This is a genomic window from Legionella tucsonensis, from assembly GCF_001468035.1.
Taxonomy (GTDB): Bacteria; Pseudomonadota; Gammaproteobacteria; order Legionellales; family Legionellaceae; genus Legionella; species Legionella tucsonensis.
In genome coordinates this window covers 692058-749728 of the sequence record NZ_LNZA01000001.1, presented here as the reverse complement: position 1 = coordinate 749728, position 57671 = coordinate 692058, and the positions used below count along the sequence as shown (strand labels likewise).

The following is a 57671-nucleotide window of genomic DNA, read 5'->3' as shown; positions in this document are numbered from 1 at the left end:
AAAAGAAAATAAAATGTTTACACAATCCTTTATTATATTATACATAAATAGGGTGGTTGAGGCGTTTAAACAACACATGCTAAAAATAAAATTGACATTTAACCTTAAAGAGTAGTAACCTAGTCTCAGCTTGAAAATGTCTATTTTATACTCTCCAAATCGTCGTTTTATTCATTTAATCCCTCGTTCGGTAGTTTTTAATTCTTGACCGGTTTCCGGCTAAATTCGCCTATACAGGCATTATAATAAACACTTAAGGATACTTATGTCTAAAACAGTAAACGGAGTCGTTAAATGGTTTAACGAATCCAAAGGATTTGGTTTTATTGAGCAAGAAGCCGGGCCGGATGTATTTGCTCACTTTAAAGAAATTTTAAGCTCTGGCTTTAAAACCCTCACAGAGGGCCAGCGAGTACAATTCATTGTGACGCAAGGAACAAAAGGTCTTCAAGCACAAAATATAATAGCTCTTTAATTTAAGTAGTTAATATTATTTAACCACTATACCTCCTTGTAGTTGTAGTGGTTACTTAGAGGATACGACAGTGAAGCAAAATAAAATTTATGTAGGCAACTTACCCTTTGGAGTTACTGAAGAGACATTACAAGCAGAATTTTCTAAATATGGTAAGGTAGTCGAGCTTCTTTTAATTAAAGATCGCTTTACTGGCCACATCAAAGGTTTTGGCTTTATAACCTTTAGCTCCCAACAAGAAGCTCAATCCTCTTTAGATATGAATGGGAAAATGCTGGAAGGACGTCCATTAAAAGTAACTATGGCCCAAGAGAAATACACCTCACGCGGACGTCATCGATAATTTGATACTAATTTTTAAAAAGCTTGGCCAGCAAAACAGATTATCCTATGCATTTTTACCTCTATATATCAAACCATTTCATCCACAAAGAGTAATCCGGCAGCATTTATTGAACGAAAAACCAGTGAGAATACACCTTATACATATCAATGGCAATTAGCACCAATGGGGGAAGCAGCTTCATGATTCAAACAAAACACACCGCTCAACACCTATCATTCTCTCAACTCCCTCTTCGTCAAGAATTAATAAAGAGCCTTGCTTCTTCAAATTATGAAAATATGACCTCTATTCAAATGCACAGCCTGCCCATAATTCTTCGAAATGAAGACATTATTGCTCAAGCAAAAACAGGGAGTGGAAAGACTGCTGCTTTTGCTTTGTCTTTATTAAATAATTTAAAAGTTTCTTTTTTTGCAGTACAAGCATTAGTTCTTTGCCCTACCCGTGAACTAGCCGAACAAGTAAGTCAAGCTATCCGTCGATTAGCCTGTTTGATGCCCAATGTCAAAATTATTAATTTATCTGGTGGTATACCAATGAAGCCTCAGCTTGATTCATTACGGCATGGAGCTCATATCATTGTTGGAACACCGGGGAGAGTTATTAAGCATTTAAAAAAAACCTCTTTAGACTTATCTAAGGTAAAAGCTTTAGTTTTAGATGAGGCAGACAGAATGCTGGATATGGGTTTTTTTGATGACATTAAAAAAATTATTTCGATTTGTCCCAAACAAAGACAAACTCTACTTTTTTCTGCGACCTATCCCGAAGAAATCAAACAGCTTTCAAAGCAATTTATGAAGGACCCCAAAGAAGTTCATATAGAAACTTCTCCTGAAGAAATTGATATCGAACAACATTTTTATGAAGTCTCAAAACAAGCTCAGAAATATCCCTTATTAAAATCATTACTGTCGCACTATCGACCTGTATCAACGTTAATCTTCTGTAATACCAGGCAACAAACAATGGAAATAACAGACCAGCTTATCCACGAAGGCCTCAGTGCCATCGCTTTGAATGGAGATATGGAACAAGTCGATCGAGATCTTGCTGTTTTGCGTTTTGCCAACCAAAGTTGCTCTATTCTTGTCGCCACAGATGTTGCAGCACGAGGACTCGATATAAAGGAACTTTCTGCAGTGATTAATTTTGATCTCGCTTTTGATAACGACGTCCATATTCATCGTATTGGTCGAACTGGACGAGCCGGAAGTAAAGGCATTGCCTTAAGTATTACAACGCCAGCAGATGCACAACGAATTTGCATCATTGAAGACAATCTACCGCAGCCCATTCATTGGGGAAACATTGATGAACTAGAAAATCACCACACTACTCCGTTAGTGCCAGAAATGGTTACACTTTGTCTTGCTTCCGGTAAAAAAGATAAAATTCGCCCCGGTGACATCCTTGGGGCATTAACCAAAGATGCAGGATTAGCAGGCAACACAATTGGTAAAATTAACATCACTGCCATGTACTCCTATGTTGCAATCCACCACAGCCAAGCAGATAAAGCGTACCAATATTTACAATGTGGAAAATTAAAAGGACGCAAAGTTAATGTGCGCAAAATAAGTTGATTTTTTTAAACCCTACTAAAAATTTTAAACCACTTTGGTAAAATCGTTTTTGCTTGAATATTTATCCGAATGAAATTTGCTGCCAACTCCAGGTAATGCGGTTTACCCTGCTGAGTTAATCTGGTTAAACCTGCAAGATGAATCATGGACCGGCTCTGATTGAGCATTGCCATTCAGATTTACGGCCCTGCACGATAATAAACACCTACTTCCAATTTCACCAGCCATTGGCTTTGACAATATTTTTTTGCGAATTGTGGGGTAATTCCATGACTTGATAACCCAAGACTGGGGCAAGAAGTCACTTGAGGCAATATTTTTCAGAAACCAGTTTATTTTTGATGACTTAAATACCCTTATGGTTTAACTAAATTAAACTATTCAAGATTTTTTTTTGTCAATATTGCCATAATATAATGGCAGATTGACAAATTTGCACTTTGGGTTAAAACTCTTTTCATTAAAAGAGATTGTTGGAATTAATAAATAGCATCGATAGCTGGATTTTGAGTTACCTAAATAGATCGTATAAGATTTTCTAACGTATCACTTGCTTATTCCTCTATTGCTAAGGGTTTGTTAGGATAAGAGTGATGACTCTGGTTTCTTATTTAGGGATAGCTTATGATATTGAATAATTTATTGATTGCAAGTGATTTCTCAAAACATGCCGATTGGGCTTTACAACGAGCTATTGATTTAGCAAAGTCAAACCAGGCGAAGATCCATTTCCTCCATGTTTTAACACCACCATTAAGTGCACGATTTTTAGATACTCAATCGCAACCCAATTTTTTGTCTGAAAAAAAAGAGATCGAAGAGCAGATTTTAAAGAAATTAAACGATAATACACATAAACTCTTTACCAACAAAACAGTGGTATTGGGTAAAACTTCGGATGAGATTGTCCGATATGCTGATGAAAACTGTTGTGAATTGATTGTTGTGGGTGCTCATGGCCGTTACTATATTAATGAGTACGTTTTAGGTACTACTTCTAGCTCAATTATTAGCCAAAGCCATGTTCCCGTGTTGCTGATAAAAAAAGAACCAGATTTTATTTACAATCGGATAGTGATAGCAACAGACCTTTCAGAAACAAGCAAAGGGACAGTACAATTTACATTTAACTCTTTTCCCAATGCAACTTTTCAGTTGTTACACATCATTGATATTCATAATAAACAATTTTTCAATCCAGCTGACTTAGTTGAAGAATTTGTAGACTTCGATAAGCCTAAAACAAAAGGTATTTTAGAAAATATGGATGATTTCCTTAGTGAATGTCATGTCGATAAAAGCAAGTTTGAAAAAAAAATTATTGGTGGTTACTATGCTGATTGCATTATTAGACAAACCCAAAAATGGAACGCTGATTTGTTGGCATTTGGCACACAGAGTAAATCAAGGTTGCATTACTTGCTTATGGGAAGTGTTGCGAAAAGGATTCTCCATCTTAGTACTGTGGATATGCTTGCCGTTCCTCCAAAGCTGCCACCACAAGGCTAATTTAAATCACAATAATTCATGATTTTCCGTATCGACTCAAGGCATATTCCCCCATGCTTTTCGCGATTTCTCCTTGGCCTGGGATTAGAGGATGGGGGTAGTATTTATCAATTTTTTGATTTTTTTTCATCATTTTTAGTGTAACCCTGTCTTATTTTCCATTTTTAATTATTTATCTACAATGGTTTGCTTACGGCATGCGTAAATAATTCTACCAGTAATAAGATCTATGAGTTCTCCTTTAGCTCCTGAAGACTCCAAATCACATTGTACGCTCAAATATACCTTTAAAGGGTCAGCTTTTATTCCCGTAATTTTTGAGATTATATGATTCCCAATTTTAACTCGAGCTTCGTAGAGATTTTTCACAGTAGATAGGAACATATTTATGACCTCCATTTAAAGCATAGAAACAAATCAACCATTTAATACAAATTTCAAACATATTGTATTAATTATAGCTCAGAATCTCATGAATGTGAGTAATATGTCTGATATGTCGTAACTCCATGAACTATCACGTCTCTAACCTCATAAAAATATCATACTCAGCTTCCTCCAAGTTACCCTAAGAGTTAAAAATGGAGGGATTACCATTTCCACTAAAATTTTTTTAAAACAAGCATTGAAATTTTACTTAAATGTTCCTATAGATTAATCACAACGTATTTTATAAGGAGGATTAATAACAGCTACTTAAGAAGTAAAATATACCTTTCATCTCTTACCATTAAATTGAAAAATTTTTTTGTTTTATTTTTAAAAATTAATTTAAAATTAAGAGGATTTAAGCTATGTCATCAGTTCAAATAATATTTCGTTCTGTTTCATACTCATCGGCAATTGAATGCCATATCCATAAACGTTATAACAAACTCAAAAGAATCTATAGAAAAATAAGTCATTGTAGAGTGGTCATCGATAGGGAAGAAAATCATAGAAATAAAGGGAAAATATTTAGCGTGATTATTAATATGACTCTACGAGGCAAGGAATTAAGCAGTAGAAAACAAAACCAAAATCTATATATTACACTACGTGATTGTTTTGCTGCTATTGAGAAATTATTAGAAAAACAATTTAAAAGAAAAGCTACATCCAAAAGATATCCTTTCACGATTAGTGGGCATTATATGCATGCAGAGATACAAGACCATTGAAAATAAATAATATTTTTCCTATATACTGCTAGCGGGGCAACTGCTTTAGCACTGCCCCCGCTAAAAGCTCTGTTAGGTATATTTTATCTGCCTACGATAGATTAAAAATAACTCTCTTTATCTCTTGAAATTTAATCTATTCATGACGTGGTCTAGATATGTGCATTGATAGAGATAGTATTCTATATTTTCAGCCTCCAAATCAATAGTCGTGATTTTTGGAGGTTGAGTCATTGTTTTTTACTTTCTCAGCGCGTTGTTGTAGCCAAATATAAAAAAAGTAGGAATCATTTGAGGTTCTTCCTTTTTAACTGATTGTAATAATTTAAAGCCCTTGCCCTTGCATCATGATGATTAATAATTGGCATGGGATAATTTGTATTTATATAAATCCACTGTGAATCAACAGACTCCCAAGGAGCATGGATTGATTGATTTTCTAATTGAGAAAGCTCTGGAACCCAATGACGAATATAACTGCCATCAGGATCGAATTTTTGACTTTGTAACACTGGATTGAAAATTCGAAAATAAGGTGCTGCATCAGCACCACATCCTGCCACCCATTGCCAGCTTGCGCTATTATTTGCTAAATCTGCATCTACAAGAGTATCTAAAAACCAATCTGCGCCCAAACGCCAATCAATGAGCAATCCCTTGGTAAGGAAGGATGCAACAACCATACGGACACGATTGTGCATATAGCCTGTTGCCCATAACTCCCTCATCCCTGCATCTATTATTGGATAACCAGTTAAACCCTTTTGCCAGCTTGATAATAATTGCTCATCGTTATACCAAGGAAATGCATCAAACTCTTTCCGGAAATTCTCAGATGGAAGTTTTGGGAAATGATAAAGTAAATAAACTGAAAACTCCCTCCATCCCAGCTCTGATATAAAATGCTCTGCTGAGACTAAATCACAATCTGGATCAAACTTTACCAGTTCAATTGCCCTTAAAATTGTCGATGGACTAATTTCGCCAAAATGCAAGTGGGGTGATAAACGTGATGTCGCATTTTTTATAGGAAAATCTCGATTTTTTTTATAACCATTAAGTTGATATTCAATAAACTCATGAAGCTTATGTTGGGCACCGCACTCTCCGGGAGTCCAATAGTCATTAAATCGCGCTGCCCAATTGATAGTGGGTAATAATTTCCAGTCTAAAAGCTTATCACTTTGAACTTCAATTCCAGATGGACGATGCTCTAAACACATAGCGGGTTGAATATTAAGAATTTGTTTGCAGTGTTTCCAGTAAGGAGTAAACACTTTAAAATAATTACCGCTTTTATTTCTAATCGTCCAAGGTTCATGAAGTACACTTCCATTAAAACTTTGGACTTCAATACCCTGCTCCAACAAAGTTGTTTTAATCTTTTTATCACGCAAAATAGCGTCAGGTTCATAACATCGATTCCAATACACCGAGCTCACAGAAGCTTTCTTAACCAAGTCTAAAATAATTTCTAAAGGATCGCCCTTGCGAAAAATGAGATTTAATGCAAGTTGTGCCAGGGAGTTGCTTAAAGAAGTCAGACTATGATAAAGCCACCATCCTTGTGCTCCTCCTAAGACACTATTCTTTTCATCATAAATATAGAGCGGAATAACAAACTGATGATGAGAGCACGCCTCGATGAATGCGGGATTATCGTTCAATCTTAAATCATGTCGAAACCAGACTAAGGCAATAGTCATATAAATCTCAAGCAGAAAGCAATATTCTAATTTATCAATCTCTCCAATAAATTGATAGAAAATGAAAAAGTTTTAAACCGGAATCAGGGGCCATATCTATGAGTTATTGTCAAGCATGGTGTATGGCATTAAGGGGCGTTTTGTCTAGCTGCTCAACCATTTGCCATCCGAACCTGGTTGTAAATGCTGTCAGCTCGGCAACGTAGGCTTTACCAAACCTACGTTGCTTGAACAATCACTCTTCTAAGGTAATTGCTATTTTTTTCTCAGTAGCCGCTTCTTTTTTAGGAATTGAAATTTCAAGTACTCCATGCGCATAACGTGCTGTGATTTTTGAATCATCTGCGGTTTGTGGCAGACTAAAACGTCGGTAGAATTGACCTTGAGCTCGCTCTCTGCGTGTATAACCATTGCTCTCTTCTGACTTTTCAAAATGCCGCTCTCCTTTTAAAGTCAAGACATGTTGCTCCAAAGAAATATCGATGTCTTCTTTTTTTACACCAGGAATATCAGCAAGTACAACAAAGCGGTCTTTTTCTTCTTTGATATCCACAAGAGGAGCCCACGTACTTGTTTCAATAAAAGAGGCATCCTCTCGTTGTGGATTAAAAAAGTTTTCCAGTAGGTTATTCATTTCTTGATACATAGGTAATGTTCTTCGTAAAGTATTCATAGTATCTCCTTGATTAGTGTTTTTGGATAATCTAAAAATAGGGTCGTGATGGTTTCATTTCAAGGGTTCAAAAGTTTTTTTCTTGCTCTCTTAGTAATAAATCGATTATCCCTGCGCGCCATCTTTTAGATCGTTTTAAGAGAGCAAGAGACTACAGAAAACCGACGATTTCTCGCCGACATTGGACACTTTGAACAAGCTGTAATATATATAGACGTTTACTGCCTATACTCCTGCTATATCTATAGTTTTTATTTGTATATCCATTTGCTTATTATCACGCACAATGGAAACGGTCACTTGGTCCCCCACTTTTATTTCCGTGAGCATATTATATAACTCATCATAGTTACGAACTGCATGACCATTAAGCGCTATAATAATATCACCTAGTACGATTCGTCCCCAAGCATCTCGATGAGTACCTCTTAAATGTGCTTGAGAAGCAGGGGTATTAGGTAAAACATCTGAAATCAATATCCCTTTATATATACCCAATTGACGTGCAATAGTAGATGGAACACTTTGAATACCTATTCCAGACAATATCACTCGCCCATTTTTGATAATTTGCGTTACGATGCGCTCAATATCATCAGCAGGAACAGCAAAACCAATTCCAGCAGATGAACCTGAAGAAGAGTAAATCATGGTGTTCATTCCAATTAACTGACCAGAACTGTTCAATAATGGCCCGCCAGAATTACCAGGATTAATTGGAGTATCTGTTTGGATCATATTCCGAATCGTAACCCCACCGACCCCAGGAACTTTTCTACCTAAAGCAGAAATCACTCCTTTAGATAAGCTATGATCCAAACCATAAGGATTACCTATTGCAATCGCCTTTTGACCCACTATTAGATCATTAAGATGGACTATTTGAAATGGGGTAAATTGTTTTAATAAAACCAACGCTTGCGGTGCTTCGACCTTTAAAACAGCAATATCTTTACGAGGCTCTGCTCCAACCACTTTTGCCGGAACTGTCATTTTACCCAAAGTAATTGCCAACTTATCCGCTCCCTTAATAACGTGATAATTCGTGACAATATACCCGCTGTTATTCCAGATAATTCCAGAACCGGCCCCATCTTTAACTTGCATTTTCTCAAAAGAAGGATTGGTGACTGTTGCCAATCTGTGAACATAAACTACTTTAGGTGACGCTTCATGAAAAACTTTTACTGTATTTTGTTCATCAGGAAGAAGTGAGTCTAAATTTAAACTATACCCTGGGAAAACCAAAATAAAGTATAAAACAAAAGAAATAAAATATATAAGCCGTTGTTTTGCCATCGATATATCTCCACCAATTAGCTTAAGACCTAGCGTTCTAGCAAACCAGCATTGAAAAGATAATATAAAAGAAAAAACACCTAAAAAGAAATGCCTGAGGATTTCGAAGATATTTTTTCTTAGATCTTTTAAATGATGGGCATTTACTTGATTGTATTTTGTAGCTTCTTAACTAATATTTTTGAAAATATTTTGCAACGTATTGGAAACACAGTCAACGACCGAAATAATGACAATTTTTTGTCACTCATTGTTGAGTGGTTCGCTAGGATTAAATCTACTCCCGAAGCTAATCGGGATAAAAGTAGGCTGACATAAGGGATATTTAAAAAAGTTCATTGAGTCTCTAATGAACTGTAAACATTTATCTTCCTTCATCCATAGTCATCACCAACCCATCATCGCCACAAAGAACACTTTCTAGTGAGCTCGGTTACCACATCCCAATCCCCAAACAAAACAATGCCATAGTAAATCAGAGCTCTGTCATTAACCTGTGCCGTTCGTTCAATTTGCTCTTGATAAGTACCAACAGTCATCGTATCGGTAAAATCATTGCATAAAATATCATTTGCTTTTGCTTCTGTACGCAGCTTTCTAATTTTATTTGAATTATCTGCCAAAATGATAAAAGGAATTTCGGAAATAAAAGGATGTGAATTTCCATCAGCATCACGATAATCAGTAAGACGCAACCTCTCTTGGCCAATAGCAGAACCTAAGCCAATACACATATGTGCCAAAGCATTCATGACTTTACCAGGCTCAATACTTTTATTAAGTACCGCCACCAATTTATTCTTAAATCGCTCTGTTACCATTATAAAACTCCTAAAATCATGTGCTTCACAATTCGTGCGTTTTAACGCATAATAATTTATATTATCATTGTACGCTATAACGCACAACAATTTATGGAATCTTTATACAAACACATTGCTTTCACTTTAAAAAATCTACGCAAAGAGCGTGGTTGGAGCCTCGATAAAGCTGCAGCAGCCACAGGCGTAAGCAAGGCCATGTTAGGGCAAATCGAGCGAGAAGAATCAAGCCCCACAATTGCTACTTTATGGAAAATTGCCAGTGGCTTTCAAACCTCTTTTTCCTCATTTATCGAAGAATTACAAACTCATTTTAATCAACCCGTTTATCGAACAGGACTTGCACAACAGATTCATCCTAGTGATGAAAAAATTCGTGTATTACCTCTTTTTCCTTTTGATAACCAATTAAATTTTGAACTTTTTGTGATCGAACTATTACCTGGTTGTGAACACTTATCACCAGCCCATAAGCATGGAGTCATTGAACATGTCATCGTACTGGAGGGTATTATGGACATTCTAATTTATGATACTTGGCAAATGCTACATCAAGGCGAAGGTCTTCGTTTTGAAGCCAGCCAGCCACACGGATACCGAAATACAACTACAAATATCGTTCGATTTCACGATATTATTCACTACCCCTAGTGAACTTTCTTAAGTAATTATTTTATTCAATTTTGTATTTGATTAAATGAATCCGCCTTGATATGAAGAAAAATCAATCAGCTTTAATTATTCACTTTTATCCACCGCACCCTACTCAGATACTGCAGCTATTACTCCAGACATTCCTGGCACAACTCTCAAGTCATGCAAAAGCTTCACAATAGACATTTATCTAAAGAAACAGAATTATCATCATAATGCTGATTGGAAAAGCACTAATAAGCCTATATCGAAATAAAATAATGAACTTCTTTCTCACAACAAAAAAACAAAGTTGACTTTTTTTGCTCACTCTGGTTTACTGATTTTTGATTCAGCGCACTCAAAGTTGAGTCAAAAAGTAAAAATAAAGGACACAAGTGCTTAGAATATTACTATTGGAGAGTAAAACCTATCTTGTTGCATATTCAAAACGTTTATCAATAAAAATAAAAATCAAGAGTGTTCTCTTTGTATTAATGAAAAATTCAATGATAACACTTGAAGCCTTTGTGGCCTATGGAGTTTGACCATTCCTATATTCTATAAAAAGTGAAATCTTAATAAAACTGTTAGATAAGTTTTTAAGACGTACACCGAGATGGAGTATGAGTATTAAATTAAGGATAGAAAAAATGATCTCAAAGCTTATGTTATTTAAATCCCCAACCTATAAATCTCCTTCCATAATTAAAGAGGTACATGCCCTACATAAACCAAATTTTTTCACAGGTTCCATCTCTGGGAATCGATGGCGACATAAAAGCATGGGAAAAACATTGGAGTGGGCAACTGATTTAAAAAAATCCATGGAATTACAAACCCAGGCACAATCAAATTTAAAGCAATGGGCCAAAGAAAAATTTTCTTCACCAAAATCAGTAGAAGTAGTTCATAAAGATTGGGGGCTTGCGACACTTGAAGCAACCAAGAAACATGGCGTGCCTTATTCTGTACTCAATATGGCAAATTCAATTTTTCCTGGAGGCGCTGCCTTAGAAGGTGGAAGTGCTCAAGAAGAAAACATGTGGCATCGAAGTACCTGTGTGCAATCCTTACTGGATGAAATCATTTATTTAGATAAAGACTCCATGTTGTTTCGTTATAATGAAACGGCAAAAAAACTGTTAGAAGCCAAAATAAAAATGACTGATAAGGAACATGAAGCCTTAAAAAATTACCGGGGAGAAACAGATTCTATAGTATATAAAGTATTACTCAACTCAGAACCCAGAGTATGTTTTCGAGGACCAGAAAAAACGCTTATCACTTCTGGTTTTGATGACTATTCACCCAATAGACGTATTCCAGACAGTACGCTAAGCTACTCCTTTCTTCCTTTATCAGATATTTTCCCATTTTATGAATTAAGATCAGCAGCCCCAGAACTTTCCTCTGAACCACATGGATTAGATCATGAGGCTTTGAGTCAATACAAAGCAGATTTGCGACGACGTATTGCAGCCCAACTCGATACTTTAATTCTTGAAGGAAAACGCAATGTCATTTTAGGCGCTTGGGGTTGTGGGGAGTTTAAAAATGATCCCAAAATTGTGGCGCAGATATATGGTGATGAAATTAAAAAACGAGCTCATTTTTTTGACCATATTGTGTTTCCAATACTAAATACCGGTTCACGGGATAACCATGCAATATTTGAACAACAACTCAATGGGATAAAACTTGGAACGACACCTTTTGTCGATACAACCCCGTTGATACGAGTTTAAATTCAAGTAAAAGTTTTTCAGGTTTATGACTTACCAAAACCCATTTAAATGCTTGCCAGTCAAGCCTAAAAAGAGCAGAGTATTCTGCTCTTTCATAAATAGTTAAATACTCCTCAGAAATCCTATAACACCTTATTTTTACATGGTTTTTTGATCTATAATTTTTTCTGCTCGCAACAAACATCGAAAATGTTACAACTTATTCTTCCGGACGTTATTATTAAAAATAAATCACTTTGATTAATAATAATCAACAATTGAGGCAACTGGAGGTGAGCTATGTTCTGCAAAATAGTAGAGAAGGCTATAACTAAAGGAGGATAGGTTTATGAGCTTTGATTCATAATTTATCTGACAATACCCGATTGATGCCCCTAATATTAAAACAAGTCATTTAAATTTTATTCATTTCTTGAGTAAGGTTTCATCGAAAAATGAACTGATTTAACACCCTATTTACGGGCTTATAAATTTGAAAAAACTCGAGGTTAAGGTTAATATTTTGTTAGTTTATATCTGTTTTACCTGTCGTTTTTAGTGCTTACTAATGTGTAATTTTATTTTTAGGATATGCTGCTTGACTAAAATTGGATTCAACCTAAGATCTCAAGTAGAGCTCGCCCATCCAAGAGCACTTTTAAAATCAAAGAATTAGCTCCAGATAGGCTTTCACCCTATAATTATTGGTCAAAATATACCCACAAAATCCCTATGAATAAAAGAAATACTATGGAATAATTATTAACCAATTTCAACAATATTAGTCTATTCATGAAAATAAAAGCAATTTATTTGATGATATCTATTTTTTTTCCTGTCGCTTTATTCGCTAGTACTGCAACGTGTCCTTTATCAAACGGAATCAATGTACACACCTCAAAGCGAATTTTAAATATTTGTAAACACGGTACTGTAATTAAGAGTTTTAAAGTAGCCCTCGGATATAAAGGCGTCGGGAAAAAACATGCGGGTGATAATAAAACTCCCATTGGTTTATATGGATTAGCTCATCCAAGAAAATCCAATCAATTTAAACTTTTTATTCCCATTCTCTATCCGACTACAAAGCAATTAACTGCAGGATATACAGGTAGAGACGTAGGAATTCATGGACCAACTCAGTCATCGAGAGTGTTTAGTTGGTTAAACAACTTACCCTACTCTACGCGTGGATGCATTGCTGTGGGTAAAAATAACTATATCGAGTATGTGGCTAATTGGGTAAAAGCCAATCCTAGAGCTAAGGTTTTAATTATTTAAATTTGATATCGCATATTTCTTCGAACAAAAAGCGATCTCATCATAGTGCATTCGCAAGTGCATAAACAGTGTAGCTGAATGTAGTTCTTCATTACCTTGTACTTTAGGTGATTTAAAATTACCTAAAATTACAACGATAGTTAATTGTATTGCCGTTAATTATCATACTTTAAATTCTGAGGTAAAATCCTCATTAGTGTCGGTATTTTTTAACTTTTGTAGCGTTTCTTTAGCGGATACGCTGGGTAAAATAGGCTCTTGTTCCTTGCGAGTTACGCTATTATTTGGAATATTTTTCATCACTTCTTTGAAATGACTATCATCAAGAATATGACCTTCTTTTAATTTTTTCAAAGACGCTAATATATCTTTTGCAGCAGAATGATTTTCTACTACCAATAAAAAATTATCTTTATCTAAAAGCTCGTATCTTTCAAGCAAGGAAATAATCTTACTTAACTCTTCTAAAGAGGAAACACAAGGTTTTAGTTTATTGAAATAATCATTATCTAATAAGTCAACTTCGTCTAGTTTTGCAAAAATTTTTCCCAAATATCGGGCGCTATTATGATGTTCTAAAATAAATTGAACTTTCTCTCTGTCTAATATGTCTTGGCCACCGAGTGGCTCTAAAGCATCGTAAATTTCCTCCGCAAAGAGGATGCATTGCATTAAATGATTAAAATTCTCTTTATCTAATATATTTTGCTCGCTCAATAATAAGATTACATCAGAAATGAAAGGACTATCTTTTGCATGATTAATCAACGATTGAAAAATAGAGTCATCAAGAATATTTATTGCTGCTAGTTCAGGAATTATATTATTAATTCCTTGTATGTATGGAGCATTTTCTATAATGTTCTTATATACACCATTATCGAGCACATTCAATTTATACTCTTGTGCCATTGCAAACAGATTTAGGATCTCAGGTGCATATTTTTCATTATCAAGTAGCTTCTTAAATGTAATACTATCTAGTGTGATATCAAATTTTGTTTTTAAATTAATTACAACAGTGAGAATCTCTTCGCGGAAATTTTTTCTCGATTTTTCAGCATGTAAATAGGAATTTGCTAAAGCGTCAAAGCCATTGTTATCTAAATGAATATTAGCACGAGAAAGCCGAATAACACTCTGAGATATATTCGCTAAGACGCTATCTTTATTTAGAATTTGCTCCTTACTTATCTTAATGATGATTTCAAAATTTTTATGATCAAGTAGTTGCGCGTTACCTAAAGCAATGATTGCTTCGCAAACATTTCTAGCTAACCATTTATCTGCAGTAATTTTTTGAAATGAGTCGTTATCGAGTAAGGAGGCTTGCTCTAATAAAAACAATGCCTTCCAAGTAATAACCCCCCCAGTATCGTCCAGACCAACACATGAATAAATAGTGGACAGTATGTCTTCTGATCGCCAATCTAAACCAGTGGAATTGACTAACAAGCTCTCCACCCACATACTATGTTTTTGAGAATAAATTGTATCTATTAAACTCCTTAAAGTTCGTGTGTAAGTAAACTCGAAATTCTCAGTCAGTTGGAAAACGAGCTCGCTTCGAATATCCTCGATTTTTTTATTATCTATAGCAATTAGTGTTTGACTTTTAGAGTCGTTATATTGAGTTCCTTCCTCCATTATTTCTGCATACTTCAAAGCAGGACCTTTACTAAACGCAGAGGGGGTTCTCGGACTATTTCTACCGGTGGTAACCTGTATTATATTTCCCTTACTTTGTGAAATAACCATTTGGCCAAATTTCTTAAGCATCGCCACGGCAATGCCATCATCTTTATCCCGTGCATTTTCCCAAGAATCAATAGTAAGATTTCCACTCATAGTGCGCCAAGCATATCCTTGACCAACGATTTCAAAATTATCATAATCAATAGTCTTATCGTGCAAGAATGGCGAGATCTCCTTTTTGGAGTCTTTCTTTTTGAGCATCACATAAAATCCATCATGCTCCGAACTAATTCCATCGAGTACGCAAGGTTCTCCTTTGCTACCAATAGATTGACAATCATTAGTAATATATCCAAGAATTAAAGAACGAGGATCCTTGATGGGCAATTTAACTAGATAGTATCCAGGTTGGTTAATCTCAGAATCTAAGCCATTAACGATAATGTCCGGTAAATTATCTTTTGTTTTCCATAATTTTTTTAAATCTAAATCAAGACACCTATTGAATACTGCTTCTGGAGCATTATATTGTTCACAGACTTTAGCAAGATCTGGATCCTCACTGTAACGTTTATAATCAGCTTGAGCCAATGCATCGAATGCTTCCGCCAGTGTTTCAGGAGCTCTCTTTAATTTATCCTCAATATCTTGTGCTCTTTTAAAAAATTTTAATGCTTTAATGCCGTGTTTTTGGATAAATTGAGTCCATTCTTCATAATGAATTCCATTTTTTTTACCTATTTGTAGATCCATAAGAGAAGGCAGGGGTTTATTTGCTACTTGACTCGCTTGTTTTGTGAGAAGAAATTTTTCTATACTTTCTAACATAGTTAAATCGGTTTGGTCCTTGAAGTTGCCAAAACATACTAAAGCTTTATAAGCACACTCATAAAGCTCTTCTGGCTTGCTATTATCACAGTTTATATAGTTTGATGCTAGTTGTAGAAATTTATAAATAGCAGAAAAGCGCTTGAATGCTTGCAAATCATTAGGAGCAAAATATCCGTATAAATCATTTTTTTCTTTAAATACCTCTCGAAGTTTGTCATCTGTAGGAATTACAACGTTTTCAGTAGAGCTGGATGCTTGAATTTCCTTAGGATCAAACAAAATTTTTGCTAAGCTCAAGGAGTTAGGAGTATTGAGTTGCAGGAGCATCATGCGGAAGTGATGTGAAAGATTTTCATCTTTTAAAATAAATTCAAATTCCTTCTTTATCTCTTTTGATCTTTTTTCAATCCTTAACTTTATTCTTTCAACATTATTAGGATCAATAGTACTTACATCTATAATTCCTCTACCTGAAAAAACATATTGGAAAAGATTAACAAGTTTCATATTGGCATTCTCAAGTGCTTCTGTCTAAATTATAGGCTAAATTAGGCGCTTATCACGGTTCTGGCAGAAATAGAACGACCGAAGAGTCTGGAGCCCTCAGACAAGCTGCGGAACATCGGATTAGAGCTGGACTGGTTGTTCAGCGATGTGCAGGAGATTCAGCTTTATGGGAGGACTTTATGTGTTTCGCTCTCTTTAATTGAGATCTCTGATTTCACCAAAATAACCTATAAAACTCATCTTTCATCCATTTAGTCAATTCAAATGGATGAATTTGATCATAGATAAACTAAAAATTCAAAACTTATTCATCATGGTATGATCTTGCCCTGTTTTATTATTAAATTCCGCCAGTATTCTCAGCTGGAGGAGCAGGGGCTTCTACAGGTATATTAGTTTTTTGAGTTTCGCTAGATACAGAAGAATAATATGAAGAATAATAAACCAGAATAATGGCTAAAATGACAATGATAATAATTGAAAAAATTCCTCTGTATTCATTTTCACTGTCTTTCTTTTTCATAATTGTCCTCAGAACATTCCAATACTATTTAATTATAGTCTTGATTTGAGATAGGGCCATTTAGCTGCTACTCACTTATTCTTAACAAGACTCTTTCATGAATTAAAGAGCTAAGGTAAAAAATTCCTTCATCTCTTTGATTTAAACCTTTTTCTATCACCGCCCGATCTGGATTATGATGTTCTACTGAAGAGAACTTTCCAATTTTTGAATTCGTTTACTCATAGCCGATTGAGTAATATAGAGTTTTTTAGCAGCCAGTGTTATTGACCAATATTTAACGACGGCAAGAAAAGACTTTAGATCAACAATATCCATAATTTTTTTGCAATTTTTTAAAAGTCTAGTTAAAAAGTTGCAATTTGAAATTTTAATCCAATGAAAAAACTTATTAACCTAAATCGAAAGCATAATGAAAAAAATAATTGCAGAAAAATTAAAAGTGGAAGTCGAAAATATAAAAATGCTTTTATAAAGCGATACAGTAAAATACTCATCACCGACAGGGAAGGAAAGAGTTGTGACTTGATTTTAGCTCCCAAATAGAGTTCTTCGATTGTTAGTTCTGGAAGTAGAGTGGTTTATTACTGTTCAAAATTTAAATGTTCGTTTACTCGTTTTACTTCTGCCGATACAGTGTTTTGTGTTGATGAAACTAAAAATCTTAAATCGGTCAGTCTTTTACTTTGTTTTAAAATAGCCATTAAAGGTTCAGAAGCGTATAATGCAGCTTTCTCTTCTTTCGATATGATCAGAGAACCATTTTTCACTTCATCAAGAGAATCCTCAAGTAAAGGCAATATCTGCTCTTTTTTAGAAGAAAATTTGTCTAATAAGCATCTTAAATCATCATGAGGACATTCCTCCATTTGGGCAATTACCGCTAAATTTTGAAAAAATTTTAAAACTTCTCGATGATTCTTAGATTCAACGATTGCTGATAAACGATTATCGAGTTTTCTCATCTCAATGACATCTTCTTTTAATTCTTCCAATCTCTGGGCTGCTTTTATTCCAAATAGTTCTCTCATCGTCTTTAGAGTAGAATCCTCATTATTTATAGTTCTCTTATACCCTTCTGCTAATGAAGTCTCTTGATTCATAGGACTTTCATATCCTTCTGATGACGATAATGAGGATTGATTTTCTAATGAATCCTCCGGGTTTAGAGAGAGCTCAAGAGACTCCTCATTTTCATTTGTTTTGGAATTCCACAGTCCTAGTTTTTTTATTTGCGAGCTAACTATTGGAGCAAGCAATGAAACAGCAACTCGACTCACTACATAAAGAGCGCCTAGTCCCGCACTGCCTGCGACAATACCAAGACCAACAGGCGGAAAAAATAGACTCAATGCCAAACCGATAATAGCAACAGAAGTAAGGGCTGCGGTGATGCCTCTATCCATAAATGCAACGGCACCCATACCTTTAAGCATTTGCTCATCGTCCCGTTTTTTATTATAAAGCTTCTGTAACTTGTCTTTTTCAGTCTCATATTCACCGTTTAAGTCTTCAATTTTTTTGCAAATAGCTCTGGCTCTTTCCTCATAATCCTCATCATTTTTATCAAGTTTTTTTAATTTCAAACTCAATCGTTGAGCGTTTATTCCTATCTCATCTAAAAGGTTATTTTGGGTCTTTATATTTTTATTGGTTTCTCGTAACGATTTTCGAATTGTGTACTGTTTGTAAATCATATGTCCTATAGAAACCAAGCTAAGTACCAAACTTAAACTGGCCATAGCCAAAGCAATGGGAGGCGCTGCTGCGGGAACTAAAATAGCGGTTAAGGTCAAACCCAATAATAATGCAGAATATGCCCAACGTGCATTATTAGAGAGGGTAAAAGGCGGGCGTTCTCTAGCAATAAGTGAAAAGAAATAAATCAAAGGAATTCGAACAAAATTAACTGCCGCAATACCTAGGCCAGCATAATGAAAGCCAGCACTTGCACCTTGCAAAGCTTGAGTCGTATTACCCAGACTTTTGATTAGAGCTGTAGTTGCAGTGCCAGAACTTCCTAAACTTTGTAATAAACCAGATAGTAATGGAATCTTATTGATAAGTAATCTAAGTATAAATTTTTTTTGTTCCGGAGGTTGAGGACTAAGCTGTACTTTTTTTGACATTTCTTCTGCAAGACTTTGTCCTTTAAGAATTCTCTCCATCAAATCATCTGATAATTTTTCTGTACTCATTTGATTTTACTTTACATGACTTGTTTCTCTTAAATATAGCTCAAATATCATCGTCTCGTTACCTTTCAGTTGATCGGTAATAGGTCTATTAGATGTGTTTACCCTAAGAACAACAATCTCTCAGTTTATTTTCATTATTAAATTGGTATTGTTAAAAAGAGTACCTTAATAAAAAAGCCCTGCAAATGCAGGGCAGTTGTGGAGATTATCATATTTAATAACCGTCAATTGTTTAGTAAGGCTTAACAATTACTGTAGTGCCAATATCAGCAAAATTTTCGTTTAACCATTTTGCTGCGCTGGGTAAAACACGGATGCAGCCATGGCTTGCATTATAGCTAGGTACTTCATATGCCGCATGGATAGAATAAGCTCCATGGAAATGCATACAGTATGGCATTTTTGCACCGCCATTTGTTTCTAATGGATAAAGACTGGAGGTACATTCTTCACCTTTTTTAGAGTAGATCCGGAATGCTCCAGTCACCGTACGACAGGGTTTACCTGTATCTTCACAAAAATCTTTACCCCCGGAAGCACTGCCGGTATTTACCCTATTACCTTCTTTATCATAAGCTGCCCACGCTGTTGCTTTAGGGTCAAATACAATCACTTTCTTTCCTGTTGCCGGTCTTTTTTGGGGAAAGGCGCTAGAACCTCTATGGTCAGATTTCATACTCATCGTATAATGTGTGTAACCCGCATCATCAACTATAGGGACCGATCTATCCATGGAAGCACAGGATGTTGCTAAAGCACACACTGGGACTAACACTAGATATTTTTTCACTTTATTTCTCCCTCTTTTTTTCTATTTATCGGGAGATTTAAAAATAGGTTTAGGTTTTTTTATAAATTTTTTTTACACTATGATCTTTTTATGAGCTTAAGGCTCATTTAATGGTTAGTTTTTTGGTTGTTTTGGGAGCATATATTGAATGGCACTCATTAACTGTTCATCAGTGCATTCAAAGCATCCCCCACGAGGCGGCATAGCATTTAAGCCCTCATCAGTATGTTTAAAGAGTGCTTCCATTCCCTGTTTTAAACGTACTTTCCAATCCGCTTTTTCACCAACTCTGGGGGCACCTATAGGAATTAATGGTTTGCTCGCGTGACAATTGATGCAAAAATGATTGTAAATTTGTTCGCCCTCATCTTTGGTACCGCTAATTGATTTTAAGAACTCTTGAGGGTGATGGCTATCTGCATGAACCGGTAATTGGAATATCAATAAGATCACTGCGTAAACAATGAGATGAATCATCATGTAATACTCTCCTGAAAATTGGCATAATATTTGCAGTTTGCAACAAGTTATTTAACGAGGAATTATTTGTGAAAAAGTGCATACTAAGTGTTTTACTATTTTTTGCAAGTACAGGGCTACATGCTGAAGCAATGCAGCCGCCTGAAATACTCACAAGCAAAATAGAACAGCATGTACGTAACGAGCTTTCTTCATATAAAGAAGGAATAATTCGTGTTACAGCGGATAAAATTGATTCCCGTTTAAATCTCAAAGCATGCGCTGAAGATCAGCTGGTTGTTTTTAATCCCTACCAATCTCCTATTTTAAACACCAGTACCATGGGAATAAAATGTCAAGAAAATGACAATCATTGGTCTCTATACGTTCCTATTAAAATAACTGTATTAAAAACGATCTACGTAGCAAAACGTGCTCTTATTAAAGGTACCCGACTTTCCAAAGATGATATCTATCAAACGGAAATGGATGTACAGAGATTAAATCATGGTTATTTTACTAAAAAGGATTTATTAATAGGGCAAATATGCAAACAAAATATTCCACCAAATAGCCCGCTTAATCCGCATAATATAGAAGCAGCGAAATTGATTAATAAAGGAGAGCATGTTTCTATTGTTGCTAGTGATAGCAATTTAACTGTAAGCATGGATGGTATTGCTTTGGAAGAGGGCTCATTGGGTGAAACCATTAAAGTACGCAATCTTTCTTCTAAAAAAATTATTGAAGCTCAGATTACAGACTCAAAGAAAGTAAACGTTATTATTTAATAACAAAGGTTATTTACATTTCACTAGCTTGAGCCAGTAGAATGCAAACAGCCCATTTATAATTAAAATATACTAAAGATTTTTACAAAATAGCCGATATATTTAGAAGCCGAACGTGATTGAGGATAAATTATGTTTAATCAAATCAGTGATGCAGTTCCTGTAAAAACACTAGATACAGACAATCGTTTAAAAATGAAACATCAAGAAAAAATCCAAAATTTGATAGAGGACCCCTCATCACATGTCAACATTAGTGATATTTCAAAACAATTAGAAGCTATAAAAAACTCTCTTAAGGAAGTTTCTGAAATCAATGAAGCTCGAGTTTTATATTTTAAATCTGAAATAGCACTCGGAAACTATCAAATTGATAGTGACAAAATTGCCATTAAAATGTTAAATGTAGAACCGGCATAAATTCTAAGGGTAATTATTATATGGATCATAAAATAAAAACATTGAGTAGTTATTTGGAACAAGAAATTAATTGGATAGAATCACTCAATTCTTTGCTGGCCGAGGAAAAGGAAATACTGACTTCTCGTGAATTTAATAGGCTTGAAGAATTTGCGAATAAAAAAAAGGAATTATCAAGTAAGTTAGAGGAAAGTGCCAAAAAACGCTTGCAACTTATTAACTATACGAATCCTAATCAAGATATGAACTTAGTTTTGACTGCGTTTCTTAAAGAGTGTACTGTCGAGGAAACAAATCAAATCAATCAATTAAATACTAAGCTTGCTGAACTACTAACACTCTGTCGTGAATTGAACGCAGTAAATGGGCAGATAATAGCCAACAATCTTTATGTTCGTCAAGAAATTGTCAATACACTGTCAGGAAATCCAGCAAATGCAATCAGTGTTTATACTTCCAATGGAGATATTCAATCAACAAAAGAGAATACACACCATCAAGAAGCCTAAAAATATCGAGCAAAAATTCACTCTGGGTGACAGCAAGGCTGTAGTCCAGAAAAAATTAATTAATTTCTCTCTTATCCAAATAAAAATATCAATAAAAAGCTATTTGATTTTATTTTGAACTAAAGAATAGGTATAATAGTTAAAAATTTTCTTTATAAATTCTATGAAATTCTTTTCAAAAAATTACGTTCGAACGATTGTAGTTGAATTTTATGGTGATAAAACAACACAGAATGATAATGCCATTAAGGAAAATGCTAAAAACCTATTAGGAACTCATTTTAAAGAAGAAAACCGATTGATTTATTCTTCCCGCCTTAATTATTTTCCTGGTCTGAGCCAGTTAACATCACAATCCCGTTTACTCCTGGTTGGTCACGGTGATCTAGAGAAACATATATTTTCTGGTTGCGATGTTGACATGTTGGTAGAACGATTAATAGAAGATTGTTCATTACAAACGGTTAAACGAATTACCCTCGTCGCCTGCCATCTTGGTAAAACCAAGGCATTCATTGAAGAACTACACTTAAAACTGGCCAAAGAAGGTATTTATACTGAAATAGCAGCCTATAAATCTTATTTAGTTGTCGATAGTTCAGGACATCGCTGGATTGATCTAGGCGAAGAAGATGGGCTGGTTGAAGCAGGAAAGCAAAAAATTGTTTTGGGTTGGGAAAATGCTGGAAGCTCCTCCCCCAAGCAAGTTATATTGGTTGATACCAATGAAACTAATCCTTACTATGAAGACAATCAGGGAGATGATGAGGATGCCGAGATAGATGCTCCCTTTCACTTTGGATAGTAGGTATACTAATCAATAACTTGTTTTACAGCTAATTTTGTAGTTCACGAACATGTATTTTTTTCAACATGAAACTTCTGAGTTTTTGTTTCGTTACACTCAGCTTGCCGCGAACTACATTAAAAATCTGAGGGTATTTACTTCATACGAAGAGCACCATCTAAACGGATCACTTCACCATTCATCATTCCATTTTCAATAATATGCGCAGCTAACGCAGCAAATTCATCGGGTTTACCAAAACGCTTGGGAAAAATCATGGTTGCCACCAGATTATCTTGTACCTCTTGCGGCATGTTTAACAGCATAGGTGTTGCTATTAATCCAGGTGCAATGGTATTTACACGAATAGCGAACTGAGCGAGTTCTCGCGCAGCAGGTAAGGTCATTGCCACAACACCACCCTTGGAAGCACTATATGCGGCTTGACCAATTTGTCCCTCAAATGCTGCAATAGAGGCTGTGTTAATAATAACACCGCGCTCCTGGGAATTACTTTCTAATTCCAAGTTGGTCATTGCATGTGCTGCAACCCTCATTACATTGAAAGTACCAATAAGATTTACATCAATCACTTGTTTAAAGGCATCCAATGGCATAGCACCTTCTTTCCCAACAATACGTTTAGCTGGAGCAATGCCCGCACAGTTAACACAAACTCTCGGTGCTCCTAATTGTTCTATTGTTTGTTGCATCGCTTTTTCGACTGATTCATCACTGGTTACATCACAACTGATAAATAAATCGGCTTCGCTTTGGTCATCCGCCTGCTTATCCCATACTACAACCCGCATTCCACGCTTCTGTAAGTATTGAGCACTTGCTTTTCCCATACCCGAGGCGCCACCTGTAATCAAGGCGATTTGATTCGTAAAGTTCACTATATCTCTCCATAAAATTATAGATTTTTTAGCCTAGGGTACAACAGTAAAGCGAAATCTGGATTAACCGACATAAAATTTCCAGGCTCCGCTTTGCTATCACCCAGGCTCACTGCCATTGACTCAAAAATTTTTGTCATTCCCGCGAAAGCGGGAATTCACTCATGAATTGGCACTATGCCTTGTTAGAAATAGGTTCCGATATCTTTTCCTTAAGTCAATAACAGTGCTCCTAGAGCTAAAAAAACTCCTTACTCAATTGTTTGAATTCAGGAGTCCCTGCCTTTCTTAACCATTCGAAAAATATCATTTCCGTGGTAACTAAATGAATCCCTGCATGTTTCATTCGTTTCAATCCGTATTTCATATTTTGCTCACCACGACAACTCACTGCATCGGCAACAACAAAAACATCATATCCAGCGTCTTTCATTTCTAGCGCAGTTTGTAAGACGCAAACATGAGTTTCAATACCAATAAGAATTAATTGTTTTTTATGAAATTGCTTTAAGCGTTCCACATATTTAGGCTCGCCCATACACGAAAAACTTACTTTATCAACACTACATTCTTGTGGATTAAAATACGATTGAAATTGTTTCAAAGTCGTACCAAGACCTTGTGGATATTGTTCACTCACTAGAATGGGAACATTCATCCGTCTGGCTAATTTTAAAAGCCATTCACAACGCGCGATAAATACTTCGCTATCTAATACGGCTGGCGTTAATTTTTCTTGTACATCAACCAATAATAAGAGTGAATCCTCTTTATTAAGTAACATCCTTATTCTCCTTGACGAACAATTTGAAAGATCTTGAGTTTAAATGCTAGGGTCTGTTTACATTTCGCCAGCTTAAGTCGAAATGGCCAGATTTTTGAGTACTAAAGCGTGGCATACACGGAGTATGTAAGCATCGGATCGCAGAAAAATCAGGTCAGTCGCCAAGATAGTAGAAATAGAAACAGATCCTAATAAAAGCTTACAGTCTGAGTGAAATTAATCACAAACAGGCTGTAAGTACATCAGCAAAAGAGTTTCCAGTAAAACACTAAACTCCAGCGATATCAATCGTTTTCATTTTTACATCCATCTGCTTGTTATTTCGCTGAATGGATACTGTTATTTGCTCCCCAACCTTTATATCGGTTAGCATATTGTATAAAACATCATAGTTAGGAACCGCATGTCCATTCAATGCTACAATAATATCACCTAACTCGATACGTCCCCAAGCATCTCGGTGAGTGCCTCGCAAATGTGCTTTGTCTGCGGGTGTATTGCGTATCACATCTGCGATCAATATCCCTTTACGTATGCCCAATCGATAAGCAATACTTGGTGGAACACTTTGAATACCAATCCCAGACAATACGACTCGCCCATTGTTAATAATTTGCGTCACAATGCGATCAATATCATCTGCAGGGACAGCGAAACCGATTCCAGCAGACGAACCTGACTGGGAATAAATCATCGTGTTCATGCCAATTAACTGTCCAGCACTATTCAATAATGGTCCACCTGAATTACCCGGATTAATTGGCGTATCTGTTTGAATCATATTTCGAATTTTAACCCCGCCAATCCCAGGAACTTTTCTACCTAAAGCAGAAATTACTCCCTTAGATAAACTATGATCCAGACCAAAAGGATTACCAATCGCAATTGCTTTTTGTCCAACCATGAGATCATTAAGATGTACGATTTCAAACGGTTTAAATTCTTTTAACAGCGCCAAAGCTTGTGGCGATTCAATCTTTAATACAGCAATATCTTTGCGTGGCTCTGCTCCAACTACTTTAGCAGGTACAGTCAACTTACCTAAAGTAATTGCCAACTTATCAGCGCCCTTGATCACGTGAAAATTGGTAACTATATACCCATGATTATTCCAAACAATTCCAGAACCAGCCCCATCGGATACTTGCTTTTTCTGTAACGATCTATTAGTTACTGTTGCTAATCTGTGAACATAAACTACCTTAGGGGATGCGTCATGAAAAACTTGTACGGTATTTTGTTCATCAGGAAGAAGGGAGTTTACAATTGTACTATGTCCTGGTAAAGCCAGAATTGAACATAGCATAAAAGTAATAAACCATAAAAAACGTTCTCTTGCCATCAATATATCTCCACCAGTTAGGACCATAAGCGTGCATTCCTCCAAATGCACACGAATTGTAATATATAACTACAAAAATGTCATCAAATGAGTGAGAAGAATAATTTTCAAGCAAATGTCATCGTGTGAGTTTTCTCTTGCTCTTTCTCTTTTTCTTCTTGATAAACATAATCATGCGAGTCCTCTTGGTGTACTTTATCTCGTGATTTAGCCTCATTATGCACTACATCTTTTTGTTTCTCAGGCACTGGATCATTTATTTCGTGTTGTATTTTATCTACATTCGTGCGTGACACAGTCTCTACACGCGTTTGAACCAGCGAAATTCCAGGAGTTACTGATACTCCAAAATATTGCATCAAAAATTGTATTGGCATCATAAGCATATCTTTAAAAGTCATAGTTGATGCTTCCATACTTTTAACAGCCACAATTTCTGAATCATCGATATGACGTAAATATACTTTTTCCAAAAGCGCTGAATGCTGTTTGTACACACTATCCAAACTGGAATTTCGTGACTTTTCCTGGTTTAAAAGATATCTTTGAAAATCAGTATGCGCATCCCATAGAGAAGCTCTTCTTTCCTGTAACTCCTTGAGTTCACTATCATAGAAAGCTATTTTATGATCAATTTCTTCCCTTAATCGATCACATGCGATTTTACGCTCAGATGAAACTGACCCGCAAACTATTGAGTCCGACTCTTTAACAATAACTTTGGCATAACGTTCAACCAACTCTGTTTTTTTGTTTAAAATCTCTTCTATTTTGGTATCTATATATCTAATTGCATCTTTATTCGCTCCTAACACTTGGTAATGAGAATCAAATCGTTTCTCATTTTGCATTTGTGCGCGGATTTGCTCCAGTTCCTTTACTTCTTGGGTCAATGCCCTGCTTTGTGCCTCATCATTTAACTGCTTGTCTCGGCTTAACAGGATTTGTCTTATAAATGCAGCCAAAATCACAACAGTTCCCAATGCTGCAGTACAAATAAGCGCTATACTGACTGGCTCCATAGTCAACTCCTTTAATGAGACAAATGAATCAATTGAGTATGAATTTCAATAGCAAAATACTTGCTAAAAGTTTGGAGTGAATCCATCAATGGCCATTGATCGGGCTGGCTTGACATACGACTCATCGCTGCCGAAAAAATGGAACTATAGTTCTCTTTGATAAAGGGTTTTATCTCAGTTAAATTAGAAAAATTTTTCACCAAAGCAGTAGCATTTTCTTCCAGATGTGATAACTCTACTTTTTCAATAACCCCAACCAAATTATCTTGGTCTTCCATAGTTTTTTTAATCCAGTTAAGTAAAGCCACACGAGGTTTAATAAACAATAATTGATGACTTGTTTCTATTGAAGGCTCCATTAAAACAATATGGTTGTGCAATTCAAATTTAAAACAACAAAGAAAATCAAGAAAACTGGTTTCTATTCCATTGCGTGCTTTATCACCAAGCCAACGACAAATTTCATGACGAAACATTGTTGAAAAATGCTTTTCTATTTCATCCAGAGTTGCATTATCTGAGTTTTGTTTGTGCAACGCATATGCAGTGTTATCAATTTGCAATAATCTAAGATCAGGTAACTTTGTTTCGGGCAATTGCGAAGCAAGAAATGATAAAAAAACAGCTGTAGGTTTTAATATCACGATTTCATGTTGGCGGTAGTGCATCGATCTCTCCTTGATTTGACCTAAATCACTCACCAACAAATTACAGCATGAACTCAAATGCATTGAACCTGCAAGCTTTCTTAAGATCTTTTTCTTTTGCGGTATTCAACTCTTATTTTCAAATAAAAAAATCTTAAAAAAACTCACATCGCCAATGCATTAGTGAATTCGCTACAATCTTTAGCAAATGATTCAGCTGCTTTTTACTCATCCTGAGTACAGCAAGGACCCCTATTTAAAACGATAGACCATATATCGACACTTAGCGAGCCAACTTTAATTTTTTCATAATAAAGTTCGTGGAGTATCATCAATTATGAGAGCCTTGGATCCAGACCCTTTTCGTAAAGAAGAGAGACAATTACAATTTAATAGTGAGTTCAACACTATTGATCCAAGTTCATTCTTTTATCAGCTGCCCAAAAACATGACCAGTGACTCGCTTCAGCTCTTTCCACAAAAGATAACTTAAAGAACCACGAGTCTACATCATTTAATGGATATTAATGAGTGTTATTCATTGACCTGGAACATTACTTTTTTTAAAGTACATCAACAATAAAGCATCAAAGAATTACGCGCGTGGACAAACAAGATTTGCATAAAAAATTTAGTCAACCATTACTGCAGTGGCATGCTCTTTATGGACGCAATAACCTCCCTTGGCAATTACCTCGTACACCGTACAGAGTATGGATTTCTGAGATTATGCTTCAGCAAACTCAAGTACAAACGGTTATTCCTTATTTTGAACGTTTTATGCAACAATTCCCTAACATAAATACTTTGGCTCAAGCAAATGATGATGAAGTGCTTTCTTTGTGGTCAGGACTAGGTTATTACAGCCGAGCCAGAAATCTGCATCAAACAGCAAAAATAGTGGTACAACATCATGGTGGTGTTTTGCCTGATAATTATCAGTTATTAAAAGAACTGCCGGGAATTGGCCCATCTACTGCAGCTGCCATTGCATCACAAGCTTTTAATCAACCTATCGCTATTCTAGATGGAAATGTAAAACGAGTTTTAACGCGTTTTTTCATGATTAAGGGGTATCCTGAACAAGCACAAGTAAAAAAAACACTGTGGGAACTGGCTAACTCGTGCATGCCTAACGAAAACTGCGCTAATTACACACAAGCAATTATGGATTTAGGTTCACTATGTTGTACCCCTAAAAATCCAAATTGTCATAATTGCCCCTTACAGAATAGTTGTCTGGCACTGAAATATGAAGAACAACATCTCTATCCCACAAAAAAGGTAAAAAAAACCATACCCATTCAATACCAACAATTTCTGGTTTTATACAATGAACAAAACTCCATCTATTTAGAAAAAAAACCCCCTGCAGGCTTATGGGGTGGTTTATGGTGTTTACCCAGTTTGGATAAAGAAGACTGCCCGCTTAACTTTATACGTCTGAACTATGATTTATCAGGAGAAGCTCCCCGACAACTTATGACTTTTAAACATCGCTTTAGCCATTTTCATTTGGAAATTAATGCACTCAGTATAAAAATTAAAACATTAGGTAATATATTGTCTGAGAAACAAGGACAGTGGTTTGCAAAAGAACAAATAAACTCTTTAGGCTTAGCTCGGCCCACCAGCAAGATATTGTTTTTTCACTATAATATATTTAAAGCCTTATCATAGCTGCCAATTGAAAATATAAAAAATTACTCCACTCATCTTTTAATGTTAAAAATAAAAAATTACTAAAGTAGGGGCTTATTTTATAAGATGTTTGTTCTATTATTCCTTTTTATTTGGATTGCTGCATTATGAGTAAATATAGAACAAAATTTAAAATAATAAACACCCAGCCGGCTACTCCTCTAGATGAAATAATTGATGAATTAGGACAAACGGAACAATCGGAGCTGGAACAACCAGACCCCGAACAATTAGAACAACCCCACCTAGAGCAATTAAGCAACAACCGCAACAGTATTTTTTATAGATTGAATCATGATGAAAAACTGAATAATGCGGTACTTATCGCCATGCTGTCAGGTATGCTCATCTTTACGGTATCGTTTTGCTCTCAAGATAATAATCGCGCTATAACAGGGTTAGCTATTGCATTAGCTGCTTTCTTCTTGAGGGTTGCAATCGAGCTCATGGGAGAAATCATGGAAAATAATAATGGCAGCTATGTCTATCAATCGCACTATAGGAATGGAAGATGACATCGCTACCGTTCAAAAACGAGGAATAACAAAATAATCTTCTTCTTGTTGCAATTCGAATTCTGCTGCGGTGTTACATTCGATAGCTTGTTGTTCTGCTTTTATTTCAATTTGCTTCATTTCTTCAGCGTTCAGATCTTTTGTTGCTTTAGTTTGACAATCTTCTATGGCAAAAAATTTCAGAAGATTACACATGCTACGGGAATTATTTGTCGTAAATGAATTCTGAACCTCAATGCGATCATAGGTAATTTGTCGTTCATTTAAAATTGTAATAATGAGTTTGCTATTAATGTAATCAGGATTAAATGCTTCATGAAATTTATGATTCTGACCACGTGGTGCCATCAAAGCAATAAAACAATATCCACCAGGATTCACTAAAGAAAGAAGTTTATCGATAAATGCAGACATTTCACTTTTATTTAAATGATACATAACATGGGAGCATATAACCAAGTCAAATTTACCTTCCAAAACCACATTCATAAAATCAGAGTTATATAATTTAATATTCGTTTGATGATATGCATTTTTTAATTCGGGATTAATCTCAACAGCAACAGCCTCATCAAATTCACTCTGGAGAATTTTGGTAATATTACCGGCACCTGCACCAACATCGAGTAATCTATGACGATGAGATAATTTTGGAAGAATTTTGTTTTTAATAGTTTCCGTCACTAATGATATGTGTTTGGAAGTATGTTCCAATATACCAATAGCTTCCTTGTATTCTATAAATGAGCTGCTAGGCATAACATTTTTCCCTATAAAACTTCTTAACTTAATGAACCGCCACTGGCTAATATTTGAATCGCTACTTTAGCATCAGGTTGTCCTAAATTAGCAGCAGCATTGATCCAAAACCAAGCTTTTTTCCGGTCTTCTACGACCCCTTTGCCATAATAATACATATAACCTACAGCATACTGAGCATCAGGCTGACCTTGCTGAGCTAATGGTTTTAAGCGAATAAAAGCCTTACGGTAATCTTCGACTCTGAAACTATCAATTCCTTCACGTAAATTAATTTTGTTGGTAACAGCACATCCAGCAAGAGCAGAAATAAAAATTACAACGATTAGTCGATTAAATAAACGTCTCATAAATTTTTATCCCCTTCCAAAGGCTTTGCTACCGGCTCAAAGATTAATTCATTTTTGGGTAAACTTAAACTCTCTAAAGCACCATTACGTTCAACCAAAATCCCTGCGGCCATAATACGTTTGATCACAGCACCCCCAGGTATTGTATCACCTAATTTATAAGTGCTTTCCTCTCCATTCGCAGCACGAATGATTACTTGAGAATCTTCTATTTTATTAGCAAATAAGATCCCTACTAAAGTAACATTCAACATAGATTTTTTAATACTGGATAAATTATTTGAAACATAAACACCAAACAGAGAAGAGTGTAAAATAGCATCAAAGGAATTCTGTTTTGCTATCGCTGGCATCTCTTTTGAGGTTTCTGGTTGAGTTGGGCGAGTTACAGGGGCAAAGATTAAAGAAGCGTATTCTACGATAATCAGTATGGAAAACAGTGAAATTAAGGCAATAATAATCCATTGTGCGTATTTTGCTGAAAATAAAGCCTGGAGATCAAATTTCATTATCAAAACACCCCTGAAGTATAAACTTGCCTGTACATGGAACTTCGCTGCACTCTAGCTACACCCTGTAAAGTAGAACTTGCCTATACATAGAACCCCCACTAGAATATCCTACATAAACCACTCTGAAAAGATCACTCGTTCATAATAGGCCTCTTTCCAAATTCGCTAAGGGGAGTGAAGTGCAAGGAGACGCAGAGCGGAGAACCGGAGTATACAACGTCAGTACATGAGGATTCGAGCAACCGCATCGACGAAGCAATTTACCTCCTCAGTAGAGTTTGGCAAGAGGTCTAATAAAGGTATCGACATAAAAAATTTACACCCTTAAGGATAGTCCAATGAAAAAGCATCACTTTGAAACTCGAGCCATTCATGCTGGTCAAGAGCCATGTCCAAGTACCGGTGCGGTTATGACCCCCATATATGCAACATCTACCTACAAGCAAATTACTCCAGGCGAACATCTTGGCTATGAGTACTCTCGAACACATAACCCTACTCGTGGAGCTTATGAAAGTTGTATTGCCAGTTTGGAGTCAGGTGAGCGAGGTTTTGCTTTTGCTTCCGGAATGGCTGCAATAAACACCGTTATTGATTTATTAGATGCCGGAGATCATGTTGTTGCCATGGACGACCTTTATGGAGGCACATTTCGCTTATTTGATAAGGTCAAAACACGCACCTCAGGATTATCTTTTTCTTTCATAGACATGTCTGACACGCACAATATAGAATCCGCGATTACCAAAAAAACACGTATGATCTGGGTAGAAACACCTTCGAATCCCATGTTAAAACTGGCTAATTTACGTGAAATAGCAATGATAGCAAAACGTCATAATCTCATAGCAGTTGCAGACAACACTTTTGCGACTCCCTGGATTCAGAAACCTATAGAGTTAGGATTTGACATAGTACTGCATTCAGCCACTAAATACCTTAATGGTCATTCAGACGTAGTCAGCGGGATCGTGGTTGTTGGTGATAATCCTAATTTAGCGGATAAAATTGCGTTCCTCCATAACTCCTGCGGTGGAATTGCCGGTCCATTTGATAGTTTTCTTGTTTTAAGAAGTCTGAAAACCCTGTCGTTGCGTATGGAAAGACATTGCGAGAATGCACATGATCTAGCAAATTGGTTAAGTACGCAATCCAGAGTAATAAAAGTTATTTATCCAGGTCTTACAAGCCACCCCCAACATGGATTAGCTAAAGAGCAAATGCACGGGTTTGGCGGCATGATTTCCATGGTAATAGATGGTGGCATTGATGCGGCCAAACGCTTTCTTGCTCGTTGTGAATTGTTTACGCTCGCTGAAAGTTTAGGCGGTGTAGAAAGTTTGATAGAACATCCAGCGATTATGACTCATGCGTCTATACCTCTAGAAAAGCGTAAGACGTTAGGCATTGAGGATGGATTTATTCGGCTCTCCGTAGGCATAGAACATGTGAAGGATTTACAAGCTGATTTGGAATATGCACTTGCATATTAAAGTGATGTGACCTGGGTGCTGCGCAGAGAAACCCGGAAGAGAACTCCCCGGGTTTCTCTGTTACACTCAGGCTATAAAAATAATTGCTCACGTCCCTCTAAGTTAATGTTTACTCGAACGGTTGGATTTGAATTCAGGTTGTGAGAAAATTTTTCTAGACAAGCGCAACATACATCAGTATGTGAGCATTGATTAGGAAGACTCCGCAAGATGTGCCAAATCCAGCCGCTTCCTGATAGAGGGCTGAGACTTACCTACAAAAAATACAGGAAAAATAGATGCAGACTTTACAAACTCTAATTGAACAAGCTTTTGAACAACACCAAACATTATCAATTGATACAGCATCTCCCGAACTTATTGCGGCAGTGAATGAAGTACTGTCTTGTTTGGACAGCGGCCAATATCGGGTTGCTGAAAAAATAAATAATGAATGGGTAGTTCATCAATGGATAAAAAAAGCCGTTCTTTTATCTTTTAGACTTTATCCCAATCAAGTGATTGATTCGGGCTTCTGTCAGTTTTATGACAAAGTACCCCTTAAGTACAATAACTATACTGAAGAACAATTCAAACAGACAGGAGTACGTGTGGTGCCTCATGCCATGGTTCGCAAAGGGGCTTACATTGCAAAAAACTGCGTTTTAATGCCATCTTATGTCAATGTGGGCGCATATATCGATGAGGGGGTCATGGTTGATACCTGGGCAACTGTGGGCTCTTGCGCTCAAATCGGTAAAAACGTGCACCTTTCAGGTGGAGTAGGTATAGGTGGTGTTTTAGAACCCTTGCAAGCCAACCCCACAATTATCGAAGACAATTGTTTTATCGGTGCCCGCTCAGAAGTCGTCGAAGGGGTTATTGTAGAACGAAATTCCGTATTGTCTATGGGTGTCTACTTAGGGCAAAGCACCAAAATATATAATCGTCTCACTGGAGAAATTACTTACGGTCGTATCCCATCAGGATCAGTGGTAGTCGCTGGCAGCCTGCCCAATGAAGACAAAAGCTACAGTTTGTATTGCGCAGTCATTGTGAAACAGGTAGATGAAAAAACAAGAGCAAAAGTAAGCATTAATGAACTATTGAGAGCGAGTTAGCATGACTGGGATGAAAAATAGAGTCCCCCCCCATTTGGGGACAGACTTACAAGAAATCCTAACGAAACTTGTTCGTTTTCCTTCGATTACACCTGAAGATGCAAACTGCCAAGAGTTCATGATCCATTTTTTGGAACAAGCAGGATTTACTTGCCAACGTATGAATAAAGGACCTGTATCCAACTTCTTTGCTTCTTATGGAGAATCAGGCCCTTTTCTCGTATTTGCGGGCCATACAGATGTGGTTCCTGTTGGTGACGTAACGAAATGGTTGTCTGATCCTTTTATAGTGGAAAATAAAAATGGAATGCTCTTTGGGCGTGGTGTTGCTGACATGAAAGGAAGTCTTGCGTGCATGCTGCTTATGGCACAACGATTTGTAAACACTTACCCTAAATTTCAAGGAAGATTAGGCTTTCTTATTACCAGTGGTGAGGAAGGGAATGATTATGATATGGGCACACCTTATGTCATGCAGCTCCTGGAAAATCAAGGCATTCACATTGATTATTGCATTGTAGGGGAACCATCAAGTACTCATCAGGTTGGTGATGTAATCAAAATTGGCAGACGTGGTTCATTGAGTGCCCAAATTACCTTACATGGAAAACAAGGGCATGTTGCCTATCCCCATTTGGCGGACAACCCAATACATAAAATGAGTCCCGCACTTGCGAAGCTGACCACAACACTCTGGGATCAGGGTAACACTCATTTTCCACCAACATCCATGCAAATTACTCACCTCCAATCAGGAGGTCATGCCGCAAATATAATTCCTGGAGAACTGGTTTTACATCTAAATTTTAGATACTCAACAGAACATACACACCACACATTAAAAGAAAAAGTTATTGCTACTTTTCAAGAGCATGATCTGAACCCTGTTATTGAATGGCGCCTTAGTGGCGAGCCTTTCTTGACATCCCAAGGTGCTTTGCTGGAAAGCTGTAAAGAAACAATCCTCGAACTTACTGGAAACTTACCAGAGTTTTCTACCAGTGGCGGAACATCTGACGGTCGCTTCATTGCTCCCTATGATGTTGAAGTAATAGAACTTGGACCGGTTAATGCCACGATTCATCAAGTAAATGAATGTGTTTCCTTAAGCGATCTGCATCAATTAGAAATTTTATATTTTTCGATTTGTGAAAAATTATTAATTAATTAATGTTGTAGTCTATACTTTGAGAAAGAAGTTGAATTTATTGTGATTTTGTAGCTTTGTAGCCTGGGTGCAGCGAAGCGAAACCCAGGTTTCGTAAATAAACTCCTGGGTTTCGCTCGCTGCACCCAGGCTAAGTTTTATAGGACGGATACTATAAAAAGGAGAAACGAGCATGAAAGGTTGCAAATTAAGCCCAGTGGCTCTTGGTCTTGCCCTTGGGGTTTTCTGGGGAATAACTGTTTTTATAATGGGATTAATTGCTCACTATTATGCCTATGGGCAGGCTTTCGTAGCTACTATGGGTACTATATATCCTGGATATGAGCCTTCATTAATGGGAAGTTTCTTGGGAGGTATTATAGGTTTCATTGATGCATTCATTACAGGTTTTTTGATTGCCTGGTTATACAACTTATTTAGTTGTTGTAAATGCGTCTGTTGTGACAAGAAAAAGGATGAGGGCGTGATAAAAGAGAAAGTAATAAAAGAGAAACCAATAAAAAAGAATAAGGAAGTAAAATAGTATAGTTGTGTCTTGGTATAACGAAACGGAACTCGGGTTTCGCTTCGCTACACCAGGCTGCACAAAATATAAGTGATTAGTTTACAACATGCCATGTTCCATCTGGCTGGCGACATGCACTACCGCGTAATGTTTGTTTTTTGCCATCAATGATTGCCGAAGTTAGATATTCGCGGCAAGGCAAGCGCTCACGATAATAAGTACGCGTAGGCTGTACTGTATAACTATATCCAGTATCTGGATTTGACCAATTCACAGCTTTCCCTGTCGGCGCAGTTTCTAATGCACGCTGCATTTCCATTCTATCCACCTTATCCATTGTCTTTCCAATTTGACCACCCAAGTAAGCGCCTACAATAGCGCCACCTGCTGTTGCAGCCAATTTAGCTGCTGGGCCGCCACCAAACTGGCTTCCAATCAATCCACCAATAACTCCACCTGAGATAGTACCTACGTCTTCATGATTCATTGACGCACAGCCAACCAATAATAAAGACAATGATGCAACAGCTATTTTTTTCATAACATATCACCCATTTAAAAGGTTATAGAAATCGGTTGTAATTCTAACATCACGCTCAGTTATTATCCATAGTTAAGGAAATCTAAAATGTGGAACTTAGAATTAAGAAAGTTTATTTATTTATCACAAGCCTGGATTTCGCTTTACTTCATCCAACTGCAGTGAGCACGGATTAAAATCAAAAACAATTCATTTAATCGTGACGCACCCGCTCAGAAATCTGACATAATAATTCATAACCCGTAGTTCCTGCTGCATGTGCAATTCGCTCAACTAAAATATGTTTACCCCAAAGTTCAACAGGTGCTCCAGGTTTTACTTCCGGATGATCTGTTAAGTCTACAGCAAGCATATCCATTGATACTCGTCCTACAATAGGAACCACTTTGCCTTGAACCCAAACCGGGGTGTTTGCCGCAATATGTCGTGGATAACCATCACCATAACCCGCAGCAACAATACCAATAATAGAAGATTTTTCGCTTTTCCAAATACCACTATACCCAACTTGAGCCAAAGGAAGATTATGATGAACTGCACTAATTGCTGAAACAAAACGCATTACAGGAAGTAAACCCAAATCAATTGCAGTCTGATCAGCGAAAGGTGATACACCATAAAGCATAATACCCGGTCTGACAACATCCATATGAGTTCGTGGAAAAGAAATAATGGCAGCTGAATTGGCAATACTTCGTTGACTGAACCCAGAGACAGAAATACTCTCAAATAAAGCAATTTGCTGAAAATTTTCTATTCGTTCAGGCTCATCAGCACAAGCTAAATGAGTCATCAAACCGATCTTTTTATCCACCCAAGGACAAGATTGCAATGCATCCATTACCCCTTGCAATTCATGAGTCTTAAAACCCAAACGGTGCATACCTGTATTTACTTTAACCCAGAGTTTAATCGGCGCATCTAGAGGGGTATTTAAAAGCCACTGTACCTGATGCGGTTGATGAATAACGCATCCAAATTGATGCTGTGCTACCACCTTAAATTCATCAGGACTAAATATACCTTGAAAAAGAATACAATGAGTCCGTATTCCTATTTTACGAAGAACCAGAGCTTCTTCAATACAAGCTACACCAAAAGCATCTACATGCCCTTCCAATATTGGTGCGACAACATGTACACCACAACCATAGGCATTAGCCTTCACCATAGCAATTATTTTCTTGCCTGGAGCAAAATGTCTTATTCGCATTAAGTTATGATGCAAAGCGTTTGGCTCTATCACCAGTTTGGTAGGTCTGGACACCTTAATCTACCCCTTGATAACCATTGTATGCTAAATCTTCAAAACGAGTGTATTTACCAATAAAGGCTACACGAACCTTACCAATTGGACCATTTCTTTGTTTGGCCACAATGATTTCTGCGGTTCCTTTATCCGGACTGTCTTCATTATAGACTTCATCTCGATAAATAAAACAAATTAAATCGGCATCTTGCTCAATCGCACCAGATTCACGCAAATCAGACATAACAGGTCGTTTATCTGAGCGTTGTTCTAAACTTCGGTTCAACTGGGATAAAGCAATAACGGGTACCTGCAGCTCTTTAGCAAGCGATTTAAGACTGCGTGAAATCTCAGATATCTCTGCCGTTCTGTTATCTGCTGAAAATCCGGGTACTTTCATTAATTGCAAATAGTCTACCACAATTAACCCCAAGTTACCTTGCTCCTTGGCTAACCGCCTGGCTCGTGCACGCATTTCACCAGGACTTAAAGCCGGAGTATCATCTATAAATAAAGGGGCTTCCGAAAGCATATGTACGGCTGAAGTCACGCGCGGCCAATCATCATCATCCAGTTTACCTGTTCTAATCTTATGCTGATCAATGCGTCCTAAAGAAGACATCATTCTCATTGCTAATGAATCTGCAGGCATTTCCATAGAAAAAGCAAGTACAGGTTTCCCAGATTTAATCGCGGCATGTTCTGCCATGTTCATCACTAAAGTCGTTTTACCCATGGAAGGACGACCAGCAACAATAATTAAATCTGAAGGTTGTAATCCTGAGGTCATTTCATCCAAATCAGCCAAACCTGTAGCAAGCCCGGTAATTGCATCACCATTATGATAAAGTGAATCAATTTTTTCTACCGCACGAACCAAAATTGATTTTATATTTTCAGGCCCGCCATCACCGCCTGTTTGCTCACCTATAGCAAAAACTTTAGTTTCTGCCATATCAAGAAGCTCAGGCACTTGCCTGCCTCCAGGATTATATGCTGAATCAGCAATTTCGGTAGCTACAGTAATGAGCTGTCTTTGTACTGATTTTTCACGAACTATATCGGCATAAGCAGATACGTTAGCAACACTGGGAGTATTATTAGCCAATTCGAACAAATAGGCTTCTCCACCTGCATCATCTAATTCGTTATAAGACTTTAACGCATCAAGCAGAGTCACTACATCAAAGGGTTGATCTTTTTTTACCAAAGTAGAAATTGCTCGAAATAAAATTCGATGCTCGGTGCGGTAGAAATCTGTTTCACATAATTTATTACTGACTTTATCCCAAACCTGATTGTCCAACATTAATCCACCAATAATGGATTGCTCTGCTTCCACTGAATGAGGAGGGCGTTTTAATGGATCAACCGTTTTTTTGGAATTTTGCAGATCGTACATAGCCGTGGTGTAATGAGAAATTTGGAACGAGGTCTATTGTAATGCTCTTTTACAGAGATGTCATCCCGAACAAAGCTGTTCGGGATGAATTATGTTGATAAGCTATTGCTTTTTCCAAACTTGAGTACGTCCTAATAAAGAAATACCCACATATCCTCTGACTAAGAGCCTATTCCCTTCAACGGTAATTTTTGCACGATAGATCTTCCCTGATTTAGGATCTAAGATGGAGCCGCCGCCCCATTCATTATTACCTTCATTTTTCAATCCCCACAAAAAAGTCAATCCTTCAACCTTCTTTCCTTTAAACGAACCAGGACAATTCTGACAAATTCCAGTGTCACCAGGTTGTGGAAATACCTTATTAATAACTGCACTTAAAGTACCTCCAGACTCACTAATGGTAACAACTGCTCTTTTCTTTCCTGTTTTATCATCAATTGTGACCCACTTACCTACCGGTGCTTGAGATGCAGCAAGTGCTACAGGTAAACAAAACACAGCAACAAAAAAACCACAAGCCAACTTCCATAAGTTCATAATTTTCTCCATGTTTACAATCACTTAATAGCTTATTCTATGATTGAATACTATACCAGCCTTAATAAGTAATTTTTTATAAATGAATGCAGACTAGGTACTCTACTTTGAGACCAACCTTTAGCTGGCTGCGTCAGGGCTATAACGGCATAAAAAAACGTTCTACATCTTCTTCACTTAAAGCCATTGCTTTGGCCTGATCCGCAGATAATACGCCTTCAACTAATTGTCTTTTTTTCTCTTGCATCCCTAAAATAGCTTCTTCTACAGTACCCGAAGTAATTAGCTTATAGACAAACACAGGATTTTCCTGACCTATTCGATGAGTACGATCGGTAGCTTGATCCTCTACTGCAGGATTCCACCAGGGATCATAATGAATTACCGTGTCAGCACGTGTTAAATTAAGTCCCGTGCCTCCTGCTTTCAGGCTGATAAGAAAAATTGGAATTTTTCCTTCCTGAAATTTTTCTACCATTGCTTGCCGATGCACTGTTTGGCCAGTTAACTTCAAGTAATCATATCTTCTTGTATGCAATTCTTCTTCGATCAATTGCAGCATGGAAGTAAATTGTGAGAAAACCAAAACCCTCCTTCCCTCACCTACCAAATTATCCAACAGATCCATTAATGCCTCAAGTTTTGCTGAAGTACCATGTGCAATCGCTGCTTCAGGCAAAGACAATAATCTAGGATCGCAACAAACCTGTCGTAACTTCAGTAGTGCATCCAGTAAAAGGATATGACTTTTTCCCAGTCCCTGTTTTGCAATCGCATCACGAACTTTTTTCTCCATACTCATACGAATTGCTTCATATAGATCACGCTGGGCGCCAATAATTTCTATGGTGCGCGTCATTTCTGTTTTAGGAGGTAATTCACGAGCTACCTGATTTTTTGTTCTTCTCAATATAAAAGGCTGCACTCTCTTTGTCAGCACCTCTCGTCGATTCAAATCGGCATATTTCTCTATAGGAGTCCGAAACCAGAGCCTAAATTGCTTCGCATCACCTAATAAACCAGGCATCAGAAAATGAAACAAAGACCATAATTCACCTAAATGATTTTCCAAAGGCGTGCCTGTCAGGCATAAACGATGGCTAGCACGTAATTGCTGAATAATTTGCGTCGTTTTCGTACGTGTATTTTTAATAAATTGCGCTTCATCCAAAATCAGATAATAAAAAGAATAAGTTACAAACTTCTCTTTATCTCGATGGATTAACCCATAAGTAGAAACAACGATATCAAAGTCATCAAAATTATCCTGATGACGTTCGGAACCATGATAAATTAAAACCTTTAATGATGGAGTAAAACGTTTTGCTTCGGCCTCCCAGTTCCCTACAAGACTTGTTGGCGCAACAATTAAGGTTGCTGTTTTAATCCGACCTTGTTCTTTTTCATATTGCAAATGAGCTAATGTTTGTACTGTTTTACCCAACCCCATATCGTCAGCAAGAATGCCACTGAAATGGCTGGTCCGCAAAAATTGCAACCAATTTAAACCATAGCGTTGATAATCCCTCAGCTGAGCATGCAAACCAGCGGGTGGCTGTATTTCAGGAATATGGGTTAATTGAGACAATTGTCTTATTTGATCTCTTAAAATTTCAGCGCCTTGCCAACGTGCTTTGGTTGCCGCAATAGCTAATTCAGCTTCACGCATTAAAATAAGTTGATATTTGTTAATTTGTACGTGTTGATTTTCATCTATATGGCGCAAGCCAAATTGAAGTAACAGACGAACCAAGGGTTTAATTCGTCCCATTTCTAGCTGCAACGCACGTCCATCATGCAAAGGCAGCTTGACTAATTGTGTATCAGGAAGATTATCCAAATCATTACCGCTGTAACGATGAATTAAATCTGCAACCAAGGGTACAATACTGACTGGTTTACCCTCAACTAAGATTCCCAATTGATATGAAAAAAAATCTGTTGTATTTTCATATAGGTCTGAATACCACTCTACATCATCAGCACGAATCACTTCCTGATACAATGGGCTAATGCATTCGACTCGCCAGCCGCGACTTTTTAACTCGGGCACCAATTGACTGTAAACAAACTCCAAATCAGCCAAGACATTAATATTCTGCAAAATAAAATCAGGCTGTTCAACATTTCCCCAATGCTCATTTTCCCAGGCTCTAGCCGTTCTTAACTCAAGTATTTCCTGCACTTCATCCCATTTTGATTGCTCAAAATCCCTATGCCGTCTGTATTCAATTAAAAGTTCTTCCTGCTGACACACAACGGTGTTACATTTTTCAGAACCTGCTATCATTAAACCTGCATAATCAAAAAGAATACGCGCCGTAAATAAAGCATGCAGTTCTTCTTCAGTATCGTAAAGCAAGGAAGTTTCATTCTCAAATCCATTAATGGCATCTAGAATAAGCACAGGTACTGGCGTTACTTGTCGAACTTCTCGCTTTGCAAAAACCAGTGGCACAGGAAATTCAGGACATGTTTTAGCCATTTTGTTTGCTAGTAATTCGGCCTGTTCTATTGGAATTGGAGGTGCGTCCAACAAATAACTCAATTGTTTTATTGGATATGGAGTAACTAAACGTCCCATTTTGTCTTCGGAGCGATTAAAATACCAACTTTGGTCCAACAACAAAGGTTCAAGTACACTTCCTTCATGCATTAACAATAAATTTTGATTACCGTTATGAGATAACATCCATTCACAGGTACCTTGAATAGTCTGCCCCAAATGAATTGGCTCCTCCTGGTTTTGTATAAAAAAAGCTCTTCCAGTTGCGATAATTCGTTCTAATAATTCACTATTGCGAATGGTTAATGTATCAAACCAACCTGAAACACCACATTTAAACAGAAGGAGTGCTACCAAATCATTATCATCGCCAATAAAATGCTGCTTTTTGGAAACAGAGAGACTATTAAATGGGAGCATTTTTCCATAGCCACCACGTTTTAATAGCTTAGCTAAAGCTAACTTAATCGCGACCCGGTGCTCATGGCCATCAAGTTTTAGTTCTATGAGATAAACTAAATGATGTGTCACATCGGGCGCTTTCACAATCGCAGCTTCTTGAGCACGCAAATTTTTCAACCAGCTATCAAGCCTTTTATCTAACTTATTACCCGCAAAAGATTGGGATCTTACTTTTTCTCTATCACGCAGGGCCAATAGACATGCGGCGGCATGTTTGCAATTATATTGATAATTACAAGTGCAATGCGCTAGTTTTTTGGGCCAGACCTTCAAATCCATATGTACATCATAAATTTGACTTGAGCTTCCCTTAACTCGACCTTTTAATAGACCGTCACTAAAACGGATATTGAGTACATGTCCATTTTCAAAATATTCTTGACCCCGCAATAATATTTTGGCCTCAAAGACCTCTGGCATTTTTGAGAGTGCTTCATTTAACATAAACGTGTTTTTTACTGGACAAAGGATCTATTTTAGTCAATTTTTAAATTAATTAACATTTTTATCTTTAAATTAAAGGTACTTTATATTAGTTTATCGCTCTTTGGGGTCTTTTAGAGTATATATCATGCAGAACAAGCTTACTGTACTTATGGCACAAATCAATCCCACAGTAGGTGCTTTGGCATCCAATAGGGATCAAATCATAGAAGTTATTAAAAACAAACAAGCTGATCACAATGTAATACTCTTTCCCGAATTGGCTTTAACAGGTTATCCTCCTGAAGATTTGCTCTTTCGCAAGGAATTTCAACAAGCAGTTACCGAACATTTAAAACAGATTCAGGCCGTAACAAAAGATTGTTATGTTCTTGTAGGACACCCAAGCAGAACAGAACAACGGCTGTATAATAGCGTGAGTATTTTCTATAAGGGACAAAGAGTTGCAGAATATCACAAGCAAAATTTACCAAACTATCAAATTTTTGATGAAGCACGTTATTTTACCCCTGGAGAAAAAAATCCATGTATTTTGGATGTAAATCATTACAAAATAGGCGTGATTATCTGTGAAGATTTATGGTATCCAGGACCTGCAGAAGATTTAATTGAGAAAGGAGTTTCTGTCTTACTCGTTTTAAATGCATCTCCATTTGATTACAGTAAATATCAAAAACGAGAAGACCTCTTAAAATCTTACGCAAAACGCGGCATATCAATAATCTATGTAAATCAAATTGGAGGCCAGGATGAACTATTATTTGATGGCCAATCGTTAGCAATTGATTCACAAGGAAGGGTTTGTGTGCGATCCCCTGCATTTAAAGAAGATTTACGTACTGTAACGCTCCAAGCAAATCATGTCGAAGGCGTATTATCTCCCCTTCTTGAGTTTGAGCCATTAATCTATGAAGCATTAATTTGCGGTACTCGAGATTATGTAAATAAAAATCATTTTCCTGGGGTTCTGATAGGGCTTTCGGGAGGAATTGACTCCGCATTAACTTTAGCTATAGCAGTAGATGCTTTAGGAGCAGATCGAGTTCATGCAGTGCTTATGCCTTCACGTTATACTGCGCAAATGAGTAACGAAGATGCTTTAACGCAAATAGAAAAATTAAATATAACACATTCCACACTATCGATTGAACCCGCTTTTAATGCCCTGATGACCACTCTTGAACCTGTATTTACAGTGCGAACTCCTGATATAACTGAAGAAAATATTCAAGCACGAATTCGCGGCGTGTTGCTTATGGCATTATCTAACAAAACTGGAAAAATGGTACTTACCACTTCGAATAAAAGTGAATCTGCCGTAGGCTATGCTACGTTATATGGAGACATGGCAGGGGGATTTGCTGTATTAAAAGACGTACTTAAAACTCAAGTTTATACTCTTGCACGTTACCGTAATAGTCTTTCTGAAGTCATTCCAGAACGTGTTCTAATCCGCGCTCCATCAGCTGAACTAAGACCCCATCAGACCGATCAGGACAGTTTGCCTGACTATACAACGTTAGATGCAATCATTATTTCCTATATGGAAAAAAACTTAACTCCCGAAGAAATAATTCAGCAAGGCTTTGCCGCAGAAACCGTAACTAAAGTAATTCAATTAATTAGACGCAATGAATACAAACGACGCCAATCCGCACCAGGAATTAAAATAAGTCCAACCGCTTTTGGGAAAGACTGGCGTTACCCAATTACCAATGGTTTTTTAGGAACGTAATCTTTTCCATACCCTTGTGAATCATCTGCAGGATATGGAGAAAAGTAACTTGTCACCGTGGGCTAAGATATTAACAATTACCTAAAGATTTAGTTTCACGTAATTCTGCTTCTTCCTGAGCGTCTTTGCGTTGTTGCCAAAAAGTAGGTAATTGTGAAAGCGCCACATGCCTACTTTTATCTAACTTTTTAGGGACTTCTTTTTTGGGTTCTTCAACGACTTCTACTTTAGATGGAGTAGGTTTATCAGTGGCTATTTTCTCTAAACGAGCCTTCATATGTTTTTTTATCAAGGCAAATTGTTTTAGGTCTATTCTGCCTGTAGACTCTTTAGTTTTATCAACTACCAACTGTCCAGTATCACTTCTCTTTTCTAACGATTGAGATAACATGCTATTTGCTTGAAACACATGCGATAACTTGTTATTCATTTCATGCAGTTTCGATGAAGTAATTGATTGAGCAGTATTTAATTGCAGTAAATAAGCTTTTAATTGCAAAACATCTCCTTCAAGAATGGGAGTTTTATGATCAGTCAGCCAGGAATTCAGTTTTGCATGATCCATTAAAGTAATGTTATGCGGAACGCCGATGCTATTTATCCAGCAAAGACTTGATTCACTCTCTGTATGTCGTAAAACAAAAGTTGATGTCATACCATGAGCTATAAGGTCATCATTAGTCAAAGCACTATGAGTTTTAGAGTTTTCTGGATTGATAACCAATTGAACTTTAGCGAGATATTGTTCTCTTGCTTTGAGACACTCTCGTTTAATCTGTCTTAAATGCACTGTATTTAATTTTTCCACATCTTGGTCTTCTAATGACGCCAACCTATGTGCTAACTCGTCGCCCGGAGTAAGGGGATAAACCTCACCCGTTGCATCGATCCAAGAAATATGCCATTGATCATTTTTATAATTTACAGAAAAAACAATTTTATCTAATTGAGTGGATTGACATTGTTTCGCGGCAGTCAGATTATTAAAAACCATCACATTTTCAGTTAATTGGCGTGCGCTTTGGCGAGTTGCTTGACGCTCAATTTCTCGTACTTTTTTATCTTCTAATGTAGCCTTATATTGAGACATAAAGTTATTAATCTCTATCAATACTTCATCTTTAAGATCCATGATAAAGTTAGGCATAAGATGATCTTCCAAAGGCTGGTAATCAGGGACTGCATCGATTAATTCAAGGAAGAGGTAATAATTATAGGAGCTTTTTACATTCCACGCACCATCACTAATCATGAGCTTTAATTCTTGCAAACGAGTATAAGCATCAGGAAAACCTTCCATCACATTAATTGATTGTCCTATTTTTTCACCACGAGTTCTGGTGTATTGGTAAACCCAACCTGTTATCCATGATTTTACGGGTTGCTCATATTTTTTTTCTGCTCTTCGAGCAATAGCGACTATTCTTTTGCGTCCTTCCTCTGACTCGTTTGCAATTATAGCCACTACCTGCTCAACAAATTCTTTAGATATTTTTAATGGTTTTTTTTTTGGCATTTTTTAAAACTCCCTTTCATGATGCAAAATTTATCTTTACATTAATATTAATTTCATACAAGTAGAAAATTATTATGTTAAATTGATCGCATGCGTATAATCATGTTAATTTTTCTACATCATGCGAGGTTATAATAATTATCTTTCCCCAAACATTATTCCATTAACTGAAGGTCTAGACTTACTTTTCAAAGACAAAAAATTGGACTTATTTTAGGTTTTTAAAACTTATGCATTAACAAAGAACTTGCCACAGCCGCATTATCTCGATTGACCATACTTACCGCAGCATCCTACATAAAGTATTTTATGCAACAGATACCCATTGGAAGTATAGACTGTGTTTTAAATTCTGCCATAAAAATGTATCAATTGAGTTTTTGAGTCCATACCAGCCCCCATCGTTTCTATTGATGCCAATGAGTGCCCAGGGCTAAAAAGCATCTTATCCTATGAAGCAACAACATCTTTTGATGATTAATAATGACATATGCGCTTCTCTTTTCTAAAATATGAGCTTCTGGTACTTGCAAATTTGAAGCAACACGTTAACATGATTCGATAAAAATAATAACAAAGGGATGTTATGAAATTTGCATTTTTTTCAGTTACATTATTAGCAAGCAGTATCGCTGCAGCAGCAACTCCAGTCAATGGATGGTATTCCGGCGCATTTGGTGGATATACTCATTTAAATGGAAATGTATCTAAAAACATTTTGGGATTTCAGTTTGATAACGTTGATTACGAAAGCGGTTTTAATGCTGGATTGCGTTTAGGCTATCAAAGCAACCCTATTCGCTATGAATTGGAATACACCTACTTACGTGCCAATACCCAAAACTTTCAAGTTAATTTCATCGATCAAATCGGGGTATCAGGTAACACCAATGCCAATATAGGTATGGCTAACTTTTATTATGATTTTCCTGACGTTATCCTACCCACAATTTCCCCCTTCCTAGGGGTAGGTATTGGATATGCTTATATTCAAACTTCTTTAAACAGTACAGGTCCCTTTGGCGTAACCCTTTTTAACGAAAAGCAAAGTGCTTTTGCCTATCAAGGAACTGCCGGGCTCACTTTTAATTTTGCAGAAAACTGGGCATTAAATGCTGCTTATCGTTATTTAGCAACAGCAAGTTCTGGTAATTTTGGGAGAACATTACAAGCGCAAATGGGCAGTGCGGGGGTTATTTATCGTTTTAATACCTGTGATTATAAGTAATTGAGTCATAACACCTAAAGAAAATCTGGGTTGGATTATTTTATCCAGCCCTTATTTTTTGTCTGCAGGTTGATGGATTTGTGCGGAAACTAATATTTGCGGTTCTTGCCACAAAGTCACAAATAAAACCATAATTAAAGGCCCTACAAACAAACCAAGCAGACCTAAAGTTTCTACTCCTCCAAGAATTCCAAATAGCACAGCTAAAAAAGGCAACTCTATTGCGCCACCAATTAACACAGGTTTGACAAAATGATCTGCCACAAACATCACTAAAGTTCCCCAAACCAGAACAATAATTGCGCCGATCATACTACCAAATGAAACCAGAATAATCGCTACCGTAATAAAAACTATAGGCACAACGAATGGAATCATTGCTGCAAGTGCAGTGATAAATCCAACAAGAGTAGGCGCTGGAAAATCAACCATGCCATAACAAACTCCCATTAAGACACCCACACCTAACCCAACCACAATTGTTCCATTTACTGTGGCTCTCAATGCTCTGGGGAGTCTGTCTGCATAACGGAACCACCTTTTCCCCAAACAAGATTCCCCTACTTGATAAATCTGCAATATTAATCGATCGCCATCACGATATAAGAAAAACAAGCTCAATAGGGTAAAGCCTAATTGAACACTTCGATGCGCTAAATTGGAGCCTATTTGTTTTACATAATAACTCGTAGGCGTTAACGATAAGTGAACATTAGACAGTAAGCTTTTGATCATACCAGGCTTACCAATATGATCATCCCAATATGTAATCAAATCACTCCCCATAAATGGAAAGTCTTTTAAGAATTTGGGGGCCGCTCCACCTTGTTGATTTAGATCTTGCAAGAAATTAATAAATATCTGTAACTCCTTAATCAGCAAACCCAATAACCAGCTTAATGGAAGCAGAAACAATAAACCAATTAATGTTGTAAAGAGTAAAGCAGATAAATTATTTTTATTCCTAAAAAGATAATGCCATTTTTTATATAAGGGGTAAGTAGCAATAGCAATTATGGAAGCCCAGATCAATGATGGAATAAAACGATGAATAATAAATAAACTAAGAACTACAATTCCAACAGTCAAACCCATACTAATGAGCTCTTTATGGTTCTCATTCATTTACGTAAAACTCCATGCTAAAAATTGCATTATTAACCAAGAAGGCACAGCAGCTAATACGTCATCCAACATAATCCCAAACCCGCCGCGTACTTTTTGATCAATATAATCTATGGGTTGGGGTTTCCAAATATCAAAAATTCGAAACAAAATAAATCCCCAGAGCATCCAGATCGCTCCTTTCGGTGCCAAAAACATAGTTAATAAATAACCTACAACCTCATCCCAAACAATTCCTTTATAATCATGTACGCCCAAATCTTGAGAAACTTTCTCACAAACCCAAACCCCCAAAATAAATGCGAGCAGCGTAAAAAAAAGATAAACTGCCCAATTGGTTCCCATAAGCAGCAAATAGAGAGGTATTGCAGCTAATGTCCCCCAGGTGCCTGGAGCAGTAGACATTAAACCGCTACCAAACCCAAAAGCAATGAAGTAAATAGGATCTTGGAACACATTTTTTGCTAAATTTATTTGTTTCATTTTTTTTTCTCTATACTTAGCTCGTTTTAAAGGTTGTATCCAAATGCTCTAATATGCAATAGACGCTACCCTGGTTCTCGTCTTCTGAAACTTCTACACATCGCTGAAAAACCAGCCCAGATCTATTTCGAACTTCCCACACCGCGACTTATTCAGATCCAGAAGATCTGCCCTAAAATACTGGACGCCGCGGACACGTCGCGAAACGTGGGCAGAGATGTGATCAAGAGACAGCTATTGTCTCCAGGCCCAACTAAAAATGTGAATAGCCTGCTGGTTTTAACACATGACAATGATTGTTCGCATCTTTCATTCTTAAACCGGGAGTCGCTTCAATTACTCCAATAGGATAACAGTATAAGTGGGCTTTCTTACAATCATTCATCAGTGAAGCCAATCGATGTTCCGGCACTGTAAAACATAACTCATAATCATCACCACCAGTCAAAGCCAGATCAACTGCATTATCAGACCAATATTTATAGAGCATGGTATGTACTGGAATGGCCTCTTTATTGAGGCACGCACCAACATTGCTCGCAACACAGATATGATTTAAGTCTGCACTAAGTCCATCTGAAATATCTATAGCTGCAGTTGCATAACGTCGTAAAAAATCAACCAAATCAATTCGGGGTTTGGGGTGCAGTAATTTATTCATTAATTCAGATCTATCTTCTTGAGGTATCTGCTGATTTTCAAGAAATTTAATTGCTAAGGCTGCTGCACCCAATTCGCCGGAAACCACAATTATATCTCCAGGTTTAGCTCCACTACGTGGTATCGCTTTATCTTTTGGTGTAGTACCAAAAACAGTTAGCGTTATTGATAAGGGGCCTTGTGTTGTATCACCGCCTATTAAAGTCATATTAAATTGACTCAGGGAATCTTTTAGTCCTTGCGTAAATAAAGTAAGCCACTGTTGATTAAGTTCAGGCAAGGTTAAAGAAAGAATAACCCAACAAGGATCCGCTGCCATAGCAGCCATATCACTTACATTGACCATAACCGACTTGCAAGCAATATCATAAGCATTCCATTGTGGAAGAAAATGTACACCTGAAACCAAAGTATCCGTGCTCACCAGTAAGTTCATTCCTTGAGAAACACATACACATGCAGCATCATCACCAATGCCTAATAATACCTCATCTCGTTTGCAATCAAGTGGTTTAAAAAAGTGTTCAATAAGTGAGAATTCATTCATAGCTATGACTGATTTCAATTGAACGCACCTGTTGTGCCAAACTATTTAATACACCATTAACATAACGGTATCCATCCTGGGAACCAAATTCTTTGGTCAATGATATTGATTCATCAAGAACAACTTTATAAGGAATTTCAGGACAATAGAATAATTCAAAAGAACCGATACGTAATACAGTCAGTTCAATTGGATTAAGTCCGGTGATCTCTCTGTCAAGAAAAGGAGTAATACTTGCTTCCAAAGTCTCAACGTGGGCAGGCACGCCGTGTAAAATACGGCAAAAGTAATCTACATCCACCTTATCCATATTATTAATGACACGAAATTGTGCTTCAATTTCATGCAACTCACTTCCAGACATTAACCATTGATAAAGAGCCTGAAGTGCTAGTTTTCGGGCTTTTCTTTTACCGCTTATTGACTGCTTTTCCACCTTAACCTCATGAACTCTTCTTAAACATCTATAAAGTCCTTCTCTCTTAACTTTAAGAGAAGGGAAAAAAATCACTACGGACCTATTCCTTATTCATCTGATCAATTGTCTGTCTGAAATCACTTACGTCTTTAAAGCGTTTATATACGGATGCAAACCGTACATAGGCAACATGATCCAAACTATATAATTCTTTCATGACCAGCTCACCAATAATCTGGGAATCAATTTCTCTCTCACCTCTACGGCGAATTTCTTGTGTAATCGAAATAATCGATGCTTCTAATGCATCGACACTCACTGGTCTTTTTTCCAAAGCACGTAACATACCTGAGCGTAGATTATCGATGTTAAATGGCTCGCGTCTGCCATCACGTTTAACGATTAATGGCATGATTAATTCAGCTGTCTCAAAAGTAGTAAAACGTTCATGGCATACAAGACATTCTCGCCTTCTACGTACCTGGGCGCCTTCAGCGACCAAGCGCGAGTCCACTACTTTCGTTTCTTCTGCATGGCAAAAAGGACAAAACATAATTATCTATAAACCGGAAACTCACGACATAAAAGCAATACTTGCTCTTTAACTTTTGCCGTAGTCGTTTCATTGTTAATATCATCAAGAATATCTGCTATCCAATTGGATAAAAGCGTTATTTCCTTTTCTTTAAATCCTCTTGTGGTTACCGCTGGGGTTCCTAAACGTAAACCACTGGTTACAAAAGGAGAACGAGGGTCATTAGGAACTGTATTCTTGTTCACGGTGATATTTGCTTTATCTAAAGCCGAATCCGCATCTTTACCTGTGATGTTCTTATCAATTAAATCAACTAATAATAAATGATTGTCTGTACCTCCAGAGACAACTTTGTATCCACGGCTCATAAGTACTGAAGCCATGGTTCTGGCATTCAATAATACTTGTTGCTGATAGGTTTTAAATTCAGGCAATAGGGCCTCAGCAAAAGAAACAGCTTTGGCGGCAATTACATGCATTAATGGACCACCTTGGTTACCAGGAAAAACAGAAGAATTTAATTTTTTCTCTATTTCTTCATTAGAGCGACATAAAATCATCCCGCCTCTTGGTCCTCTAAGTGTCTTATGGGTCGTAGTTGTTACTACATCAGCATAAGGGACTGGAGAAGGATAAAGACCTACGGCAATCAACCCGGCAACATGAGCAACATCGGCCATCAGATAAGCACCTACTTTATCTGCTATTGCTCTAAATCTAGGCCAATCAAGTGTACGTGAATAAGCAGAAAATCCTGCGATAATTAATTTGGGTTTATGCTCCAGAGCCAAGCGCTCTAAAATATCATAATCAATTAAACCAGTTTGTGCATCAACGCCATAAGGTATCGCTTCATAAAGCTTACCTGAAAAATTAACTTTGGAGCCATGTGTTAAATGGCCGCCATGAGGTAATGCCATACCTAAAATAACATCTCCAGGAGCTAATAAAGCCATCATTACAGCGGCATTGGCTTGTGAACCCGAATGAGGTTGAACATTAACGTAATCTGCACCAAAAAGCTTTTTTGCACGCGCAATAGCTAACTCTTCGGCAACATCAACATATTCACATCCGCCATAATAACGCTTACCAGGATATCCTTCAGCGTATTTATTCGTTAATACAGAACCTTGGGCCTGCAAAACGCGTGGGCTTACATAATTTTCCGATGCAATAAGTTCTACATACTCTTCTTGCCGGCGTTGTTCATCAACAATAGCTTGATGTAATTCGTCATCAAAATTTTCTATGGTATAGCTTTGGTCAAACATGAGTAATCCTTAGGAAAATGGTTAGGGTTTAACGATGATGTCATTACGTACCTTGCTAACACCATCCACTCTCGCAGCAATACTCCCTGCTCTTTGTTTCAATCTTGGGGAAGCAACAAAACCACTGAGTTGTACTTCATCTTTAAAGGTCTTAACTTGTATTGCTAAACCTGTACGCCCTAGTTGATTCACTAATATTGCTTTTACCTTAGCAGTGGTAGTCGAACTATCCAAAAACTCTCCGGTGCTTTCACTGCCTGGAGATGCAACACATGCTATGATAATTATAGATAAAAGTCCCACAAACAGCATTTTAAGTGAGTTACGCATCCAAAAACTCCCTAAAGAAAAAACGTCATAAGACTACCACAAAATTTACTTGGTTACGAATTGTGAATACAAATCGAAAATAATGTTGTTATTTTGCTTAAAAACTCATCCCCTGCTGCAAAAAAGCATAACCGGGGAATATTAGACCCAGTAAGTTCATCTCAATTAGTCATTAACTATGACTTTGGTTCCATACTCTGAAGGATGCTTAACCTGGTTATTTTTTTTATCATGTCCATGGACATTATTGGGCTTGGCATTATTTACAATAACTTGTTTCTGATCATTTGCATGATGACCATGTTTTTTAGCTTGATTAGAAGTCTCTTTTGCTTTTTTGTGACCTCGATGATGAGTGGCAGGATGACGATAGTCATGCGGACGCTCATCGAATCCATAAATTTCAGAACGGGGAGGAACTGAGTGATAATAACCGGCATCATAATATTCCGGTTCAGTCATTTCACATGCAGTCAAAAAAGGTAATAATAGAAGACAAGAGATTAAACGCTTCATGAACAACTCCTAAAACACAAATAAAAAAGGGAAGGTGCGTTTGAATGCAACTTCCCTATCGTCAAATAAGCTATCGCTTATTTTACTAACTTACTTATTTTTTTGCTGTAATCTCAACCTTATCGCCTTTAACACCTTTATTCAGGTAGTTAACGATACGTACCGTACTATTAACATTAGTCCAGCCTGAGTAAATAGTGCCATAAGGACCTTGGATTAAAAGATTCATACCAGAATGGCAGTAACCATAGTAATACAAGCTGATATAATGAGGTGCATCATAATAGAATATTGTAAAAGGATCTAAAGGAGCACCATCATCAAAGGAACCGTATACACGGACATTGTCGATACTGTTATTGATGATTTCAATTTCACAATAACCTGGGTACATCATTGATTTACCAGCAGATTTATGATTTTTATCAGCCTCGGTAGCTTTTGGGTGCAAATGCGCATTTGCTGCAAAAGCTTGGCCAATCAAACAAAAACAAAGAGCAAATAACAAGGACTTCAACTTCATGGTTTCTCCTTTGTGTGATGAAAGCTGCATAGTAGCAAAGTGTTGTATTTAGTCAATAGGATATTTTTATAACCATGAAATAAATAAAATTGAAACTTATAAGCACAATAAGGATAATAAATTCATCTTTCATGTTATATTTGGCAGATTTTAAAAACTTATCGTTTTTAACTTTTCTAGGCTTAAGTATTTCACGGGAGTATTAATGAAAAAGCGAATGATCATCATGGGAATAGCCCTATTGATTGTTTTTGGTGGAATCATTGCTTTTAATCTGATCAAGGGAGTGTTGATTAAGCGTTTCTTTGCAAACTATCAACCGCCTGCTGTCTCTGTCGCTTCAGCTGTCGCCAAAGCAGTAGACTGGCAACCGACTATTAATGCGGTGGGTAATTTTGTTGCATTTAATGGAGTTGATGTCGGCTCTCAAGCTTCAGGAAACGTAGTGAAAATTGATTTTGAATCTGGACAGTACGTTGATAAAGATGCACCTTTAATTACAATTGATGATAGCGTTGATCAAGCGATATTAAAATTTAATCAAGCAGAATTAACTTTGAAAATCTTAAGTTATAAACGTCAAAATGATTTATTTAAACGAGGCGCTTCACCAATTTCAATGGTCGATGAAGCCAAAGCAAATCTGGATCAAGCCCAGGCAAAATTGGATCAAACTCAAGCACAAATCAATCAAAAGCATATCACTGCCCCATTTGCTGGGAAATTAGGTATACGACAAGTTAACCTGGGGCAATTTATCAGCCCTGGGCAAACAACAATTGTTACCTTGCAATCACTTGATCCTTTGTATTTAGAATTTTATCTCCCAGAACAACTCTATAAACGTATTCGACCGAATCAAACCATTACATTTTCCGTAGAAGCATTCCCTAATGCTCTTTTTGAGGCCAAGGTCACCGCAATTAACGCTAAAGTAGATGTCAATACACACAATATGTTGGTTCAGGGTACCCTTGCTAATTGCCCTACAGCGGCAATTAAAGATCCAAACAAATCTCCATTAATAAAAACCCGAAAAGAACCTATGGGAAATAAACAAATTGTCACTTGCAGTACCGATTTAAACAGTAAAAATAAAATTCATAATTTTACCTTTGTACCAGGCATGTTTGCATCGATTGAAATAAGCCAACCCCCTGAGCCTAAGACAGTCATTGTCCCTTCAACAGCTGTGTCTTACAGTTTATACGGCAATGCGGTTTACATTATAGAAAAAAATGCCGACGGAAAGAAAAATCCTGATGGTTCCGATCTGCTTACAGTCAAGCGCGTTTTTGTCACCACGGGTGAGCAACGCGGAAATTATACCGTAATCAAGAAAGGAGTTGAGGCAGGGCAATTAGTTGTAAGCGCCGGAGAAATAAAATTACAAAACGGTACGCCTGTTGTAATCAATAATGATGTCAAATTAAATGAAATCAGTAATCCGGATATGTTGGAACAATAAAATCAGTTGAATGATGACGTAGTAATGTAGCCCAAATGCAGTAAAGCAGAACTGCCATTAAGTTTACCTTGACCTTACCTACGTTCCGCGGCTTGTCCGCGGAATCTAGAAATCATGTGAACATCACTGAATCCCGCGGACAGACGCGAGATGGAAGAGTCTTGGTTTCTTAACTTAATGGCAGTTCTGCTTCGCTGAATCCAAGCTACGTTTTAAGAGGGGCATAGCCCTGTTACAAAAATTTTTTAATCAGGAACAGTTATGAAATTTACCGATCTTTTTATCAAGCGGCCTGTACTTGCCATGGTAATTAGTTTGCTCATTTTTCTTTTTGGTATTAACTCCATCTATAACATGCAAATTCGCCAATATCCTCGCATGGATAATACAGTAATTACCATTATGACAGCTTACCCGGGAGCAGATGCCGATCTTATTGCGGGATTCATTACTTCTCCTCTTGAAAAAGCGGTAGCCAGTGCAGAAGGGATTGATTACATGACCTCTTCAAGTACGCAGGGTTTAAGCACCATCACCCTGAATATTAAATTAAATTTTGATCCGCAAGTAGCCTTTACTGATGTAATGAGCAAAGTGCAACAAACCCTGAACCAACTTCCTAAAGAATCCCAACAACCGGTTATATTAAAAACATCTGATAGTTCCACAGCATTAATGTACATCAGTTTGGACAGTACAGAAATGACACCTCAGCAAATCACGGATTACGCGACTCGTGTCGTACAACCGCAATTGCAAACTGTGGATGGGGTAGCTAAAGCAGAGATTTTAGGTGGAGCAACTTACTCCATGCGAATTTTCCTTGATCCAATTAAAATGGCCGCACTGGGTGTTTCCCCTTCAGATGTTTCTGTCGTACTTGCTAAAAATAATTTCCTCACTGCTGCCGGAAATACTAAAGGTGAATATGTAGCGATCAGTGTCACTGCGAAAACAGATCTGAATGATACCACGCAATTTAGTAATTTAATTGTTAAAAGCGACAAAGGATCTATCGTTCGTTTGCGCGATGTTGGTAGAGTTGAATTAGGCTCACAAGACTATGATACCTCCGTCACGTTCAATGGAAAAAAAGCAGTATTTATATCCATTACTCCCACACCCACAGCAAATCCGCTTACTGTAATCAGCGATGTAAGAAAAATACTTCCCTCAGTCATCAAGGAGTTTCCACCGTCTCTATCAGGGACAATAGTCTATGATGCAACAGAGTTTATTAGAGCATCTTTGGATGAAGTGACACATACCATTATTGAAGCAGGCCTAATTGTTATCGTAGTCATTTTTTTATTCTTGGGATCGATTCGCTCAGTATTCATTCCTATTGTCACTATTCCTCTTTCATTAATTGGGGTATGTACTTTGATGCTTATACTAGGATACAGCGTCAATTTACTTACCTTACTTGCTTTTGTTTTGGCTATTGGTTTGGTAGTTGATGACGCTATTGTGGTTGTAGAAAACGTTCATCGCCATATAGAGGAAGGAAAAACTCCTTTTGATGCTGCACTGATTGGGGCTCGAGAAATAGCCACCCCTGTTATTGCAATGACGATTACACTTGCAGCAGTGTATGCACCAATTGGGTTTATGGGAGGACTGACTGGGGCCTTATTTAAAGAATTTGCTTTTACTTTGGCTTGTGCAGTAATCATTTCAGGGATCATCGCGTTAACCCTCTCTCCTATGATGTGCTCAAGGGTGTTATCTAAAGAGATTAGTAGTGGCAAGTTTGTTCATTTTCTCGATAATTTTTTCAATAAACTTAAAGTAAAATACCAAAATGCATTACATAGTTTACTGAACACCCGAGTAATTATGCTGTTTTTTGCAGCAGTTGTTATCATTATGCTGCCTTATCTCTATACTCATACCTCAGCAGAAACTGCTCCTGATGAGGACCAAGGATTCTTTTTTGTCATGGCGATGATCCCTCAATATGCGACACTTAATTATATTGAAGCCTTCACCAAACCATTTGATGCGATTTATAAAAGCTTCCCCGAAACAGAAAATTATTTTACCGTAAACAACAGCAGCCAAACCATCTCAGGAATGGTATTGAAACCATGGAACCAACGCAGTAAAAGCCAGTTTGCTTTAAAACAACCTTTGCAAGATAAGTTATCACAAGTTGCAGGCTTAAATGCTTTTGCAATTGTTCCTCCTCCTCTTCCTGGCGGCGGGGGCGGTACGCCAGTTCAATTCGTCATCAAAACAACGAATGACTTTCAAAGCTTACTCGATGTTTCCAATAAGCTGACCGAAAAAGCCCAAAAAAGTGGTTTATTTATTTATGTCGATAATTCACTCAAATTCAATAAGCCACAAATTGTATTGGATATTAATCGCTCCAAAGCTTCAGAAATGGGGTTAGATATGCAAGCAGTTGGAAGCAGTTTAACCAGCGCTTTATCAGGCGGTTATGTGAATTATTTTAACTTAGAAGGACGCAGTTATCAGGTAATACCCCAATTAAGCCGATCATTTCGTATGACTCCAGAGCAATTAGGACAAATATATGTAAAAACCATGAACGGCACCATGGTTCCCCTCTCAACAGTAGTCACTGCCAAGGAAAAAACGGCACCTAACGCAGCGTCACATTTCCAACAAATGAATTCA

Annotated in this window: 55 protein-coding genes and 1 pseudogene (1 of these 56 only partly in view); 22 read left to right on the top strand and 34 right to left on the bottom strand. The window is 37.1% G+C overall.

What is annotated here, in order from left to right; translation table 11 throughout:
* Nucleotides 1-265 precede the first annotated feature (265 nt).
* The 3 genes from Ltuc_RS03185 (at nt 266) to dbpA (ending at nt 2407) form a co-directional block, all read left to right on the top strand.
* Nucleotides 266-475: a cold-shock protein gene (locus Ltuc_RS03185; RefSeq protein ID WP_058519897.1), complete on the top strand. Its 210-nt coding sequence runs from the start codon at nt 266-268 to the stop codon at nt 473-475.
* 70 nt (nt 476-545) lie between these two features.
* Nucleotides 546-818: an RNA recognition motif domain-containing protein gene (locus Ltuc_RS03180; RefSeq protein ID WP_058519896.1), complete on the top strand. Its 273-nt coding sequence runs from the start codon at nt 546-548 to the stop codon at nt 816-818.
* Nucleotides 819-1000: 182 nt separating this feature from the next.
* Nucleotides 1001-2407 (top strand): ATP-dependent RNA helicase DbpA, encoded by a 1407-nt coding sequence (dbpA, locus tag Ltuc_RS03175; RefSeq protein ID WP_058519895.1) that lies wholly within the window; start codon nt 1001-1003, stop codon nt 2405-2407.
* Nucleotides 2408-2586: 179 nt separating this feature from the next.
* On the opposite strand, the gene Ltuc_RS15850 is transcribed toward dbpA, so the two are convergent.
* On the bottom strand, nt 2587-2712 hold the full coding sequence (locus tag Ltuc_RS15850; protein ID WP_420798251.1) for an AbiEi antitoxin N-terminal domain-containing protein: 126 nt from the start codon (nt 2710-2712) through the stop codon (nt 2587-2589).
* Between the two features lie 319 nt (nt 2713-3031).
* Between Ltuc_RS15850 and Ltuc_RS03170 the strand changes: the two genes are divergently transcribed.
* Nucleotides 3032-3916 carry a universal stress protein gene (locus Ltuc_RS03170; RefSeq protein ID WP_058519894.1) on the top strand — a complete coding sequence of 295 codons (885 nt, stop codon included), beginning with the start codon at nt 3032-3034 and terminating at the stop codon, nt 3914-3916.
* A 794-nt stretch (nt 3917-4710) separates the two neighbouring features.
* Nucleotides 4711-5076: an HPF/RaiA family ribosome-associated protein gene (locus Ltuc_RS03160; RefSeq protein ID WP_058519892.1), complete on the top strand. Its 366-nt coding sequence runs from the start codon at nt 4711-4713 to the stop codon at nt 5074-5076.
* 287 nt (nt 5077-5363) lie between these two features.
* Here Ltuc_RS03160 and Ltuc_RS03155 read toward each other — a convergent pair whose 3' ends face one another.
* The 4 genes from Ltuc_RS03155 to Ltuc_RS03140 form a co-directional block, all read right to left on the bottom strand.
* Nucleotides 5364-6782 (bottom strand): cryptochrome/photolyase family protein, encoded by a 1419-nt coding sequence (locus tag Ltuc_RS03155; RefSeq protein ID WP_058519891.1) that lies wholly within the window; start codon nt 6780-6782, stop codon nt 5364-5366.
* Between the two features lie 235 nt (nt 6783-7017).
* Entirely contained in the window at nt 7018-7455 is a 438-nt protein-coding gene (locus Ltuc_RS03150; RefSeq protein ID WP_058519890.1) for an Hsp20/alpha crystallin family protein, read from the bottom strand.
* Between the two features lie 225 nt (nt 7456-7680).
* Nucleotides 7681-8754, bottom strand: coding sequence for a S1C family serine protease (locus tag Ltuc_RS03145; RefSeq protein WP_058519889.1), 1074 nt, complete (start codon nt 8752-8754; stop codon nt 7681-7683).
* A gap of 398 nt (nt 8755-9152) precedes the next feature.
* Nucleotides 9153-9575, bottom strand: a complete 423-nt coding sequence (locus tag Ltuc_RS03140; RefSeq protein ID WP_058519888.1) for a DUF2000 domain-containing protein — start codon at nt 9573-9575, stop codon at nt 9153-9155.
* A gap of 93 nt (nt 9576-9668) precedes the next feature.
* On the opposite strand from Ltuc_RS03140, the gene Ltuc_RS03135 reads away from it, so the two are divergent.
* The 3 genes from Ltuc_RS03135 (at nt 9669) to Ltuc_RS03125 (ending at nt 13216) form a co-directional block, all read left to right on the top strand.
* Nucleotides 9669-10226: a helix-turn-helix domain-containing protein gene (locus tag Ltuc_RS03135; protein WP_058519887.1), complete on the top strand. Its 558-nt coding sequence runs from the start codon at nt 9669-9671 to the stop codon at nt 10224-10226.
* A 635-nt stretch (nt 10227-10861) separates the two neighbouring features.
* A complete protein-coding gene (locus Ltuc_RS03130; RefSeq protein WP_058519886.1) occupies nt 10862-11956 on the top strand; it encodes a poly(ADP-ribose) glycohydrolase domain-containing protein in 1095 nt (364 codons plus the stop codon).
* 771 nt (nt 11957-12727) lie between these two features.
* Nucleotides 12728-13216, top strand: coding sequence for a L,D-transpeptidase family protein (locus tag Ltuc_RS03125; RefSeq protein WP_058519885.1), 489 nt, complete (start codon nt 12728-12730; stop codon nt 13214-13216).
* A gap of 162 nt (nt 13217-13378) precedes the next feature.
* Here Ltuc_RS03125 and Ltuc_RS03120 read toward each other — a convergent pair whose 3' ends face one another.
* The 6 genes and pseudogenes from Ltuc_RS03120 to Ltuc_RS03100 form a co-directional block, all read right to left on the bottom strand.
* On the bottom strand, nt 13379-16249 hold the full coding sequence (locus Ltuc_RS03120; protein ID WP_058519884.1) for a hypothetical protein: 2871 nt from the start codon (nt 16247-16249) through the stop codon (nt 13379-13381).
* Between the two features lie 340 nt (nt 16250-16589).
* Nucleotides 16590-16772: a hypothetical protein gene (locus Ltuc_RS03115; protein WP_058519883.1), complete on the bottom strand. Its 183-nt coding sequence runs from the start codon at nt 16770-16772 to the stop codon at nt 16590-16592.
* 189 nt (nt 16773-16961) lie between these two features.
* Nucleotides 16962-17090 (bottom strand): annotated as a pseudogene (locus Ltuc_RS14910) (LysR family transcriptional regulator); the annotation flags it as partial.
* A 266-nt stretch (nt 17091-17356) separates the two neighbouring features.
* Nucleotides 17357-18970 (bottom strand): hypothetical protein, encoded by a 1614-nt coding sequence (locus Ltuc_RS03110; protein ID WP_058519882.1) that lies wholly within the window; start codon nt 18968-18970, stop codon nt 17357-17359.
* A gap of 232 nt (nt 18971-19202) precedes the next feature.
* Nucleotides 19203-19760, bottom strand: a complete 558-nt coding sequence (locus tag Ltuc_RS03105) for a L,D-transpeptidase (protein ID WP_058519881.1) — start codon at nt 19758-19760, stop codon at nt 19203-19205.
* 114 nt (nt 19761-19874) lie between these two features.
* Complete coding sequence (locus Ltuc_RS03100) at nt 19875-20240, bottom strand: c-type cytochrome (RefSeq protein ID WP_058519880.1); 366 nt, start codon at nt 20238-20240, stop codon at nt 19875-19877.
* 68 nt (nt 20241-20308) lie between these two features.
* Between Ltuc_RS03100 and flgA the strand changes: the two genes are divergently transcribed.
* The 4 genes from flgA to Ltuc_RS03080 all read left to right on the top strand — a co-directional run bounded on the left by flgA (nt 20309) and on the right by Ltuc_RS03080 (nt 22744).
* Complete coding sequence (gene flgA, locus Ltuc_RS03095; protein WP_058519879.1) at nt 20309-21010, top strand: flagellar basal body P-ring formation chaperone FlgA; 702 nt, start codon at nt 20309-20311, stop codon at nt 21008-21010.
* 132 nt (nt 21011-21142) lie between these two features.
* Entirely contained in the window at nt 21143-21430 is a 288-nt protein-coding gene (flgM, locus tag Ltuc_RS03090; RefSeq protein WP_058519878.1) for a flagellar biosynthesis anti-sigma factor FlgM, read from the top strand.
* Nucleotides 21431-21450: 20 nt separating this feature from the next.
* Entirely contained in the window at nt 21451-21939 is a 489-nt protein-coding gene (locus Ltuc_RS03085) for a flagella synthesis protein FlgN (RefSeq protein WP_058519877.1), read from the top strand.
* A gap of 163 nt (nt 21940-22102) precedes the next feature.
* Complete coding sequence (locus tag Ltuc_RS03080) at nt 22103-22744, top strand: C80 family cysteine peptidase (protein WP_058519876.1); 642 nt, start codon at nt 22103-22105, stop codon at nt 22742-22744.
* 137 nt (nt 22745-22881) lie between these two features.
* Here the strand turns inward: Ltuc_RS03080 and Ltuc_RS03075 are convergent, their stop codons facing one another.
* The 5 genes from Ltuc_RS03075 to Ltuc_RS03055 form a co-directional block, all read right to left on the bottom strand.
* Nucleotides 22882-23625, bottom strand: coding sequence for an SDR family NAD(P)-dependent oxidoreductase (locus Ltuc_RS03075; protein WP_058519875.1), 744 nt, complete (start codon nt 23623-23625; stop codon nt 22882-22884).
* A 238-nt stretch (nt 23626-23863) separates the two neighbouring features.
* Nucleotides 23864-24409 (bottom strand): hydrolase, encoded by a 546-nt coding sequence (locus Ltuc_RS03070; protein WP_058519874.1) that lies wholly within the window; start codon nt 24407-24409, stop codon nt 23864-23866.
* A gap of 268 nt (nt 24410-24677) precedes the next feature.
* Complete coding sequence (locus tag Ltuc_RS03065) at nt 24678-25751, bottom strand: S1C family serine protease (protein ID WP_058519873.1); 1074 nt, start codon at nt 25749-25751, stop codon at nt 24678-24680.
* Nucleotides 25752-25858: 107 nt separating this feature from the next.
* Nucleotides 25859-26773 (bottom strand): hypothetical protein, encoded by a 915-nt coding sequence (locus Ltuc_RS03060; RefSeq protein WP_058519872.1) that lies wholly within the window; start codon nt 26771-26773, stop codon nt 25859-25861.
* Between the two features lie 11 nt (nt 26774-26784).
* Nucleotides 26785-27441 (bottom strand): hypothetical protein, encoded by a 657-nt coding sequence (locus Ltuc_RS03055; RefSeq protein WP_058519871.1) that lies wholly within the window; start codon nt 27439-27441, stop codon nt 26785-26787.
* Between the two features lie 582 nt (nt 27442-28023).
* On the opposite strand from Ltuc_RS03055, the gene mutY reads away from it, so the two are divergent.
* Nucleotides 28024-29100 carry an A/G-specific adenine glycosylase gene (gene mutY, locus Ltuc_RS03050; RefSeq protein ID WP_058519870.1) on the top strand — a complete coding sequence of 359 codons (1077 nt, stop codon included), beginning with the start codon at nt 28024-28026 and terminating at the stop codon, nt 29098-29100.
* Nucleotides 29101-29228: 128 nt separating this feature from the next.
* Nucleotides 29229-29636, top strand: coding sequence for a hypothetical protein (locus Ltuc_RS03045; protein ID WP_058519869.1), 408 nt, complete (start codon nt 29229-29231; stop codon nt 29634-29636).
* A 12-nt stretch (nt 29637-29648) separates the two neighbouring features.
* Here the strand turns inward: Ltuc_RS03045 and Ltuc_RS03040 are convergent, their stop codons facing one another.
* Genes Ltuc_RS03040 through Ltuc_RS03030 form a run of 3 tightly spaced genes read right to left on the bottom strand, consistent with a single transcriptional unit; the run spans nt 29649 to nt 31254 of the window.
* Complete coding sequence (locus tag Ltuc_RS03040; protein ID WP_058519868.1) at nt 29649-30395, bottom strand: class I SAM-dependent methyltransferase; 747 nt, start codon at nt 30393-30395, stop codon at nt 29649-29651.
* 23 nt (nt 30396-30418) lie between these two features.
* On the bottom strand, nt 30419-30745 hold the full coding sequence (locus tag Ltuc_RS03035) for an SEL1-like repeat protein (protein ID WP_058519867.1): 327 nt from the start codon (nt 30743-30745) through the stop codon (nt 30419-30421).
* Nucleotides 30742-31254: a type II secretion system protein N gene (locus tag Ltuc_RS03030; RefSeq protein WP_058519866.1), complete on the bottom strand. Its 513-nt coding sequence runs from the start codon at nt 31252-31254 to the stop codon at nt 30742-30744. Before Ltuc_RS03030 ends, Ltuc_RS03035 begins: the two co-directional genes overlap by 4 nt.
* A 341-nt stretch (nt 31255-31595) precedes the next feature.
* Here Ltuc_RS03030 and Ltuc_RS03025 point away from each other — a divergent pair, with 341 nt between their 5' ends.
* The 4 genes from Ltuc_RS03025 to Ltuc_RS03010 all read left to right on the top strand — a co-directional run bounded on the left by Ltuc_RS03025 (nt 31596) and on the right by Ltuc_RS03010 (nt 35541).
* The gene (locus Ltuc_RS03025) at nt 31596-32750 is read left to right on the top strand and encodes a trans-sulfuration enzyme family protein (protein WP_058519865.1); all 1155 of its coding nucleotides are present in this window, start codon (nt 31596-31598) and stop codon (nt 32748-32750) included.
* A 278-nt stretch (nt 32751-33028) separates the two neighbouring features.
* Nucleotides 33029-33850, top strand: a complete 822-nt coding sequence (gene dapD, locus Ltuc_RS03020) for a 2,3,4,5-tetrahydropyridine-2,6-dicarboxylate N-succinyltransferase (protein WP_058519864.1) — start codon at nt 33029-33031, stop codon at nt 33848-33850.
* 1 nt (nt 33851) lies between these two features.
* Entirely contained in the window at nt 33852-35021 is a 1170-nt protein-coding gene (dapE, locus tag Ltuc_RS03015; RefSeq protein ID WP_193786837.1) for a succinyl-diaminopimelate desuccinylase, read from the top strand.
* A 169-nt stretch (nt 35022-35190) separates the two neighbouring features.
* Complete coding sequence (locus Ltuc_RS03010) at nt 35191-35541, top strand: bacteriophage holin (protein ID WP_058519863.1); 351 nt, start codon at nt 35191-35193, stop codon at nt 35539-35541.
* Nucleotides 35542-35617: 76 nt separating this feature from the next.
* Here Ltuc_RS03010 and Ltuc_RS03005 read toward each other — a convergent pair whose 3' ends face one another.
* The 5 genes from Ltuc_RS03005 to Ltuc_RS02985 all read right to left on the bottom strand — a co-directional run bounded on the left by Ltuc_RS03005 (nt 35618) and on the right by Ltuc_RS02985 (nt 42667).
* Nucleotides 35618-36064, bottom strand: a complete 447-nt coding sequence (locus Ltuc_RS03005) for an RT0821/Lpp0805 family surface protein (protein ID WP_058519862.1) — start codon at nt 36062-36064, stop codon at nt 35618-35620.
* Nucleotides 36065-36257: 193 nt separating this feature from the next.
* Nucleotides 36258-37331 carry an alanine racemase gene (gene alr / locus Ltuc_RS03000; RefSeq protein WP_058519861.1) on the bottom strand — a complete coding sequence of 358 codons (1074 nt, stop codon included), beginning with the start codon at nt 37329-37331 and terminating at the stop codon, nt 36258-36260.
* A gap of 1 nt (nt 37332) precedes the next feature.
* Nucleotides 37333-38715 carry a replicative DNA helicase gene (gene dnaB / locus Ltuc_RS02995; protein ID WP_058519860.1) on the bottom strand — a complete coding sequence of 461 codons (1383 nt, stop codon included), beginning with the start codon at nt 38713-38715 and terminating at the stop codon, nt 37333-37335.
* A gap of 102 nt (nt 38716-38817) precedes the next feature.
* A complete protein-coding gene (locus Ltuc_RS02990; RefSeq protein ID WP_058519859.1) occupies nt 38818-39255 on the bottom strand; it encodes a DUF2147 domain-containing protein in 438 nt (145 codons plus the stop codon).
* 139 nt (nt 39256-39394) lie between these two features.
* On the bottom strand, nt 39395-42667 hold the full coding sequence (locus Ltuc_RS02985) for a DEAD/DEAH box helicase (protein WP_058519858.1): 3273 nt from the start codon (nt 42665-42667) through the stop codon (nt 39395-39397).
* A gap of 127 nt (nt 42668-42794) precedes the next feature.
* On the opposite strand from Ltuc_RS02985, the gene Ltuc_RS02980 reads away from it, so the two are divergent.
* A complete protein-coding gene (locus Ltuc_RS02980; protein WP_058519857.1) occupies nt 42795-44402 on the top strand; it encodes an NAD+ synthase in 1608 nt (535 codons plus the stop codon).
* A 70-nt stretch (nt 44403-44472) separates the two neighbouring features.
* On the opposite strand, the gene Ltuc_RS02975 is transcribed toward Ltuc_RS02980, so the two are convergent.
* A complete protein-coding gene (locus Ltuc_RS02975; RefSeq protein ID WP_058519856.1) occupies nt 44473-45918 on the bottom strand; it encodes a hypothetical protein in 1446 nt (481 codons plus the stop codon).
* A 586-nt stretch (nt 45919-46504) separates the two neighbouring features.
* On the opposite strand from Ltuc_RS02975, the gene Ltuc_RS02970 reads away from it, so the two are divergent.
* Nucleotides 46505-47146, top strand: coding sequence for an outer membrane protein (locus Ltuc_RS02970; RefSeq protein ID WP_058519855.1), 642 nt, complete (start codon nt 46505-46507; stop codon nt 47144-47146).
* A gap of 51 nt (nt 47147-47197) precedes the next feature.
* On the opposite strand, the gene Ltuc_RS02965 is transcribed toward Ltuc_RS02970, so the two are convergent.
* The 9 genes from Ltuc_RS02965 to Ltuc_RS02925 form a co-directional block, all read right to left on the bottom strand.
* Nucleotides 47198-48271, bottom strand: a complete 1074-nt coding sequence (locus Ltuc_RS02965) for an AI-2E family transporter (RefSeq protein WP_058519854.1) — start codon at nt 48269-48271, stop codon at nt 47198-47200.
* A complete protein-coding gene (locus tag Ltuc_RS02960; RefSeq protein WP_058519853.1) occupies nt 48272-48754 on the bottom strand; it encodes a phosphatidylglycerophosphatase A family protein in 483 nt (160 codons plus the stop codon).
* Nucleotides 48755-49007: 253 nt separating this feature from the next.
* Entirely contained in the window at nt 49008-49961 is a 954-nt protein-coding gene (gene thiL / locus Ltuc_RS02955; protein ID WP_058519852.1) for a thiamine-phosphate kinase, read from the bottom strand.
* Nucleotides 49954-50397 (bottom strand): transcription antitermination factor NusB, encoded by a 444-nt coding sequence (nusB, locus tag Ltuc_RS02950; RefSeq protein WP_058519851.1) that lies wholly within the window; start codon nt 50395-50397, stop codon nt 49954-49956. The genes thiL and nusB overlap by 8 nt, the downstream gene beginning before the upstream one ends.
* Before the next feature lie 82 nt (nt 50398-50479).
* Nucleotides 50480-50932 carry a transcriptional regulator NrdR gene (gene nrdR / locus Ltuc_RS02945; protein WP_058460352.1) on the bottom strand — a complete coding sequence of 151 codons (453 nt, stop codon included), beginning with the start codon at nt 50930-50932 and terminating at the stop codon, nt 50480-50482.
* Nucleotides 50933-50934: 2 nt separating this feature from the next.
* Complete coding sequence (glyA, locus tag Ltuc_RS02940; RefSeq protein ID WP_058519850.1) at nt 50935-52188, bottom strand: serine hydroxymethyltransferase; 1254 nt, start codon at nt 52186-52188, stop codon at nt 50935-50937.
* Nucleotides 52189-52209: 21 nt separating this feature from the next.
* Nucleotides 52210-52518: a BON domain-containing protein gene (locus Ltuc_RS02935; RefSeq protein ID WP_058519849.1), complete on the bottom strand. Its 309-nt coding sequence runs from the start codon at nt 52516-52518 to the stop codon at nt 52210-52212.
* A 165-nt stretch (nt 52519-52683) separates the two neighbouring features.
* On the bottom strand, nt 52684-53034 hold the full coding sequence (locus Ltuc_RS02930; protein WP_065236205.1) for a hypothetical protein: 351 nt from the start codon (nt 53032-53034) through the stop codon (nt 52684-52686).
* Between the two features lie 94 nt (nt 53035-53128).
* A complete protein-coding gene (locus Ltuc_RS02925) occupies nt 53129-53557 on the bottom strand; it encodes a hypothetical protein (RefSeq protein WP_058519848.1) in 429 nt (142 codons plus the stop codon).
* A 205-nt stretch (nt 53558-53762) separates the two neighbouring features.
* Between Ltuc_RS02925 and Ltuc_RS02920 the strand changes: the two genes are divergently transcribed.
* Both Ltuc_RS02920 and Ltuc_RS02915 read left to right on the top strand, forming a co-directional pair.
* A complete protein-coding gene (locus Ltuc_RS02920; RefSeq protein ID WP_058519847.1) occupies nt 53763-55025 on the top strand; it encodes an efflux RND transporter periplasmic adaptor subunit in 1263 nt (420 codons plus the stop codon).
* 261 nt (nt 55026-55286) lie between these two features.
* A protein-coding gene (locus Ltuc_RS02915) for an efflux RND transporter permease subunit (protein WP_058519846.1) crosses the window boundary here: on the top strand, nt 55287-57671 show its 5' portion. 705 nt of this gene lie beyond the right edge of the window; only the first 2385 of its 3090 coding nucleotides appear in the window; the start codon lies at nt 55287-55289; its stop codon lies beyond the right edge, outside the window.

Excerpts from the sequence above, each read along its gene's own strand:
- Ltuc_RS03185 (WP_058519897.1), top strand. The coding sequence starts at position 266 with ATGTCTAAAACAGTAAACGGAGTCGTTAAATGGTTTAACGAATCCAAA.
- dbpA (WP_058519895.1), top strand. The coding sequence starts at position 1,001 with ATGATTCAAACAAAACACACCGCTCAACACCTATCATTCTCTCAACTC.
- Ltuc_RS03170 (WP_058519894.1), top strand. The coding sequence starts at position 3,032 with ATGATATTGAATAATTTATTGATTGCAAGTGATTTCTCAAAACATGCC.
- Ltuc_RS03160 (WP_058519892.1), top strand. The coding sequence starts at position 4,711 with ATGTCATCAGTTCAAATAATATTTCGTTCTGTTTCATACTCATCGGCA.
- Ltuc_RS03155 (WP_058519891.1), bottom strand. The coding sequence starts at position 6,782 with ATGACTATTGCCTTAGTCTGGTTTCGACATGATTTAAGATTGAACGAT.
- Ltuc_RS03150 (WP_058519890.1), bottom strand. The coding sequence starts at position 7,455 with ATGAATACTTTACGAAGAACATTACCTATGTATCAAGAAATGAATAAC.
- Ltuc_RS03145 (WP_058519889.1), bottom strand. The coding sequence starts at position 8,754 with ATGGCAAAACAACGGCTTATATATTTTATTTCTTTTGTTTTATACTTT.
- Ltuc_RS03140 (WP_058519888.1), bottom strand. The coding sequence starts at position 9,575 with ATGGTAACAGAGCGATTTAAGAATAAATTGGTGGCGGTACTTAATAAA.
- Ltuc_RS03135 (WP_058519887.1), top strand. The coding sequence starts at position 9,669 with ATGGAATCTTTATACAAACACATTGCTTTCACTTTAAAAAATCTACGC.
- Ltuc_RS03130 (WP_058519886.1), top strand. The coding sequence starts at position 10,862 with ATGATCTCAAAGCTTATGTTATTTAAATCCCCAACCTATAAATCTCCT.
- Ltuc_RS03125 (WP_058519885.1), top strand. The coding sequence starts at position 12,728 with ATGAAAATAAAAGCAATTTATTTGATGATATCTATTTTTTTTCCTGTC.
- Ltuc_RS03120 (WP_058519884.1), bottom strand. The coding sequence starts at position 16,249 with ATGAAACTTGTTAATCTTTTCCAATATGTTTTTTCAGGTAGAGGAATT.
- Ltuc_RS03115 (WP_058519883.1), bottom strand. The coding sequence starts at position 16,772 with ATGAAAAAGAAAGACAGTGAAAATGAATACAGAGGAATTTTTTCAATT.
- Ltuc_RS03110 (WP_058519882.1), bottom strand. The coding sequence starts at position 18,970 with ATGAGTACAGAAAAATTATCAGATGATTTGATGGAGAGAATTCTTAAA.
- Ltuc_RS03100 (WP_058519880.1), bottom strand. The coding sequence starts at position 20,240 with ATGATGATTCATCTCATTGTTTACGCAGTGATCTTATTGATATTCCAA.
- flgM (WP_058519878.1), top strand. The coding sequence starts at position 21,143 with ATGTTTAATCAAATCAGTGATGCAGTTCCTGTAAAAACACTAGATACA.
- Ltuc_RS03085 (WP_058519877.1), top strand. The coding sequence starts at position 21,451 with ATGGATCATAAAATAAAAACATTGAGTAGTTATTTGGAACAAGAAATT.
- Ltuc_RS03080 (WP_058519876.1), top strand. The coding sequence starts at position 22,103 with ATGAAATTCTTTTCAAAAAATTACGTTCGAACGATTGTAGTTGAATTT.
- Ltuc_RS03070 (WP_058519874.1), bottom strand. The coding sequence starts at position 24,409 with ATGTTACTTAATAAAGAGGATTCACTCTTATTATTGGTTGATGTACAA.
- Ltuc_RS03065 (WP_058519873.1), bottom strand. The coding sequence starts at position 25,751 with ATGGCAAGAGAACGTTTTTTATGGTTTATTACTTTTATGCTATGTTCA.
- Ltuc_RS03060 (WP_058519872.1), bottom strand. The coding sequence starts at position 26,773 with ATGGAGCCAGTCAGTATAGCGCTTATTTGTACTGCAGCATTGGGAACT.
- Ltuc_RS03055 (WP_058519871.1), bottom strand. The coding sequence starts at position 27,441 with ATGCACTACCGCCAACATGAAATCGTGATATTAAAACCTACAGCTGTT.
- Ltuc_RS03045 (WP_058519869.1), top strand. The coding sequence starts at position 29,229 with ATGAGTAAATATAGAACAAAATTTAAAATAATAAACACCCAGCCGGCT.
- Ltuc_RS03040 (WP_058519868.1), bottom strand. The coding sequence starts at position 30,395 with ATGCCTAGCAGCTCATTTATAGAATACAAGGAAGCTATTGGTATATTG.
- Ltuc_RS03035 (WP_058519867.1), bottom strand. The coding sequence starts at position 30,745 with ATGAGACGTTTATTTAATCGACTAATCGTTGTAATTTTTATTTCTGCT.
- Ltuc_RS03030 (WP_058519866.1), bottom strand. The coding sequence starts at position 31,254 with ATGAAATTTGATCTCCAGGCTTTATTTTCAGCAAAATACGCACAATGG.
- Ltuc_RS03025 (WP_058519865.1), top strand. The coding sequence starts at position 31,596 with ATGAAAAAGCATCACTTTGAAACTCGAGCCATTCATGCTGGTCAAGAG.
- dapD (WP_058519864.1), top strand. The coding sequence starts at position 33,029 with ATGCAGACTTTACAAACTCTAATTGAACAAGCTTTTGAACAACACCAA.
- dapE (WP_193786837.1), top strand. The coding sequence starts at position 33,852 with ATGACTGGGATGAAAAATAGAGTCCCCCCCCATTTGGGGACAGACTTA.
- Ltuc_RS03010 (WP_058519863.1), top strand. The coding sequence starts at position 35,191 with ATGAAAGGTTGCAAATTAAGCCCAGTGGCTCTTGGTCTTGCCCTTGGG.
- Ltuc_RS03005 (WP_058519862.1), bottom strand. The coding sequence starts at position 36,064 with ATGAAAAAAATAGCTGTTGCATCATTGTCTTTATTATTGGTTGGCTGT.
- dnaB (WP_058519860.1), bottom strand. The coding sequence starts at position 38,715 with ATGTACGATCTGCAAAATTCCAAAAAAACGGTTGATCCATTAAAACGC.
- Ltuc_RS02990 (WP_058519859.1), bottom strand. The coding sequence starts at position 39,255 with ATGAACTTATGGAAGTTGGCTTGTGGTTTTTTTGTTGCTGTGTTTTGT.
- Ltuc_RS02985 (WP_058519858.1), bottom strand. The coding sequence starts at position 42,667 with ATGTTAAATGAAGCACTCTCAAAAATGCCAGAGGTCTTTGAGGCCAAA.
- Ltuc_RS02980 (WP_058519857.1), top strand. The coding sequence starts at position 42,795 with ATGCAGAACAAGCTTACTGTACTTATGGCACAAATCAATCCCACAGTA.
- Ltuc_RS02975 (WP_058519856.1), bottom strand. The coding sequence starts at position 45,918 with ATGCCAAAAAAAAAACCATTAAAAATATCTAAAGAATTTGTTGAGCAG.
- Ltuc_RS02970 (WP_058519855.1), top strand. The coding sequence starts at position 46,505 with ATGAAATTTGCATTTTTTTCAGTTACATTATTAGCAAGCAGTATCGCT.
- Ltuc_RS02965 (WP_058519854.1), bottom strand. The coding sequence starts at position 48,271 with ATGAATGAGAACCATAAAGAGCTCATTAGTATGGGTTTGACTGTTGGA.
- Ltuc_RS02960 (WP_058519853.1), bottom strand. The coding sequence starts at position 48,754 with ATGAAACAAATAAATTTAGCAAAAAATGTGTTCCAAGATCCTATTTAC.
- thiL (WP_058519852.1), bottom strand. The coding sequence starts at position 49,961 with ATGAATGAATTCTCACTTATTGAACACTTTTTTAAACCACTTGATTGC.
- nrdR (WP_058460352.1), bottom strand. The coding sequence starts at position 50,932 with ATGTTTTGTCCTTTTTGCCATGCAGAAGAAACGAAAGTAGTGGACTCG.
- glyA (WP_058519850.1), bottom strand. The coding sequence starts at position 52,188 with ATGTTTGACCAAAGCTATACCATAGAAAATTTTGATGACGAATTACAT.
- Ltuc_RS02935 (WP_058519849.1), bottom strand. The coding sequence starts at position 52,518 with ATGCGTAACTCACTTAAAATGCTGTTTGTGGGACTTTTATCTATAATT.
- Ltuc_RS02930 (WP_065236205.1), bottom strand. The coding sequence starts at position 53,034 with ATGAAGCGTTTAATCTCTTGTCTTCTATTATTACCTTTTTTGACTGCA.
- Ltuc_RS02925 (WP_058519848.1), bottom strand. The coding sequence starts at position 53,557 with ATGAAGTTGAAGTCCTTGTTATTTGCTCTTTGTTTTTGTTTGATTGGC.
- Ltuc_RS02920 (WP_058519847.1), top strand. The coding sequence starts at position 53,763 with ATGAAAAAGCGAATGATCATCATGGGAATAGCCCTATTGATTGTTTTT.